Raw genomic sequence first — 44,502 nt, 5'->3', positions numbered from 1 at the left:
TTCAGCCATTTGAACATCGAACCACTAGACACATTCCACTTACGCAATATAGACGCTTGATAAGAACCGCTAGAATAATAATCAATTAACACTTGCAGCTTGAACGAATACGAAAATTCGCGCGGGGTTTTACGTTTTGTCATAATTTCTTACTTTTTTTATAGTCAGAATTGTGACAAGCTAAATCCGTATAAGACATTTTGATTTTTAAAATCTATCGTACTGATTTACTGCAAGTTATCCGTCTTTTTCCAATTTCACATCTGTAAACTTTTCTTACCCTTTCGAATGGTCATTCCCACATAGCGGATAAGGAAGATTCTTCCGCCTCGCCAAAGGTAGTCCGTCCTCACCGGCATCGCTTCATCTGCCCTCACGCGGCAGCAATTGCCGGGTAAATTCCCAAAGAACGATACCTGCCGTAACACTCACGTTGAGCGAATGTTTCGTACCGAATTGCGGTATTTCCAAACAGCCATCACTTTCGTCCACTATCTCCTGCTTCACCCCTTTCACTTCATTCCCCAACACCACGGCATAATGGCGGTTTGAATGTTCGACATGCAAGCGATGAAGTTTTGTTGAGCCTTCCACCTGCTCCACGCTGTAAACGAAATAATTGCGAGAGTGGAGTTCGTGCAGGGCATCCGCCGTATTCGCGAAATACTTCCAATCCACGGAGTCTTCCGCTCCCAAAGCTGTCTTGTGGATTTCCACACTTGGCGGTGTTGCCGTAATTCCACAAAGATAAACCGCCTCCACACGAAAAGCATCGCAAGAACGGAACACGCTGCCCACATTGTAGAGCGACCGCACATCGTCGAGCACGACGACAAGGGGCAGTTTCTTCGCTACCTTGAACTCACCCGGGGACAACCGTTTCATCTCTATGGCACGCAGTTTTCTCATCGGTGTAAATTACAATCTAAACAGCCCGTTTCGCAAGTAAAAAGAATTCATCTCCCGAAGACTTATTTCATGGAATAAGCAATGGCATACGACTTGATTTGTTTCACCATGGAGAGCAAACCGTTGCTACGTGTCGGACTAAGATGCTGGCGCAGCCCAATCTTCTCGATGAAATAAAGGTCGGCATCCATGATTTCCTTTGGGGTATGCCCGCTGATGACGCGAATGAGCAAAGCGATTATGCCCTTTGTTATGAGCGCATCGGAGTCAGCAGTGAACACCAACTTGTCGTCCACCTTGTCGCATTGCAGCCACACTCTGCTCTGACAACCATCAATAAGGTTTTGCTCATTCTTATATTGAGTTCCCAAAGGCTTTAATTCGTTTCCCAAATCAATGAGCATTTGGTATTTATCCATCCAGTCGGTAAACTCCGAGAACTCCTCTATTACCTCATCTTGCAATTCGTTTATCGTCATTTTCTTCTTCGTTTGTTTAACCTATCATTTGTATTCTTCTGCTGTCCCTGCGCCTGCGCCTGAACAAATTGTCCATCTCCATCAGTCCGTTTCCACACGCCGGTATCGCGAAAGCCGCGGCTGAAATCGAGAATACGGAATAGTCCATCGGAGCTTTGATGCCTATTGATGTTGCCATTGCCAACGCAAAAGTGAGAAGCAACAAACCGGAGAGTGGAGCAATCCACTTTAGTTTCAATCCCAAGAGAAGGAAAAGAGAGCAGAAAACTTCTAGTCCGGTGGCTGTCCAACCCAATATGGCGATGTAATCAGCCGGGACATAGGGAAGTAATGTTTGCGTATAAGCCAAAAACTTGTCGGGGTCTCCCCACATACATACTTCCTTTGCCCATAATCCAAAGCGGTCGGCAACTGCCGAAAGCATAGAAGTGGCAACGGAGAGTCTTAAAAACAATTTGGCAATCTGTCGTAGTTCCATCATAGATATATAGATTTTCAGTTCTTTATTCTTCCATTCCGGTCTTCACGAACTTATAGACCTTGTCGTTCGGGCGCACCTTATCGGGAACGGGTACCGACACACGCCAACCTTTCTCGGCTCTCTCAACGGGTTTCAACTCGTAACGTATCTCCTCGGCATTGAACTTCATCACGCCGGTGGTCGGTCCGGTGATAAGCATCTTCTCACCACGCACAATCTCTGCCGCCTCGACAGCGAGTTCCGCAACGCCCAACTTGGAGAAATACTTAATGACCTTGCCCACGAGCATTTTCTTTTCCGTAGCCTTGTTGCCGTATATCTTTGTCCATTCGCCCATCGTCTGTCCCTGATAATATCCATCCCAAAAGCCGCGATTGAACACCGTTTCGAGTCGTTGGTCCCATGCGTCTTTCTTCTCTTCTGTGAAAGTGCCGTCGAGAACGCTCCGGATAGCTTCTTTATAACAAGTAACCACCTCATAAACATACTCAGGTCCGCGCGCGCGCCCTTCTATTTTGAATACCCTTACACCGGCATCCATCATCTTGTCAATGAACCGAACCGTCTTCAGGTCTTTGGGACTCATGATGTATTTATTGTCTATCTCCAGCTGATTGCCGGTCTCGTTGTCCGTAACCGTATAGGAACGGCGGCAAATCTGTACACACTCACCCCGATTGGCAGAACGATTGGCGGCATGAAGACTCATGTAACACTTGCCCGAAACAGCCATACAGAATGCTCCATGGCAGAACATTTCAATGCGAATCGGTTTGCCATGAGGGCCGCAAATGTCTTGTTCCCTTATTTGTCGGTAGATTTCTGCCACCTGTTTCATGTTGAGTTCGCGTGCCAAGACTGCAACATCGGCAAACCGAGCGTAAAACTTCAGTGCCTCAATGTTTGAGATGTTAAGTTGTGTTGATAAGTGAACTTCCATGCCCACCTGCCCACAATAGGTCATCACCGCCACGTCGCTCGCTATCACCGCCGTTATCTCAGCCTCTTTCGCCGCGTCAATGATTTCCCGCATTGCAACGAGGTCTTCATCATAGATTACCGTATTCACGGTAAGATAGGTCTTAATGCCACGCGAATTGCACATATCGGCTATTTCTTTCAGGTCGGCTATGGTGAAATGGTTTGCCGAATGCGAGCGCATATTCAACTGCCCGATACCAAAGTATATAGATCCCGCACCTGCTTGGATGGCTGCCGCGAGACTTTCTCGCGAGCCAACGGGTGCCATGATTTCATATTCCTGTATATCCATTGTCATTGTTTACTTTGCAAAGGTAAGTAAAATATCTTAGAATTTCTCATTTTCAAATTATCGGATTATTACTATTTTCAGTATCTTTGCAAATGAATATGAAAAGAATAGCTTTCCTTCTCCTCATCATAATGCTGTTCACAGGATGTGAAAAGCAGAAGAACGACTTTGCCGGTCCAAGGCGGTTTACCAACGACATCCGCTTGAACACCACGCCCGTAAAGAGTCAAGGCAGGAGTTCGCTTTGCTGGGTATATGCCATGTTGGCAACCATTGAAACGGAACACATCATGCGAGGCGACTCCGTACATCTCAGCGTGGATTATGCCGCGCGAACATATCTGACGGAACAAGTAAGAGAGAAATTATTTTCAAGAAAGAACCGAATGCCATTCTGCCTGCAAAGCAACAACTTCACCACACGGGGCATGGCAGGTATGCTGATAGATTTAATTCAAAATTACGGACTTCAACACTTCGACGCTTACCACCGGAAAACTCAAACCAATTATAACAAACTCGTTCGCAAGTTGGAACAAGCCATTCACTCCCCACTTTCATCCAATCCGGAGATACAGATGAGCCTCATCAATGAACTCATGGACAACGAGATAGGCTATGCACCGAAACAAGTGTTCATGTATGGAGCTGTTTATACTCCACAGGAATTTGCCCGAAGTGTGTGTCGTGATGACGAATACACGGCTTTGACCAGCTTCACCCATCATCCTTTCAACGAGCGTTTCCCATTGGAAGTGCCCGACAACTACTTCCATGACACATTCCTCAATGTGCCACTCGACACCATGATGCAACGAATAGAACGCAGTCTGTATGGCGGTCATCCCGTTTGTTGGGAAGGCGATGTTTCGGAAAGGGGCTTCTCGTTCGGCAGGGGCTTTGCCGTGCTCGACGATGAGAGTGGGAAAGTAACACAGGAGCAACGCCAAGAAGCGTTCGAACGACACAAGACAACCGATGACCACTGCATGGAAATCATTGGATTGGCACACGATGAAGCGGGCAATAAATATTTTTTGTGCAAGAATAGTTGGGGGACAAACAACCCCTATCGGGGCTTTATGTACCTCAGTGCCAACTACGTGCGATTAAAGACCATTGCCGTTTACATTCCCCGGTGAAGTCGTCAGAGACAGTTACTGCAAACGCAAGACGCAAATTCTTTTCAACGACTTCTCTGTTCTTTTCAACGAATCGACTTTTGTCGCGCTTATTCCAATAGTTTCATCAGGTAAGCACACTTCTCCGGATTGCCCAATGTCTTTCCCTTGTCGCATGACAGCTTCACACAGTCGTGCCATTCCCTATTTTGCGTTATGCGCATTCGTGTCAGTTTCACGACAATGTTCATGGGTTCTGCCCCCTCCACGTCGCAAGTAAGGAACGTCCCCACACCATAGCTGTCCTTTACTCTCCCATTCACATACCGATGAATTTCCATGGCGCGATCAATGTCCAAGCCATTGCTGAACACTACTTGCTTAGTGGCAGGATCGATGCCCAGCGATTTGTATTTCCCTATAATCTTTTCCAATTGCTCTTCTTCCACGCCGCTGTCCACACGCAAGCCGGTGAACATCATTGCCATGCGTTTTGACAAGTTGCTGAAAAACACTTTGTCGCCGAAACAATCGTAAAGATAGATGCCGTTGTCGCCATCATATACGTCGCTAAACTTCTTCATCACGTTGAAGTTACATTCAAAGATACCGCTGACATTCTCTTCAAATTCAATGATTTGATGACTCATGGTTCCAATGGCGGTAAGGTCGTATTTCATGGCGAGATACACGTTACTTGTTCCGGTGAATTTACCGGTCCACGGATGAAATCCATCGGCATCCCGGTATCCGCCTTCCGCCGAGATTTCAGCCATTGTGCGAACCACCATGTTCTGATGGTCGAACGAAAGCCTGCGACGTGTACCCATATCGCCCAGCGCAAGTCCGCCGGAAAGGAACTTTCTCGTTTTCTCCGCGCAACGTTCTCGTTCCCGCATGGGGTCGTAAGTCGCCATTTCGCCTCGCAGGTTGTGCATCAGTTCGGAAATAATGCTTAGGATGGGCATTTCCCACATGATGGCAGAATACCACATTCCGCGAACGGAAATATCCAGATGACCTTCTTCATCCTGCGTTACGCTAACCTCGTGTGGATTAAAACGATACCCCCGCAAGAACGTGAAGTACCATTCGGGCAGAAAATACATCTTGCGAGCCATGAATTCCACTTCTTCTTCCGTGATGACAACTTGTGGCATATAGCCCAACTGCTCGTTCAACTGTTCGGCAAAGCCCTCAGGATAAACCGTCTGATTACGGTCGAAAAAGGTATATTCCACTTCGGAACGCGGATAAGTCTGAAGCACGTAGTACTGACAACTGAACGTATAGGCATCGTTATCGGTAAAATGCTGAATGATTTGTTGCATAAGCCTGATTTTCTCTCATGGTTGAGATAGATGAATGATGCAAAGTTAATAATTTTTAGATAGATAAGTGGCTGGACTTACATTTATTTTGTAATTTTGCAGCTAAAAGAAACAAATACAATTTATCATGCAGAATTTAGTGATTTACAATACGCTGCACCGACAGAAGGAACGCTTTCTGCCAATTGCGGCACCCAACGTGGGAATGTACGTCTGCGGACCCACTGTTTACGGCGACCCACACTTGGGTCATGCACGTCCGGCCATAACTTTCGACCTACTGTTCCGCTATCTCAGGCACATCGGTTATAAGGTGCGCTACGTCAGAAACATCACGGATGTGGGTCATTTGGAACACGATGCCGATGAAGGCGATGACAAGATTGAGAAGAAAGCACGATTGGAACAGCTTGAACCAATGGAGGTGGCACAGTATTACACCAATCGTTACCACGACGCCATGCGCATGCTCAACGTGCTTCCGCCCTCCATAGAGCCACACGCCACGGGACACATCATCGAACAGGAGGAGCTCGTTCAGGAAATCTTGAAGAACGGATATGCCTACGAGAGCAACGGAAGCATCTATTTCGATGTGAAGAAATACGACAAAGACCATCGTTACGGGGTGCTATCCGGCAGAAACCTCACCGACATGATTAACAATTCCAGAGAGTTGGCAGGTGTAAGCGAGAAGAAGAACCAAGCAGACTTTGCCCTTTGGAAACGTGCCATGCCGGAACACATCATGCGATGGCCGTCGCCATGGAGCGAAGGCTTCCCCGGTTGGCATTGCGAATGTACGGCAATGGGACGCAAATACTTAGGCAAACATTTCGACATCCACGGCGGTGGCATGGATTTGGTGTTCCCTCACCACGAATGCGAAATAGCCCAAGTAGTGGCTTCACAGGGTGATGAGATGGTAAAATATTGGATGCACAACAACATGATTACCATCAACGGAAAGAAAATGGGAAAATCGCTCGGCAACTTCATTACGTTGGAAGAGTTCTTCACCGGAAACCACAAGACATTGGAACAGGCTTACACACCGATGACCATACGATTCTTCATCCTGTCGGCTCACTATCGCGGAACGGTGGACTTCTCCAACAAGGCTTTACAAGCTGCACAGAAAGGTTACGAACGGCTAATGAACGGAATAGACGACTTGAAACGCATTCAAACCTCAGCCGATTCGGATGCCGACACAAAGAAATTTGTCGGTGGGTTGCGACAGAGGTGCTACGATGCCATGAACGATGACCTCATGTCGCCTGCCGTCATCTCCGCACTCTTCGAGGCTTGCCACACAATCAATCTCATCGCAGACCACAAGGCAAGCATCGCCGAAGATGACCTAAGGGAACTTTCCGAGGTAATGCGCCTCTTCGCGTTCGATATTCTTGGACTGATGAACGAAAAAGAAACCGACAACAGCGCAAGAGAGGAGGCATACGGCAAGGTGGTGGACATGGTTCTCGACCTACGCGCCAAAGCAAAAGCAGAAAAAAACTGGGCAGTCAGCGACCAAATCCGCGATGCACTTGCCGATGCGGGCTTCCAAGTGAAAGACACGAAAGACGGCGTTACGTGGAAATTAGACCGGTAACAGCCTCCTAAAGAAATGGGAATCCCACACAAGGAAAGGGAACTCCACAGCAAAAAATGGAGATTTCACGACCTCACCACACATCCAACAACAAGAGTCGGTAACCCGAACGGAATACCGGCTCTTGTTGTGTTTCCGAAACACAATCTGCTGCCGGCTATTTGTTTGTGAAATAGCATTATCCCAAATTGGTCATTAGAAACCGCATGGGTGCTTTTTCCCAACGAACGGTCATTAGAAACATTCAATTACAGATGGTTGTTATTCGGCAATTTACCAACTAAAAGCCATTCGCCATGAACTCATATCAGCACCTGCCCGTCCGGGCAAGACAAAAGGCAAGCAGCTGTTTTAGTTTTTGGGGACATTGACAACGCAAAAATCCTTTCCCACAATATGGGAAAAGGTCAATAATGTCCTAAAATTTCTTCATTCATCTGTCAAAAGCTTACCTTTTGCCCTTCAAAAGGTAAGCTTTTGCAATGCAAAAGGTCATGTATCGGAGTGCAAAAGCTAAGCTTTTAAATTTCGATTAATACCACCTTGATTATCAATGTGTTACAAAGCATGATTTTGATACTGATTTTGTCATGTTTTTTCGTGGTGATGATCAGGTCGGATGTGTGAAAGACAAACTTTCAGAAGCGCACAACATAAAGGAAGGAACCTGAGGGGGTGGGACAAATTAACGCCGTGAGGAGAAATAATCACAGAACTTCTTTTGAAGTCTCTGCGATTTACCGTACCTTTGCATCACCACAAACATCGGAAATCATGGACATTCAAGAACTATACAAGTTGTACGAAAAACATCCGGTCATCACCACCGACAGCCGCGACTGTCCGAAAGGAAGCATATTCATTGCACTGAAAGGGGCGAATTTCGACGGAAACAAATTCGCAAAAGCGGCACTGGAGAAAGGGTGCAGCCATGCCGTTATCGACGAAGAGGGGTATGCCGAGCCGGGCAACGACAGATACATTCTCGTTGCCAACACACTCACCACCTATAAAGAGTTGGCACGCGAACACAGACGACAGTTCCACATACCCGTCATTGGCATCACCGGAACCAACGGAAAGACAACTTCCAAGGAACTCATATCGGCAGTCTTGGCAGAAAAATTCAACGTGTGGCACACGGAAGGCAACTTCAACAACGATGTGGGGGTGCCACGCACACTCTTGGGACTGAACGACAAACACGACATTGCCGTGATAGAGATGGGAGCTTCGCACGAGGGAGACATAGAGAAACTCGTTACCTACGTGGAACCCACTTGCGGACTCATCACGAACGTGGGGAGGGCGCACCTTGAAGGATTTGGAAGTTTCGAAGGGGTGAAGCGGACAAAAGGCGAGCTTTACGACTATCTGAAAGCCAACAACTGCCTGCTCTTCCTCAATGAGAGCAATGCCGACCTGACAAAGATGGCGGACGAAAGACAATTCAACCGCATCATGACTTACGGTTATGACGAAACGGCAAATGTAAGAGGAGAATTGATGGACTGTGCGCCCTTCCTGTGCTTCAGATGGCAAGAGCCGGGAGGTGAGTGGAAAGAGGTACGCACGCACCTCATCGGGACTTACAACCTTGACAACATGCTGGCTGCCATTGCCATCGGACTGCATTTCGGCATAGATGCGCAACGAATTTGCCACGCGTTGGAGACATACACGCCAAAAAACAACCGGTCGCAACTCATGGAAACCAAACACAACAAGCTGATTGTGGATGCCTATAACGCCAATCCATCGAGTATGGCGGCTGCCATAGAGAATTTCCGACTGATGGACGTGGGAAACAAAATGGCTATTCTCGGCGATATGCGCGAGCTGGGAGAGGTAAGCGAAGAGGAACACCAAAAAGTGGTGGACCGCATCTGTGTTGCCGGCATTGAGGAGGTGTGGTTGGTGGGCGAGAACTTCTTGAAAACCAAGACCGAATTCCGAAAGTTTAAGGATGTGGAAGCGGTGAAAAAGGAGATTGAAAGGCTGGTACCCGAAGGGAAATACATCTTGATAAAAGGCAGCAACGGTACAAGACTTTTCGAACTTCCCGCACTACTGTAGGGAATTAGCCGAAATTTCCCCCATGTAAAGGCATAAATAATATATATCACACTGATAAATAATTAGTTAGGAACTAACAGAATATTTCTGAATTAAACTTGAAACATGAACCATTCGGGAAAATAAAAATTTGTAGGACACAAAGTCCATAATCGAAATGCAGAAACAGCAAAGACAAGGGGATTGGACGAAATAAAGAGTGAAACTTGGGTTAGATGGTTTTCTTTTGTGGGTATTGGCACAGAATTTGTATAGTTATAGACAAAAAATATTATTAAAAAACAAAGATAAACTATGCAAAAAGGTAAAATTGGCGTAACAACAGAAAACATCTTTCCTGTTATCAAGAAATTTCTTTATTCAGATCATGAAATCTTTCTGCGTGAACTCGTTTCAAATGCCGTTGATGCAACTCGAAAACTAAAGACACTTGCTATCACCGGAGATTTCAAAGACAAGACAGATCATCTGAAAATTAGCATAATCGTCGATGAAAAGGAGGGCACACTCACCGTTCGCGACAATGGTATCGGTATGGATGCCGAAGAAATAGATAAATATATTAATCAGATTGCTTTCTCAGGCGTAACGGACTTTCTTGATAAATATAAGGACAAGGCTGAAGCTATTATTGGTCATTTCGGACTTGGCTTTTACTCGGCTTTCATGGTCTCAAAGAAAGTAGAAATACTCACAAAGAGTTATAAGGAAGACGCAAAAGCTGTAAAATGGAGCTGCGACGGCAGTCCGGAGTTTTCGTTGGAAGAAACGAATAAAGAAGAACGAGGAACAGACATCATCCTTCATATTGATGATGACTGCAAAGAGTTTCTACAAAAACAAAAAATAGAAAGTCTGCTGAACAAATATTGCAAATTCATGACCGTGCCTATCGTGTTTGGCAAGAAAACGGAATGGAAGGATGGCAAAAACGTTGAAACTGATGAAGATAACATTATAAATAATGTAGAGCCTCTATGGACCAAAACGCCATCAAACATTAAAGACGAAGACTACAAAAGCTTTTATCGCACATTGTTCCCAATGAACGATGAGCCATTGTTCTGGATTCATCTCAACGTGGACTATCCGTTCAATTTAACCGGTATTTTATACTTCCCCCGCGTTAAAAACAACATCGAATTGCAACGTAACAAGATAAAACTCTTTTCCAATCAAGTATTTGTTACCGATCAGGTGGAAGGTATCGTACCGGAATTTCTCACTCTGCTGCATGGGGTGATCGATTCGCCGGACATCCCCTTAAACGTGAGTCGCAGCTATTTACAAAGCGATGCCAACGTAAAGAAAATTTCTTCTTACATAACGAAGAAAGTATCAGACCGCCTCAACAGTATCTTCAAGGAAAATAGAAAAGAATACGAAGAGAAATGGAACGACTTGAAACTCTTTGTGAACTATGGTATGTTGTCGGAAAACGATTTCTATGACCGTGCCAAAGACTTTTCGCTCTTCACAGATGTCGATGGCAAGCATTTTACCTTTGAAGAATACAAGAGCCTCATCAAAGATAACCAGAAAGACAAAGACGATACGCTCATCTATCTTTACTCGACAGAGAAAGAGGAGCAATTCTCTTACATAGAAGCAGCAAAAGAAAAAGGCTATTCGGTTATCATTGCTGACGGACAACTTGATGTACCTACTTTTTCCATGCTCGAGCAAAAATTCGAGAAATCGCGTTTTGTCCGAGTAGATTCTGATGTGATAGACAGAATTATCGCCAAAGAAGACACCCCCAAACAAACCTTAAACGAAAATCAACGCGATTTGCTGGTAGAGACTTTCCAAACACAGATGCCTAACATGAAGAAAACAGAGTTTATGGTTGATGTACAAGCATTGGGAGAACAGGCACAACCGCTTGTCATTACCCAAAATGAATATATGCGCAGAATGAAAGAGATGAGCAAATTCCAACAAGGAATGGCTTTCTATGCTCAGATGCCCGATAACTATACACTTGTTTTGAACTCGGACCATTCACTCGTTAAAAAGATTTTGGAAGAAAGCGACAAGAACACAAACGACAACCTCAAACCGATAATCGGTGAGATAAAAGGTTTGCAAGCACGATTGGCAGTACTTCGACAAGAACAAGGGAAGAAGAAGCCGGAAGAAATAACAAACGAGGAAAAAGAAGACCTCAAGAAAACGGAAAGCTCCATCGCACAGAAAAAAGATGAAAAGAGAACGATAATCTCTAACTATGCCAAAGAAAACGAATCGATTCACCAACTTATAGATCTTGCCCTATTGCAAAATGGCATGCTGAAAGGGGCTGCGCTGGATAAGTTCATCAAACGCTCAGTAAGTTTGATAAAATAATAAACAGAACTATCAACAGCTCAATAAGTTTGATAAACTAATAAACAGAACTATCAACAGCTCAGTAAGTTTGATAAACTAATAAACAGAACTATCAACAGCTGAGCTGAATTAAACAGGGGTTAAACACCGTTCCACCGGTATTTAACTCCTGTTTCTTTTTATTTCGTAAGCGGCTAATATTGGATGCTTACGATATTCTTCACAAAAGCGACTAAGATTGGATACTTACGATAAAATCGCAGTATGCTGATAAGACATAAAAAGGCTGCATTCCTTTCATAGGGATGCAGCCCATTTTCTACATGCTAAGAAATGCTTAGTGCATGATAATTAAAAACAACTCAGAGATTTATGGATTCTGTACCAAATTCTTGTTGGCATTGATTTCCTTAATCGGAAGTTTATGCAAGAAGTCCTTATCGTCCGTTCGCATTACCTTTCTTGCAGATTCCTTGTGGTTGGAAACAACCTGAACGTCCTTACCATCCTTATCCTTAATCGTGTAACCCTTGGTACGGTCGATGGTTTCCTTCCAGCGCTTCATGTCGAACCAGTTTGTACCCTCACCCCAAAGCTCTATGCGGCGTTGGAAACGAATCTCCTTGCGAAGCTCATCCTGTGTTGCGGGAGCTTTAAACTCAGGATTTCGCTTGCTGGCAAAAGCAGTGAGCTTGGTTTGTGCATCACCTAACTCTCCTAATTCTACCAATGCTTCGATTTCAAGCAAAATAGGATCCTGAACGCGGATGAAGCAATAATCTTGTTCCATACCTGCCTCACCTGCAATAAACTTCACTTGCTCGAAATTATCAAGATCATCTATTTTTTTCATACCAGAGTTGTGAGTCTGTGCGATCATCTGCATCGCTACTTCCGGCAATGCTTCCTTGTCAATCCAAAGCTTTCTGCGAGAGTCGCTCTTAGGAATCTGGTTGTACAGATAGTTGTAGATGAGCTTGGTCTTACCACCGGCAGCATAACCTCTGGAGAGGAAATGATCCATGTGACTCCAATATGATGCCCACAGCGTAGAGTTCTGAGAGTTGATGTCATAACCCCACAAGATGTCAGGCTGACCAATGTCCCAACCGCGAGCCGGCTCTGTAACCTTATCGGAACCACCTTCTTGTGCGATTACAGCGTAGGTCTTAACATTTTTCCAATCTTCCATCTGAGCATAAGCCTTTGCCAAGTAAGCAGCAGCCACAGAGCGATCTACATCCGTGCGAACACCGGTGTTATGGCAGTGATCAACAGCGTATGTCAGATCCTTAATGATTTGTGCGTAAACATCTTTCACGGTAGCACGAGGAAGGTTCTCATCAGTTGATTTCAATGCGAGAGGAACACCCGGCGCATTCTCATGACCTTTATAGGTATGCTGATAGAAGTTTACCAAATGGAAGTAAGCGATACCACGTAGAGCAAGTGCCTCACCCTTAGATGCCATCACTTCGGGATCGTCGGATTCCTGAGCAAAGTAAGTTTCCAAGTGGAGATTCACTTTCGCGATAATGCCATAGAACTGTCCCCATGTGGATCTGGTACGGCGATAATTCTCCATGCGGTTATCAATCTGATAGTCGAATTGAAACCAGTTCCAATTCTGATATGCAACGTCTTCGCACATCAAATCGGTAGCGATGTGGAAAGCTTTCAAGCCGAAATCATCATGGCTGGAATAATAGTCCTGGAAAATGGAATATACATTTGCCAGAGCAGCTTTTGCTACCTTCGGCTGTGTTTCCGGGTTGCCAATCAACTCGTCGTGACGTTCCTGAGTTACGTTATCCGTTACCACAGGATCGAGGTCGCACCCTGCCAAACCAAACGTGAATGCGAGTGCAGCTGCAACTTTTATATAATTCTTCATATTTCTTATATTTTATAATCGTTTATTAAACTGATTTTTATAAATTCAGGTTGATACCAAACGAGAGGGCACGTACCGCACTGTTTACACTGACATTTTGTGTACCGTTGAGTGAAACACGTGGGTCAAGACCTTTTCTCTTAGACCACAAACCGAGGTTGTCGGCAGCAAAGTAAAGGCGAAGTCCCTGAATACCCACTTTATTCAAGACGCTCTTTGGCAACGTGTAACCTAATGTGAGGTTGTTCAAGCTGAGGTAAGAGCCATCAATGATGAAACGGTCAGTAGCTTCAGTTAGTTTTTGTGTGCTGCTCTGCAAACGTGGAACGTCGGTGTTTTTGTTCTCCGGAGTCCAACGATTGAGAATATCCATGTGCCAGTTAGTACCCGGAGTTCCGGCTGACATCAAACCAGCGTAGTTGGCGTCATAAACCTTTCCACCGATACGATAAGCGAACTGCATGGAGAAGTCGAAACCGTAAGCCGCAGCGTTGATGTAGAAGCCACCTGTCAATTTAGGCAAAGAGGAGCCCACAAATTGTCTGTTCTTCAAACCGCTGTCATATTTAGCTCCACCTACTTTCTCGAACTGTTTTTTCTTGTCGTTCCAAATCCAGTAAAGTTGTTCACCATTCTCAGGATTAACGCCGGCAGATTTCACCATATAGTAATCGTAGATGCCGCCACCCTCTTTCATAATGCGCCAACCAGAAGTGATACCATCTTCTTTGAACTTCTCAGGCAGTTTGGTAATCTTGTTTTTATAAGTGATACCATTTACGCCTACATTCACGTTGATGTGCTCATCGTTGTAAACATTAGAAGAGAGGCTAAACTCGAAACCAGTGTTTCTCATGTTACCGAAGTTTACGGGTTCTGTATCGAAACCTGTTGTTGAAGGTATCGGGAGGTTGAAGAGCATGTCTGATGTACGACGAGTAAAGAAGTCGAGTTCACCGGCAATGGCACCCTTCCAGAATGAGAATTCAAGACCTACGTCCAAGTTGTTGTTCTTCTCCCAAGTGATTTCTCTGTTACCTTTATAGACAGGTCCATAAACACTTTCCGTACCTGTAGAGGAAATTCGATAAAGGTTGGTGTACGGAGTATAAGCTCTTACCGATGAGCCCGGCAAGTAGAGATAGTCGTTACCTTGAACACCATAGCTGACACGCAGCTTCAAGTTCTGAATGGCCTTGACATCCTTTAGGAAGTCTTCTTGGTTGATACGCCAAGATGCGCCCACGCTCCAGAATGTACCCCAGCGGTGATCCGGATGGAATACGGAAGAACCATCACGACGCAGAGAAGCAGAAGCATAGTACTTGTCCATATAATCGGCTGTTACCTGTCCGAAGAAACCTTCTACCTTGTATTCGCGAGAAAAAGAGTCCAAATCGGAAATGGAAGCTGCTGAACGGAATTCCGGCAGAGTCGGGTCGAGAAGACCTTTCTTTTCGCCAGACATGAAGTTCCATCTCTGTGAGAAGTATTCATGACCCAACATGGCATGGATTGTTAAGTCGTTGAATGTCCGATCCCAATTCAAGATTTGGTTCCAGTTGGTTGACAACGATTGGTTTACTTCCTTATTGAGGATACCGCCGTATGCCTGACCATCACCCACGAGTGGATTCACCAAATTAGTCCAACGCCACCAGTTGCCATTGAATGTTGCAGTTGTGCTGAACTTGAAGTTGTAAGGCAGCTTCACGTCGATGCGTGCGTTCTCGGTGAGGTAGTAATTGGTATTCTTCTGTACATTGAGTAGGTTTTGCTTGATGAGGTTCATACCACCTGCATAGAGACGGCTTTGCGAATCATCATAAATACCCTCTCCATTTGCATCGCGCAAAATCTTACCATCAGCATCGTGCTTATAGATAGGATAGATAGGAGCAATCATACGACTCCACATGAAAGCATTGCTATAGTTGTTACTCTCGTCAGCCGCATTGCGAGCATTGGTCTTAGCAAATTGTGAGGAAGCAGAAATTCTCAACCAATCGGTGATGTCAGCATCATAAGACATACGGTTGGTCAGACGCTCGAAACCGGTATTCATGTTGAAACCGCGGTCATTCAAATAACCCAAAGAGAAGTAAACCTTAGATTTTTCACTACCCTTCGTTACGCTGAGGTTGTATTCCTCACGGGTTCTCGGGTCGTACAAAACACCATCCCAATCGTTGAAGTTGCTTGCGTCTTCGTAGCGGATGGGAGCAGTGGTAAGATTGCCGTTCGCATCAACCACCTGATTGTCAGGAGTTTTGTAAATATTGTAACCCAATTCTCCAATCAAGTTGTCGGAAGCCCACTGAGCGGGATTAGCCTCAGGATCATCAATGTAAGTAACAGAGTTCTTCAAAGCTTCCCATGTCAGTTTGTAATACAAGCCCGGATCGCGGATGATGTCATACTCCGGAACGGCACGCTTGTTTGTACCAATGCGAGCATCGAAAGATACCTGTACACGACCCTTGTTACCACTCTTCGTAGTAATCAAGATTACACCGTTGGCACCACGAGCACCATACAAAGCAGCGGAAGCAGCGTCCTTCAAGACGTTGATGCTCTCGATATCCTTTGTATTGATGGCATTGATTTCACCATCATAAGGAGCACCATCCAAAATAACGAGCGGTGCACTGGAAGCATTCAAAGAACCGATACCGCGAATACGCATCGTTGTTCCCTGACCTGCACGACCGGAAGGAGAGGTTACGGACAAACCGGCTACCATACCTTCCAAAGCTTTGGAGGCATCGGCTGCCTGCACCTTCTCTAACTTCTTCGAGTCGATGTTGGTGGCAGCACCGGTATAGGTTGATTTCTTCACCGTACCATAAGCTACGACGAGGACTTCGTCAAGATCGCTACCCACACTTGCCAACTTGATAATCATGTTGTTGCTTGCGGATACGGTCTGGGTTACCATACCAATGTAAGAAACTACGAGTTTCGCACCCTTGGGTACGCTCAAAGTAAACTTACCGTCAAGATCGGTAGCGGTACCGTTTTTAGTTCCCTCAACCATCACGGAAGCACCGATAATGGGCTGACTGTCGTCTGCAGAAATCACAGTACCGCTAATCTGTGTTTGTGCCATAGCTATCCCTAAACTTAGGAACAGGCATGCGAGAAACATTGTTAGTCTTTTTTCCATAAAATTACTATTTAAATTATGTTTAAGTGAAAGATTTCCTCTCTTTATCCGGTACGTTCAAATGCTTATTACATCGAAGTCATACCGTCTGATTGTGCATTTTACTTTATTAACTACTGCAAATATAATACAATAATCCTGACAAAAGATATATTTTCAAATGAAAAAGCATCATATTTACGTTTATTAACACTTATTTCTTCTTTATGGATTAAAAGTGCAAAAATATGCACTAAATAATAATCATTTCATTTCTATCATCCTTTTATTATACTTTATTTTATTAAAGGCACCACAAATTGCAACTTCTCACTTAAATAAACGAGAATAAATAAGAATTATGCAACAATATACTGCACAATGTAAACGAAGAAAACAAGAAACATGGCTTTTCATCGGCTTGACACTTACCAAATAAGCCTATTTCCGATTATTTGCTGACACTTTGTAAAAATCATTAAAAAAAACACACAAAAGTTGAACACGGACTTAGTTTCAAATGCACGAGATGGATCGTTTCACCTTATTAATATTAATCTATTTGGCATGGAAGAAAGATGTAATGGATGTTTGGAAGGCTAAACTTAGATTTTTATAGTTGTGTTTATCCGTCCGACAAAGACAAAAGCCGGCGGCGTACAACGACAGAGTCCTTTTCAGAGGGTCAATGGAGCAATCCCGATAATTTATTTTCCAAATGACTGTATTGGGAATAACCCTTTCAGATTCCCATCAAAAAAAAAACGGAAGCCCTTTTTGTTCGGACTTCCGTCTGTGCGCTCCAGGATGGGCTTGAACCAACGACCCCCTGATTAACAGTCAGGTGCTCTAACCAACTGAGCTACTGAAGCAGGATTTTGCTTTTTCCTTTTAAGCGTGTGCAAAGATATGGTGTTTTTTTTAATTGACCAAACTTTTTTAAAGAAAAATAAAATCGACACGCATATTTTTTCAATAGCACTCTAAATTATTCTCATTCTGTCTATACAAAGCTTAGCTTTCACTCTTCAAAAGCTTACCTTTTGCAATGTAAGCATCTAATATTAGCCACCTTTGTTGTGATATAGCTACTGGAATATGGACGGACTGCCGGGCTATAGGCTTTGCTCTGAACCAACGTACCGGCTCTGAGCAAAGCCTTTGTGCGGGCAAAGCATGACTTTGTGTCTTCAAAGTAGCAGGTTATTCCCAAAGCGGTCGATACTCATGCCATTGACCGGTACTTGTTTTCAATACGAAGGAAACTTTCACGTTCATTAACCCAGAGGATTGATTATTCACAAAAAGGTTTCCGATGGCAGAGAATATGCGAAGCATTGGCATTTTTATTAAATCGCTGACTATCAATAATATATAAAAACGCATAAAATTTCAACATGCAAAAGCTAAGCTTTCAAATCGCAATAGCTAAGCTTTCACGTGGCAAAAGCTCAACAAACGAAACGCAAAAGCTGAACTCTTGAAAGGATTTTTTGTTATATTTAGGAAATATTCTCGCATATTCATGTACTTCATGACGGATTGAGTAAAATGGGAAAGCGCAAACACAGTCTTGAAGACACCCATCGAGAGAAAACTCAACGAAAAACAAAGGCTTTCCATCATTGAATCTTTACAAATATTAACCATCAAGAAAACCGATTGCAAATTGTTCACCGAGACGACCCTTATTCCCTTTTTTGTGTGATTTTGAACAAGATTGAAAGGTCGTTTCCGGAGAATCGGAGGAATATATTTTGCAAATTATTTCTTCTTTTGCCGATAAATGAGTATTTTTGCATAAAATAAAACGAGATAAGTATGCAGTCAGTGTGTCATTTTTCAACCCTAATTCACGAACAAGCGAAGAAACATGGAGCCAAACCGGCTCTCACCTTTCGCAACTTCGGCAGTCTGAAATGGAAGTCCGTGTCGTGGAATCAGTTTTCACTCCGCGTGAAACAAGTATCGAACGCACTCCTTAATTTAGGGCTAAAGCCACAAGAGAAAATCGCAATCTTCTCGCAGAACTGCATTCAATATCTTTACACCGACTTTGGGGCCTACGGAGTGAGGGTTATCACCATCCCCTTTTATGCCACCAGCTCGGAACAGCAGATACAATACATGGTTCAAGATGCCGGCGTGCGCTATTTATTTGTTGGCGAACAGGAACAATACAACAAGGCTCACCGCATCTTTGCACTCTGCCCGTCATTAGAACGGATTGTTATTTTCGACCCCAGTGTCAGGATTAGTTCCCACGATCCCCACGCACTTTTCTTTGAGGATTTCTTAAAGTTGGGAGATCAGTTCCCCCGACAATCAGAAGTGGAAAATTTATGGAAAGAAGCCACACCCGAAGACATCTGCAACATCCTCTATACCAGTGGCACCACCGGCGAAAGCAAAGGCGTCATCCTCACCCATCATATGTACCTGTCGGCGGTAGAAGCCAATACGCGTTGTGTTCCCGTAACTTCAAAAGACAGAGTAATCAACTTCCTCCCCTTCGCCCACATCTTTGAAAAAGCATGGGCATATTTGGTGTTGGCGGTTGGGGGCGAGCTGATTGTGAACACTTATCCCCGAGAAATCCAAGACAGCATGCGCGAGACGCATCCCACCTGCATGGCAGCCGTACCTCGCTTCTGGGAGAAAGTTTATATTGCCGTAAAGGAAAAGATTGACCATGCTACCCTTTTGCAGCGAAAAGTATTTAAAAGAGCATTGGAGATAGGACGCAAACGAAACATCACGTACATCAGTCGCGGTAAGCGTGTACCCCTTGCCCTGGAACTGGAATACAGGATGGTGAACAAGACCATTCTCAGCCTTGTCCGAAAGGAATTGGGGCTGCTGAATCCCAATATTTTCCCAACTGCCGGAGCTTACGTCTCGCCGGAAGTGGAGGAGTTCGTTCATGCCATCGACATACCGATGGTTGTGGGCTACGGACTAACGGAAAGTTTGGCAACAGTTAGTTGCGACCACAAGGGAAAACCTTATACCATCGGTTCCGTGGGACGCCCCATTGACAGCATCGAGGTGAAGATAGGAGCAGACGATGAGATACTACTCAAGGGTCCTACGATTACTCCCGGCTATTTCCGAAGAGAGCATATCAACGAAACGGCTTTCGATAAGGATGGTTTTTTCCATACGGGCGATGCCGGCTATCTGAAAGACGGCGAGCTTTTCCTGAAAGAACGCATAAAAGACCTGTTCAAGACTTCCAATGGAAAATACATTGCTCCACAGATGATGGAAGGCATGTTGTTGGTAGATAAATTCATTGACCAAGCAGTGGTGATAGCCGACCAACGCAAATTCGTCTCCGCGCTGGTCGTTCCGGAGTTCCGTGTCTTAGAAGAATGGGCAACCGAGGAAGGTATCGCCTTCGAACATCGCGAAGACCTCTGTCACAACCCACGTGTGGTAAAAATGTACAGGGAGCGCATAGAAACCCTTCAGCAACGCCTTGCCCCTTACGAACAAGTGAAGAAGTTTACGTTGCTGCCACATCATTTTTCCATGGAGACCGGAGAACTGACCAACACGTTGAAACTGAAACGTCCGGTCATATACAAAAACTTCAAGGACATCATTGACAAGATGTATGAGGAGTAACGGACACATATTTGATTAGAAACAAAAAGGAAAGAAGTGATAACAGCCGATCAACTTAAAGATGTATTGGAGCGCGTAAAAGCTCTGCATCATTATCTGAATATTGACCAACGAAAGATAGAATTTGAGGAGGAACAACTCCGAACCCAAGCTCCTGACTTCTGGGAAGATGCCGAAAGAGCACAAGAACAGATGAAGAAGGTGAAGAACATTGAGAAGTGGCTCAAAGGCTACGAGAATGTGCGAACACAGGCTGACGAGTTGCAACTGGCTTTTGAGTTCCACAAGGATAGTCTCGTTACCGAAGAAGAGGTGGATGACAACTATTCCGAAGTGGTTTCCTCCATCGAGAAGCTGGAATTGATGAACATGCTCCGACAAAAGGAAGATCCAATGGAATGTGTAATGAAAATCAATTCCGGAGCAGGAGGCACTGAAAGCCAAGATTGGGCATCAATGCTCATGCGAATGTATATGCGTTATGGCGAGGCACACGGCTATAAAGTTACCATTTCTGACATTCAAGACGGCGACGAGGCAGGCATCAAGAGCGTAACAATGAAGTTCGAAGGCGGAGAATATGCCTACGGTTTCCTAAAAAGCGAAAACGGCGTGCATCGTTTGGTACGCGTCAGCCCGTTCAACGCCCAAGGAAAGCGCATGACGAGCTTTGCCAGCGTATTCGTCTCACCATTGATTGATGACACCATCGAGGTATATGTTGATCCGGCACGCGTCAGTTGGGATACGTTCCGGTCGGGAGGAGCCGGCGGGCAGAACGTGAACAAGGTGGAATCGGGTGTGCGTCTGCGCTATCAATACGAAGACCCTGACACCGGAGAGCAAGAAGAGATACTCATCGAGAACACCGAGACGCGCGACCAACCGAAGAACCGCGCCAAAGCCATGCAGCTTTTGAAGTCTCAACTCTACGATCGCGCCATGAAGAAGAAAATGGAAGCACAAGCAAAAGTGGAGGCTTCCAAGAAAAAAATAGAATGGGGGAGCCAAATTCGCAGCTATGTTTTCGATGACAGACGCGTGAAAGACCATCGCACCAATTACCAAACATCGGATGTGGATGGGGTTATGGACGGAAAGATTGACAACTTTATCAAGGCATACCTCATGGAATTTCCCACAGAGGGGTGAACCTCAACGGTTGAAAGGAATAGAAAAATAAAAATATTACTACTATGAGCCAGAAAAGCAAGTTATACAAACAAAGACGAGAAGCCCGACAGGAAAAGCAGGCGAAGACAGTCATTAAATGGATTATTATCAGTCTCTTTATACTGGCATTGGTTATCTTCGGATATTCCATCTACCTTTTTGGCTGATGAGCGGATTGGAGATTGAAAGAAAGTTCTTGGTTCACAAGTCGAAGGACTGGAAGAAGGCAGCCTTTTCATCAAGTCGCATCCAACAAGGATATTTTTCCGCCAAGCATACCGTTCGCGTTCGCGTTCGCGATGAGAAAGCCTATCTCACCATCAAGGGCGCATCGCTCGACGGTGGATTGTCGCGATACGAGTTTGAGAAAGAAATATCATTGGAAGAGGCGCGCCGGTTGTTGGAGCTTTGTGAGCCGGGAAAAATTGACAAACGACGTTATCTCGTGAATTACGAAGGGCATCTCTTCGAGATAGATGAGTTCTACGGCGACAACGAGGGTCTCGTGATGGCAGAAGCAGAGCTGAAAGATGCTAACGAGACGCTAAATCTCCCTGAGTTCATCGGGATGGAGGTAACGGGCGACTCTCGTTTCTACAACTCCCACTTGCGCGTTCATCCGTTTAAGCTTTGGCGCGACGCCTTGCCCAAAGAGTACAGATGAGGAAAGCAATGGTAGAACCCATAGCGTCCGCCACGAAATCCATCCATTCCCCACTACGTCTGCCACCGGTGCAATAGGCTTGCAACAGTTCGATGAGTCCACCCATACAGACCGGAAAAAGCCAAATCCAAAGAAGCAGCCGAAGGAAGGAGGCTTTCGGACGAGTGCGCAAGAACTCAAAGGAGAACAACAAGCCAAGCACCAAATAGAGAGCGCAATGTGTCCATTTATCAATTAATGCCACATTCTGTAACGGTGTTTCCGGAACATCCATGAAGCAAAGATACCAAATGACAAGCAGAAATAAGATGGTCAGTGGATACGCGCGCAAGAAACGAAGAACCAATTTCATATTGTATAACATGGTTTTCTGCAAAAGTAAGCATAAATTCGCAGACAAACCGTTTTTTTTGCCACAAATATAATCTTTTACGCCGGAACGATGAACTTTCGAGATTTTTTCTACTTGCAAAAATCGGACAGAAAGGCTGTTCTTTTCCTCCTTTCCCTTGCAGCGGCAGTCATCATTGCCGTCTATTTGTTGGGGAACGACAACAACCGGACGATAGGTGGTGCAGATAACGAAGACACACACTTCAAAAGAGGTGCCGCATCGGAAAGAAACGGAAATCCGAAAGAAGCCTATCGCTTCACGGAAAGCAGGCATGTGAAACCATTTCCGTTCGACCCCAACACTGCCAATGGCGAGGAACTGGAGCGATTGGGCTTGGCACCTTATCAAATTCGCAACATTTACAAATATCGTGCGAAAGGAGGCGTATTCAGATCTCCGCAGGATTTTGCCAAGATTTACGGACTAACACGCAAACAGTACCGAGCCTTAGAACCCTACATCACCATCGGAGATGATTATGAACCTGCCTTCACGCTGGCAAGCGTCCGAGCATACCATGAGAACAAACTGGCGGAACGCGAAAGAATACACGAGGCATACGAAGCATACAAGGCACAAGATGCTTATCAACCCTATAAGAAATATGACCGGGACACCATACGCTATCCGTTGAAGATAAAGGTGAACGAGCATATCAATCTTGCTGTGGCAGACACCACCTTGCTAAAAAAAGTTCCCGGCATAGGTTCCGGGTGGGCACGTGCAATAGTTAGTTACGGAAAACGGTTGGGTGGCTACGTTTCCGTTGGACAACTCAAGGAAATAGAGGATTTTCCGGAAGAGTCGCTTCCGTTTTTTGAAGTGAGAAATCCTCACACACAAAAATTAAATCTTAACAAACTATCGCTCAATCAGCTGCGCCGACATCCTTACATCAATTTCTACATGGCGCGCGACATCTTGGATTATCGTCGCCTGAACGGGAATTTGTCATCGCTCTCACAACTCAGATTGCTCAAGAACTTTCCTCCCGATGTAATAAAACGGCTGCAACCCTACGTTACGTTTTAACAATCGTTCCCACCATCTCGTCCATACGCTCATTCCGAAACATGATTTTTTCCACCACAATTTATTGTCCGTTCAAGATATTATCAGTACATTTGAAACATGAACGAAAAAATAAAGATGAGCAAGGGAAGAGCAAACACGGTTGTAGCATCAGGCATTAGCGGTCTTTTGGCGGTTATTGTCTTCGTAATCAATCTCTTCATTTGCAATTCATCGGTATTCGGTCTGAGCCTAATCATTGGCATCCTCTCATGGGTGGTCTTCCTCGTGGCTGTAGGCACACCACGATAAAACACTTTCTATCTTCCCGGCTGTCATTCCTTACAAAACCGGAGAAGGCATGCTGCGCAATGATTAACCCCCGGAATATAATTTTGAAAGCCGTCAGTGTTTCGCTATCATTTTACCAAGCAGTGGTAATACCATTACCAGCCACCGGTAACACCATTACCAAGCAGTGGTAATGCCATTACCACTGCTTGGTAATTTTCCCACTTAGCAGCTTTTTGTTTCCGAGCATCCTGCCATTTTGAAGATTTGCTTACAACTTGCGTGCAGCAGTAAACCGACTATACGTCCCAACTCAGCTTGTACAACACTCATTGCCCAAAATTGCGAAGTATCGAATACCGAAGAATTGACAAACTATGGCAAAACGTTCGGGTTTCGCTCTTTTTTCTTATCTTTGCAACGATACTATATGGCAGCTATATGATAAGACAAGATTATTTCCTGAGAATCATTGAAGAGTTTACCGCAGCCGTTGCACTTTTTTTAGAAAAGAAAGAGGACGACCGGGATGCAGGAATGAGGGATTTGTATCGACAGTATGTGGGCGATTACGAGTTATTGCGCAACATGACGGTACGAGAGTTGGTGGCTTTTTCGTTAGAGCAATGGAAGCCGGAGGAACGCATTCGCAGATTGGGAATGTTGGCAGAGCTGCTCTACGTTGAAGGAGGATACAAGGTGAACCCACTGCGCGCAATGCTGCTGGACAAGGCATTGCTGCTCTATGAATACGTGGACGCACACAGCGACACCTATTCCATAGACAGGAAAATGAAGATGCAAAAGCTTGCTGACGCCGTTACAGCGATAGAAGCAAAGAAGTCGTGAAGTTTTTTGTGGAAAACCGTGTTGTTTTCCCTAAATTTTCCGTACATTTGCATCACAACTACTAATTTATACAATATGCTGGAGAAAAACATACGTGAGCAAATCATAGACTTAATGCACCGACAGGTGGTACCTGCCGTGGGATGTACCGAACCAATGGCAGTGGCACTTTGTACGGCACGTGCCACAGAACTGTTGGGAGAGAAGCCTGAGAAGATAAAGGCTCACTTGTCAGCCAACATTCTCAAGAATGCCATGGGCGTGGGAATACCCGGTACGGGCATGATAGGACTTCCCATCGCCATATCCTTAGGCGCGCTCATCGGAAAATCGAGTTATCAACTTGAAGTAATCAAAGACCTGACTCCGGAAAGCCTTGAAGAAGGAAAGAAATTCATGGGCGAGAACCGTATTGACATCAAGCTGAAAGAGGGTATTAGCGAAAAACTCTATGTTGAAATCACGTGCGAAGCAGGCGACAAGAATGCCACAGCGGTGATTTCGCACTCTCATACCAACTTCGTTTACGAGGAAGCAAACGGAAAAGTGCTGCTGAACAAGCAGACAACATCCGAAACGGAAGAGAAGCAGGGCGAGAAGGATATAGAACTAAACCTTAAAATGGTTTGGGATTTCGCAACAACAACGCCGTTAGATGAAATCAATTTCATCATGGAAGCAAAACGATACAACATGCGTGCTGCATCGGAAGCGTTGAAAGACAATTACGGGCATTGTTTGGGGAAAACCATGGATCGCCCGTTAAGTCGTGGCATCTTTGGCGATAGCATCTATTCCCACATCATTTCCAAAACAGCTTCCGCCTGCGATGCCCGCATGGGAGGCGCAATGGTTCCGGTGATGAGCAACAGCGGTTCGGGAAATCAAGGAATATGCGCCACCAACCCGGTTGTGGTGTTCGCCAAAGAGAACGAAAACACACCCGAAGAACTCATCCGCGCATTGACATTGAGCCATCTGACCGCCATCTATATCAAGCAGAACCTCGGTGCGCTATCAGCACTTTGTGGCTGCATCGTGGCAAGCACGGGGTCGAGTTGCGGTATTACTTATCTGATGGGAGGCAGTTACACCAATATATGCTATGCGGTAAAAAACATGATTGCCAACCTTACCGGTATGATTTGTGATGGCGCAAAGCCCAGTTGTGCACTGAAGATATCATCGGGAGTATCCACTGCCGTATTGTCTGCCATGATGTCGATGGAAGGACACCACGTAACGGAGGCTGAAGGCATTATCGACAAGGATGTGGATCGTTCCATTAAAAACCTTACCAACCTCGGAAAGGATGCCATGTGTGCCACCGACGATATGGTGCTCAACATCATGACGCACAAGAGCGAATGCTGATTTTTCAATCGTAGTCCGATAAAAGCCAAGCAGCCAACCTCGCCCGGATAACCAGCGGACAGGGTTGGCTGCTTAACCATCATCAGAAAGGTGGAAGAACTTCAAATTGTTTCAATTCTCCTGTTGCGGGATGAGTGAATCGTAAATACTCCGCATGGAGATATAAGCGGTCAGCAGCCTTTCCATAAAGCGTATCACCCAAGATGGGGGCATTCAAACCATCCGGATGCGCGCAATGAACACGAAGCTGGTGGGTGCGACCGGTAAGGGGTGTCAGTTCCACCTTCAAGGCTTTCGTGAAATGAGAATCGTTGATGGTTGTCATGCCGATGATGCGATAGCGGGTTACGGCTTCTTTCCCACCGGTAAAATCTGCCACCTGTCTGGGACGATCGAGCGGATCGGGACGGAGAGGAATGGACAGGATGCCCTCATGAGACAATCCCGATGTGAGAAAAGAGGGAGAGATGAGGGCAGAATAACGCTTTCCCACGGTGCGTTTTTTGAATTGTTCTTGCAACATGGCATGTGTTCGTTTGTCTTTTGCAACCACAAGCAGCCCACTTGTTGCCATGTCCAGCCGATGTACGATGACCGGCGTATCGCGAAGTTCCCATCTTCGGCGCAGCTTACTTTCCACCGATTCTCTTCCGGTTCTTCCCGGAATGGTGAGCATTCCGGAGGGTTTGTTCACAATGGCAAGCCACTCATCTTCATAAATGATATCAAGCGATTGTGAAGTGTTGCTTTCCAAAGGATTATTCTCCACATTCATGCCCTTCAACATCCATGTTAGCAGTGGTTTACACTTACCATTGCATGCCGGATAGAAATGTTTGTGATGCCTTATCTCGGTCTTCGGCGATGCTCCCCACCAGAACATCGCGATGCTAAGTGGCTTCATGCCATGACAAAACGCGTAGTGCAGGAGCTTGGGTTCACAACATTCGCCGGCTCCCGATGGCGGGTCAAGAAACGAACTGTTTTTGAAGGATTTTCCATTGTAATAGTCATGAAAGATGTCAATGACACTTTTCGCCTCGCCACAGGCATTTCGCAACACGAAATGAGAGAAAAGCCAACTCTGAAGGTGGTCGGACATTAACTTACGACGAGTTTTTAGCTCCGCGATTCTTCGCTCGAAGTCAAACACAGTGGCAGTGGCTTTCTCCAAAAGCTCGGCATACGCCTTCTTGGTTCTTCTCACCTCAGCCTTCAGAAACTGACTTTGCTTTATCATCTCTTTTTTCTCGGCTTCGGACAGGAGAGCTGTTTCGCGCCTTTTGTCGCGAAGAGCCTTTGCCATCGTCATGGCTTCCCGCTTCACTCGAATGGCTTTTTCAGCCTCTTGCTTCAAGTTATCCAGCCTTTCACGCGCAAATTGATAGGCTTTAGAAGCATGAATGTAGCTGATTTGTCGGTTGATGTCCGATATTTCCTTCTCGCGCGACTTGAAATAGCCATGCGGTTGCAGATAGTCAAACACCGGTGGAACAAATTCGTCCTCGTTCACTCCTTCCATTTGTCCGGAATAAGCCTGCAAATAGCCAAGATTACCATCCTTTTCCACCACTAAAACCCCAAACATTTTTCCTTCACACAACGCGGGGAGCGAGGATTGGAGTTGGTTTGCAGCAACGATGCAAAGTGGTGATGGAGCGTAAAAAAACGGATTGTTGAAGGGTTCGTTCTCTTTTTCTCGTTCCATGGGTGACAAACTGTTCGTGAATGGATGAAATCGTAAATCCTGCATGATAAAAACGACAAATGAAAAGTTGCTTATTCTTTTCTCCAAATCTATCAATAGATTAAGAGCGGATTGCAAAGATACTGCTTTTTCTTCTTAAAAATGTGCTAAAATTGTTTTTTAGCTTATCTAATCATCTGAAAAGCAGTATCTTTGCCACATGAATAGGACAAGGGTGTTATCGTTTCTGTTGTTTCTTTGTCTGCTGACGGCTCAAGCACAACGCCCCAAAGTGGGATTGGTCTTGGGCGGAGGCGGTGCCAAAGGCGCGACTATCGTGGGGGTGTTGAAAGAGATAGAACACGCCGGAATTCCCATTGACTACATCTCCGGAACGAGTATCGGTGCCATTGTGGGCGGATTATACAGCGTTGGCTATCGCGCAGCTGACCTTGACACTCTCTTTCGGTCGCAAGACTGGTTGTCATTGCTGACAGATGGCTCGTCTGCCACTCGTGGACGACTGATGGAAGAAAAGGAGGGGATAACCTATATCTTCGGAATTCCGGTTTCTCATCGCAAAAATGGTAAACACTCGTTAAGTGGTTTCGGATTGTTGCATGGCGACAGCATCCTCAGTTTTCTCGACTCGCTCGTAATCAACTCACCGGTGGCGCGCCATGCCCAATCGTTTCCCTCAACATTTCCCACCGATAGTTCATCCTTTCTTCAGCCCATTCCGTTTTGTTGCGTAACATTTGATTTGCAACAGTACAGAGAGGTGGTGCTCTCTTCCGGCAATTTGGCACGGAACATGCGAGCCAGCATGGCGATTCCCGGCATCTTCAAACCCGTGATAACAGACTCCATGATGTTGGCTGATGGAGGAATGGTCAACAATCTTCCGGTGGATGTGGTAAAAGAAATGGGCGCGGAGATTGTGATTGCCATTGATTTAACACAAAACAAACAAGAAGAATATCAATCGCCCATCTGGTTTCTGAAAGGATTGGGTGGGATAATCGGATGGCTGGCAGAACGTCCTGATATTCAAAGATACAACAAAAACAGGAAATTGGCAGATTTATATATCAACCCCGATTTAGGAAATTACGGTGTTTTGAGCTTTAATGCCGATGCCATTGCCGACATGCTGTCAATGGGAAGAAAAGCCGGCAGAGAACATTATCAAGACCTTATGCTATTGAAAGAAAGATTATCATCCTCATGTTCTGACCTCAAAACCGACGAACAAGATGACTCTGTGCGAACAATCGCATCGGTGATGCACCAATAGAGAGAAACCATCTGGCAAACACTTATTTTTCAACATCGCGACATGGAAAAGAAAACAACGATACTCACCATCACCGGTTCCGATAGCACAGGTGGCTCGGGGGTACAGGCAGACATCAAGACGATTACCGCGCTCGGCGGATATGCTGCCACGGCCATTACCACCGTCACGGCACAGGACACGGAAGGGATAAGGCAGCTTTACGATATTCCCGCAGAGGTGTTGGAAATGCAGATGCGCGCGGTCATGAACGACTTACAGCCCGATGGTGTGAAGCTTGGCATGCTGCGAACGGTGGAACAAGTGCAGGTGGTGGAACATGTGCTACTTGAATATCATCCAAGATATGTGGTACTCGATGCCGTTGTCATCAGTAGTAAGGGAAACATCCTCATGCCTCAAGAGGTGTTCGGTGCCATGGAACGTCTTCTTTTCCCACTTGCCACCATTGTGGTAATCAAGAAAGAAAGTGCATCTCACATCCTGAAACGCGATGAAATAAGAAGCAACGAGGCGTTAGAGCAGATGGCTCGACAACTGCTGAACAAGGGCTGCGAATCGGTGGTGCTTCAAGGCGGTGTAATCGCCTCAGAGTCGCTCACCGATGTGTTAGTTCAGAGAGGTTCGTCCACTGCACATTTCTACACTCGTCCCGGATTTATCGACCGGATTACCCATGGTGCCGGAGGCGCCTTCTCCTCTGCCGTTGTCGTAACCTTGTGCATGGGCGAACCAATGGTGAGAGCCATCGATCACGCGCTGGAGTATGTGAGTCAGCTTATTCTCCGTTCCGCTGATTCCAACTTAGGTTCCGGTGGCAGGTTGCTCGACCACAGCAGTCATTTACCGCATCAGAGCATCTCCGCACGGATGATAGAACTCTACAACGAGTTGATGAATGAGATTGCGGTACATCATCGAGCAACGGGCGAAGTGGGTTTTTATGCCAACCGTCTGAACGTTTCTCCTCGTTATTTGGCACAAGTTACGCGACGTGTGGCAGGAAGAACTCCCAAACAGCTCATCGATGATTACATCATAAAAGAAATAGAAACACACCTTACCGGAACTACGAAAAACATTCAGGAGATAGCCTTTACTTTCGGTTTTTCCTCACAAGTGCAGTTCAATAAGTTTTTCAAGAAGATGAAAGGCTGTGCTCCCACCCAATATAGAAAAGAAGCCTCTCCACAATCTCCTCCCCGAAAAGGAGGAAACGCAGAGAGGTAGGGAAAATTATGTGATAAGGTTTATGAAAAGTTCGTGCACTCTCGTGTCTTCGCCCAGCTCCGGATGAAAAGCCGTTACCAACTGTTTGCCCTGCTTGGCTGCCACGATGTGTCCATCCACTTCAGCCAATACTTCCACTCCCTCGCCCACACTATCAATGTAAGGAGCGCGAATGAATGTCATTGGCACAGGTTTCGCTATACCTTTCATGGATGCGGTGGTGAAGAAACTGCCCGTCTGTCTTCCGTAAGCATTCCTACAGGTACGAATGTTCATGGTTGCGAAACGCTCGTAAGGCGTATTGGCGTTTTCCACCTCTTTGGAAAGCAGGATAAGTCCGGCACATGTTCCGTAAACCGGCAGTCCCCGTTCTATGTCCCGCTTGATGGGTTCAAATAAGTTCAGCTCGTGCAAGAGTTTCAGCATCACCGTACTCTCGCCACCGGGAATAATCAGCCCGTCTTTGGGCTGTTCCCAGTCGGCTGCCTGTCTTACCTCAAAGGTCTCTACGCCGAGTTTCCGCATCATCTGCTCATGCTCTGCGAAAGCCCCCTGAAGTGCCAAAATAGCAATTCTCATAAATAAAGCTGTGAATGTAAATTCCTGATGGAGGTTTATTTACCTCTTTCTGCCATCAGTACTGCAATTTCATTCTCATTAATGCCTACCATTGCCTCACCGAGGTCTTCACTGAGCTTGGCAATCATCTTTGCGTCCTTATAATTGGTAACAGCCTGAACAATGGCACGCGCGCGTTTCTCCGGGTTGCCCGACTTAAAGATACCGGAACCCACGAACACGCCTTCAGCTCCCAGTTGCATCATCAGTGCAGCATCGGCAGGTGTGGCAACACCACCGGCTGCAAAGTTCACAACGGGCAGTTTTCCGTGGTCATGTACGTATTTCACGAGATCATAAGGCGCACGCAACTGTTTTGCAGCTTCATAGAGTTCATCCTCGCTCATTGAGGTGAGACGACGCATCTCGCTTTGAATCAAACGCATGTGGCGCACCGCCTGTATAATGTCTCCCGTGCCCGGCTCGCCTTTTGTGCGAATCATCGTAGCACCTTCAGCAATGCGGCGCAATGCCTCGCCAAGGTCTTTGGAGCCACATACGAACGGAACGTCGAACTGTGTCTTGTCGATATGATAGATATCATCTGCCGGAGAGAGAACTTCGCTCTCATCGATGTAATCAATATCAATTGCCTGAAGAATTTGAGCCTCAACAAAATGTCCGATACGAACCTTTGCCATCACGGGAATGCTCACTGCCTCTTGGATGCCACGTATCATTTTCGGGTCGCTCATGCGGGAAACACCGCCTGCAGCGCGAATATCTGCGGGAATACGCTCCAAAGCCATTACCGCGCAAGCACCTGCAGCTTCTGCAATACGTGCCTGTTCCGGAGTTGTAACATCCATGATAACACCGCCTTTGAGCATCTGCGCCAAGTTGCGGTTCAATTCTTTTCTATCTTCTTTCATGAGTCTTATAATTTATAATTGTTTTTTATTCTTGTCGTTTAGGTTGTTCGGTCTTCGTCATCGCCTTCTTGTCTTGTATGGGCAGAAACGGTTGTTCCACGCAGCTTGGGCAGATGCCGTCCAAGCAGTTCGGAATATCGTAACCGAATGATTATACAAAGGTAAATAAAACTTAGTTTTTACCAAATGTTTATTCTTGTTTGGGAAATAATTAGATACAAAAAGGAAAGCCAAAGTTATTTTTCTTGCATCCAATCAGCATTGTTCGCTATGGAAATGTACCGGTGAGGGGGCGTTGCCTCCTATTCTTGCGGACAAAAATATAGGTGTAAATGACTTGGAATGTTCCTTTCATCATAGTTGTCGATAGAACAATTATTCAACTGTATTTCATCAAATATAAATAAAAACAGATGAAAAGTTTCTGAATATCTTTTTTTTTGCATACCTTTGCACTCGCTTTTATTCTAAAGCATCTATCGGGATGTAGCGCAGTTGGTAGCGCACTACGTTCGGGACGTAGGGGTCGGGCGTTCGAGTCGCCTCATCCCGACTTTAAAGCGGTAATCGAAGCTATTTCGAGTATCGCTTTTTTGATTAGATGGGACGCAGAGTTCTGAGCCAAATGCCGCCTCATCCGAATTGAAAGCGGTAATCGAAGCTATTTCGAGTATCGCTTTTTTAATTAGATGGGACGCAGGGTTCTGAGCCAAATGCCGCCTCATCCGAATTGAAAGCGGTAATCGAAGCTATTTCGAGTATCGCTTTTTTGATTAGATGGGACGCAGGGTTCTGAGCCAAATGCCACCTCATCCGAATTGAAAGTGGTAATCGAAGCTATTTCGAGTATCGCTTTTTTAATTAGATGGGACGCAGGGTTCTGAGCCAAATGCCACCTCATCCGAATTGAAAGTGGTAATCGAGGCTATTTCGAGTATCGCTTTTTTGATTAGATGGGACGCGTTATGCGAAACAGCTATCAAACATTTCATGCCATTCCCCATTGCAATTATTTCGTTTCTCGTGAGGACAAAAAGACCAATTTAAGAGTTTTGTTCACACTTTTTCACTCCATAAATCGCATATTCGCGAAGACTTCTTCCTTGATGCGGAAATATACGCAAGACAAGAATTTAAGTTAATCGACTGATTATCAGAGGAAACGCAGAACACTATTAAATGCCTGCCATGCAAAAGCTTAGCTTTTGGAACACAAAAGCTTAGCTTTTGCAAGGCGAAAGCTAAGGAAACGAGGTGCAAAAGCTTTCGTTTGGGTAATGAAACTTGGATTATTACTGAATTTTTATCGCCATTTATACCACATTTCCCATTTATAAGGAGAAAGTTTAATGAGAAGAACAACAGAAAAACCACACAGAATGAAGAAAAAAGGATGTAAAAGAAAATTACAAAGTTACGGAATTTCAGAACAATTTTCATCCCGATGTTCACCACAACAGACATTTCTTGTTTCCTCATGGGAACATCGCATGAAGAATGAAGTACATCTCGCGGCTTATATATAATAATGTGTAATTGAAAAATTAACTTACTACTTACCATTATTTGCGCAAAATTCTGTATAATTTTGCTTCTTTTATTTGCAAAATCATTGCATTTTGCTAAATATTTTATATTTTCGTGGACGAAATTTGTTGTACAAGACATTCAAAAGCGCATTTCGGACAATTCGGAAAAGCGACTTGAAGAGCCGGTCTTCATACTATGATTTTTTTATAAACTATTTAGACATTATGAAACCTAACAAGCCTCCAAACATGAGCTTATCTGCTCGATGATCGCATCAGGTAATTATTTACATGAAAGACTATTTATCAAACATTAACGCCGAAAATCTAATTCGACAAAAAGTGTTTAATATCATGAAAGTAAAATACTTTCGTTCATTTTAATTAAAAACCTAACTAACATGAAAAAGTCATTTACGTTATTGGCATTATCATTATGCCTAAGTAGCGTTATTTCAGCGGCCCCCATTCGGTCGCAGAAAGCCCAGCAACTTGCCGGCACATTTTTCGGAACAACCGCAAAGGGAAGTCGCAACATTCGCATCAGTTATCAGGCAAAAGCCAACACCGGTGGTGAGGAAAACCTGTATTACATCATCAACCGTGGTGAGAAAGAAGGATTTGTGGTTATCTCAGGAGACACACGTACAAGAACCATCCTCGCCTACTCTGACAAAGGATACCTGAACGAGGAAATAGTGGAGAAACATCCTTCCATTCACTGGATGTTCAATCAATATGCACAGGAGATTGAATGGGCAAAGAAAAACCTGAAAGATGTTCCTTCCAAATCCTACAAAGCATTGACTGCCGGAGCAAGCGCAGAGCCGAAGCATCTGATAGAACCGCTCATGGAGGTCTTTAAGTCCGACCGCACAAAGAAACGCCCACAACCCATCAGTTGGGGACAGGCATGGCCTTTCAACTCTTATTGCCCCAATGTTACCGACCGGTATGGCTATGTATATCCCACCGTATCGGGCTGTGTGGCAACCGCCATCTCCAGTGTGCTGCGGTGGCACGAATACCCTTCCAAATCCAAGGGCAGCAATAGCTATATTTGGAAAGCAACAGGTCAAAGATTATCAATCAACTTCGATCAACAACCGGGCTACGACTGGACACAAATGCCAACGGCTGTAGATGCCAACGGCAACGATCGGGCTACCGGACAAAGGCTTACCACTACGCAGGCAGACAACATCGGAAGACTTTTGCGCGATGTGGGATATGGCGTAAACATGAACTACGGACCATCCGCAGCAGGCGGTAGTGGTGCTTTTCTTACTGACGCGCCATCCATGCTGGTGGAGCACTTCGGATACGACGGACGCTTGGAGTGCATCTTCCGTTCCAATTATCAGAACATAGCCGACTGGATGAAGGAAGTTCAAGACGAATTGAACAACTATGGCCCCATCGTCTATGCGGGTATATCGGAAGCCGGCGGTCATTGCTTCGTCATTGACGGACTTGCTGAGCAAAATTACGTTCACGTTGAATGGGGATGGAACCAAATGTCGAATTGCTGGAGCCTCATCTCCGTGCTCGAACCGGATACACACGGCATAGGCGGAGGCGTGGGAGCCTTTTCGCGCGGACAGCAAATGTTGCGCTTCCTACAACCCAGCACAGGTGATTATGAACCCATCACCATCGCTGATGAAGTAAGCAAGAAGAACTACGATAAGGCTGCTTATCAAGACGTTGCCATCAACATAAAGAACCAAAGAACCAAGAGTTTTTATGGCAAGATAAGACTCTACATCAACAAAGTGGGAGAAACCAATCGACAACTGCTCGACGCCACACCTTACAATATTCTGATTAGCGGCAGAAAGGACAGACTATACAATTTCACCGTGGATTTCTCGAATTTTGCAGCCGGCAATTACGAATTGCACCTTTCTTACTCTGAAGACAACACCAAATGGACCGACATACAAACCTCAGCGGGCACTATCACCATCGGAGGTGGTGCGCCTAACCCCGACCCGAAGCCAGATCCAAAACCGGTTACAGACAACAAATTCTCCATTAGTAAGACAGCCGAGCAGACCGTTTACAAGCAGGAAGACAACCAACGTGTTAAAATTGGCATTAGCAACAAATCTGACGCATCCTACTATGAGATGCTCAAGCTCTACGGAAAGAAAGAAGGAAGCACAGAATATAAGGAACTTGCCACAACAAGCTGGAAGAGCTACATCGGCAGCAACAGTTCATCATCGATTTACTTCCCGGTGAACTTCGCCAACATGGAGGCAGGCAATTACGAACTGCGCGTCGGCTACTTGGACAATGGGGAATGGAAAACCATCGAAGAGACAGCCGGAAACATCTCTATCACCGGCAAGCGATTGGGAGCGAAACTCATCGTTACCAGCCTTATTGAAGACAAACAAACAAAGGAAGGTGAAGTTGTTACCATAAGAATCCCTGTCAGCAACAAAGGCGATGAGGACTTCACAGGCAACGTTAGCCTAATGGCAAACGGCACTATCATTTCGGGAGGCAATGTTACGTTGCCGGCAGGAAAAGACGCCACACTGGCATTCACAACCAACACCCCCGCATTCATGGAACTGAAAGCAGGTACATACAATCTCACGCTCGCTTCCAACGGAAACGAAATAGATTTCAATGGAACGAAGGTGTTAGGCAAACTTACCATCGTGGCAGACAACAAGCCGGAACCAACTCCGGAAGAAGCTGTCGGAGACATAAGCCTTAATTCCGCCTATTTCTATCAGAACGGACGTTATGTAGGTTCAAGTTATTGCACACTCTCAAAGAACGCCGATGTCACGATAAAAGCCAATCTCTATACCTCAAACGGTTTCAAGGGCAACGTGAAGTTCTTCCTTTCAGACAAGTATGGAGGCACTACGGCATCGACACCGGCACTACAGACTTTACAAACTGTGGAACTGGGGAAATATAACAATGGATACGTAGAATTTACCATCAAGAAAGAAGACCTCACTGCCACCCACTATCAACTCAACCTCTCTTACTACAATGGACAGAATGAGGTTTGCAACAAGTATGATGGGGTCAGCTTCTATGTCAGCTCTTACCGATTCGATGCAAACAACAACTCGAACCTGCCCAACGAACACGGCGACACCTATTATATAAATGAGTTGGAAACAGGCAAGATGTATATTCCGGTTGGCTTCAGCGACCTCAATGCAGGCATAACCGATGGTATCGGAACTATTGAGACGGCAGAGAAGTCGCTTAATATCTTCCCGACAGTGGCTACAGACAATGTAACCATTGTTACACCGAAAGCCACAACGGCTATCGTCTTCACCTTGCAGGGTGCGGCAAAGGAAAGCATCCACCTGAATGTTGGTGCCAACAACATCAATGTATCGAATTTTGGCAAGGGAGTTTATCTTGTAAAAGTGAACAATCAAACATTGAAGTTCATCAAGAAATAAATTTCTCAAGACAGAAATGGGAATAATAACATAAAGGATCGCTGTTATCATCAATGGTACAGTCCCATACTTTTCGAAAGAGCTCGATAATCATTATCGAGCTCTTTTTATGCCAAATCAGTCATTAGTATTTCTCTGTGTTATATAGCTGTGAGAAATCCTGCATCTGTTCGCAATGTTGTCTGTCCCGAATGATTTTTTGAAATCTCACGCAAGGGCGTATCAAATCATGAGACCGGACGTGTTTTGTTTCAATGCCGGATAGCACCAATCTACTCATTACGCCAATTCATATTCAGGTGATGGCAAACAGACGCTTGATAGTGAACATTCACTCCCGACCATCAACATGAAATTATATTACAAAAACCACGTCCGAGATACGATTTGTAACCTATTGATAATCAGGATAATATTAATCGGGATTTAAAAGCTTAGCTTTTGCATGCCAATACATGACCTTTTGCATTGCAAAAGCTTACCTTTTGGAAAGCAAAAGCTAAGCTTTTGATAGATGAATGAAGAAATTTTAGGACATTATAGAACTCTTCCCATGTCTCCGGGGAAGGAATTTTGCGTTTCCAAGCCCAAAAAGAAATAAAGAACATGCTTGTTTTTTATTTTGTTCGGACAGGAGCAGGTGCTGACATGAGTTTATGGCGTATGGCTTTTAGTTGGTAAATTGCAGAATAACAACCAACTTTGCAACCCGGTTGCAAAAGGTTTTTCTTACCTTTGCAAACGAAAGAAATATAATTTAATTCATTATGACAGGTAAACTAAGAATCATACTAACAGCCTTGCTGCTTCTTACGGCATGGCTTATCGATGCTAACACGAGCCTGCCCCTATGGCAGATGCTAATCATTTATTTGGTACCTTACCTTCTTATCAGCTATGACATCCTATCGGAGTCGGGAGAGAAGATTTTAAAAGGCGACTTTCTTGATGAGGACTTCCTGATGTCGGTTGCCACATTGGGCGCGCTCCTCATTGGTTTTCTCCCCAATTCCGAGCCACAGTTTGCAGAAGCGGTGTTCATCATGCTCTTTTTCCAAATTGGAGAGATGTTCGAGGATTATGCAGAGGACAAGACCAGAAAGTCTATCTCCGACCTCATGGACATCTGTCCGGACACGGCAATCGTCGTGCGCAACGGAAAAGAAACTACAATCGACCCTGCAAAGGTTATGATTGGTGAGACCGTGCTCGTGAGACCGGGAGAAAAAATACCATTGGACGGCATCATTACGGAAGGAACATCCAGCCTCAACACCGTGGCACTGACCGGTGAGAGCACACCTCGCGACGTGGCAACGGGCGACAGTGTAGTGTCGGGCTGCATCAATGTTTCCGGACTGCTGAAAATCAAGGTAGAGAAACCTTTCAGCGAATCAACAGCCACAAAGATTATTCGGCTTGTCGAACAATCGAGTGAAAACAAGTCGAAAAGCGAATCGTTCATTCGCCGTTTTGCCAAGGTTTATACCCCCATCGTCGTTCTGTCAGCGGTGGCAGTGGCTTTTCTTCCGCCCTTATTTTACACCTCCTACGAAACGGCATTCTCTATCTGGCTCTATCGCGCCCTCACCTTCCTGATTGTGAGTTGCCCCTGTGCACTTGTCATCTCCATCCCACTCACGTTCTTCTGCGGAATAGGTGGTGCCGGGCATGCCGGCATCCTCATCAAGGGAGGCAACTACATGGAAAGTTTGTCGAAAGTGGGTACGGTGGTATTCGATAAAACCGGAACGCTCACTCGGGGTGTCTTCGAGGTGGTTGCCATACATCCCAACGAACTATCGGAAAGAGAGTTACTTCATCTTGCTGCCCACGTGGAACGCTATTCCACCCACCCTATTGCCACCGCGCTTCGCAATGCGTTTCAAGAGGAGAATGACAATTGTGTCATCGAGAACACCACAGAGCTTGCCGGTCAAGGCATACGCGCAGAAGTGAACGGAAAAACCGTTTGCGTGGGCAACGAACGCATGATGGCATCCATTGGGGCCACACTCGCGCATTGTGAGCAGTGCCAAACACACATGGGTACCGTTGTTCATGTAGCGGTGAATGGGGTTTATGAAGGACACATCGTTATCTCCGACCGAGTGAAAGCCGATGCCGCACAAGCCATATCATCCCTGAAAGCGCTGGGTGTGGAGAAGACCGTCATGCTGACCGGCGACCGCAAAGAAGTGGCAGGTCGCATTTCGAAACAACTCGACATAGACAGCTTCCACGCCGAGCTGCTCCCCAATGATAAGGTGAGCCACGTGGAGCGACTTTTGGCAGAGAAACCAACAGCACGCACTTTGGCTTTCGTTGGCGATGGCATCAACGACGCACCCGTCTTGGCGCGCGCCGATGTGGGAATTGCCATGGGTGGACTGGGAAGCGATGCAGCAATAGAGGCTGCAGATGTGGTTTTGATGGATGACAGTCCGTCGAAGATAGCCAACGCCATCAAAATCTCGCGTCGAACCAAGAACATTGCCCGCCAAAACACAGTATTCACGATCGGCGTAAAAGCTGCGGTGCTTATCCTTTCAACCGTTGGATTAGCCACCATGAGCATGGCTGTTTTTGCCGACGTGGGGGTTATGGTGTTGGCAGTTATCAACGCCACGCGTGCCATGAAGACCAAATAATGAACAACAGAAAAAGCAAAGTGGCATGAATTCTTCGCTTTCCGAAGTCTCATGCCACTTTTTGCCTGACCGCCATTGTGGCATACCGAGAGGTAAAAAATCAAATCGGAAGTTAGAAATTTATCTACTGACTGTCAGTTACCTACAACCTGCTTTGCAATAGCTTAGCTTTTGCACTGCAAAAGGTCATGAATTATGGCGCAAAAGCTAAGCTTTTAAATCTCAATTCATATTATCCGGATTATCAATAGATTACGAGGTGTGTCTCAAATGTTGTTTTTGTAATATAATTTCATGTTGATTAAGACACCATTGGTAAAAGATAAAGGACTTCCCACTGCCATACAACACCGTGAATTCTTAATGATTGATTTGAGGTTATATGTAGTTTCTCTTATCAGAGCATGAAAATCTGTAGTAGAAAAGCCCATGACATAGATGCAGTTTTGTTAATATCAGCAGATGAATAAGAAAGAATGAACTCAAGTCGGGATGAGTTTAAAATGTGAGTCTTTTATGCCTTTATATCATTTATTTTGTGTAAGTTTGCAATGCGTAAATAATTATTCTTCTCAATACAAACCATCATTTTTCCCATGAAAATAATCCATCAATCAGATTATAAAACCAATACTTGGAAAGGCGGTATCACTCGCGAGCTTTATATAAATCCTGAGAGCAGTAGTCTCAACGCTCGCGATTTCGATATTAGGATTTCCTCTGCCATCATAGATTCTACCGAGAGCGTCTTCTCCGATTTTACCGGTTATCAGCGTTACATTCTGCCTGTTAAAGGGTCGCTCACTCTCTTTCGCAATGGCAAGGCATACCGGTTGTCGCCCAATGCACCTTTTCGCTTCTCCGGCGATGAAGCAATAAAGTCGGAAAACTCGAAGGGCGCGATAGACTTCAACGTTATCTTTCGTGCGGAATTGCCTGTTAGCGTAAAGGTAACGAGCGATGAACATTACGAAAGTTCGACAGGGAGAACCTTATTGTTTGCCTTGGAGCCCGTTACGGTGAACGGCAAGCCCATAGAGTGCCACGATGCTGTGCTTCTCTCCGGTGCGTTTGCCGTGAAGGGGCGAGTGGTTGTCGTGAGCATTCCGTAATTTTTTGTAAAAAATCCCATGCCTTGTTCGTTATTCCATTATAATGACGTAATTTTGCAATACACAATTCAATTATCACTCTCGCGCTTCGTTGGCAAAACCGGCGCGGAAGCAATATTATTCCAAACATTCGGAACTATGAGAAAAAGCATATTATTGGCATTCGTGTTGTGGATGAGTGCTTTCGGATCGAGCGTGGCAGCACAGACGATTGCCGAAAAAGATCATAACTTTAAGGTGGCAAAGAACTTGGAAACCTTCTCTTCCATCTATAAATACCTCGATATGATGTATGTCGATACACTTGATGCCGATGAGGTGATAGGAAACGGCATTAAAGCCATGTTGCGTTCGCTCGACCCTTACACCGTGTATTATCCGGAGGAGAATGTGAAAGATCTCGACTTGATGATATCGGGAAAGTACGCAGGCATCGGAGCCTTGATTCGTTACAATCTGGCTTTGGGCAATGCCGTGATTGATGAGCGATACGAGAATATGCCCGCCGCAGAAGTTGGACTGAGAAAAGGCGATATAATTCTCTCCATCGACGATTCCATCATGACGGGAAAGCCGGTTGCCTATGTCAGCGAGCATCTTCGGGGAGATGCCGGTACGCGATTTGTGCTGAAGGTGCGGCGACCTACCACCGAAAAAGTCATGAAATTCAAACTCACGCGTCGAACCATTCAGATGCCTTCCGTGCCCTATTACGGATTGCAGGAGAACGGCATTGGCTACTTGAACCTGAACTCTTTCACCACAAATTGTGCCAAAGACGTTCGCAGGGCATTTTTGGCAATGAAACGAGAGGGAATGAAGTCGCTGGTCTTCGACCTCAGAAACAATGGCGGTGGCAGTTTGCAAGAAGCAATAGACATCGTGAACATGTTTGTTCCAAAGGGCTTGACATTGGTGAAGACGGTAGGAAAATTACAACCAGCCAACAAAGAGTATAAAACCAAAGTTGAACCCATCGACACCTTGATGCCCATCGTGGTATTGGTGAATGGTGAAACGGCAAGTTCGAGCGAGATAACCAGTGGTAGCTTGCAAGACCTCGACCGCGCCGTTATCCTTGGTACGCGAACCTATGGAAAAGGATTGGTGCAAGCTCCCATGGACTTGCCTTACAATGGTAATTTGAAACTGACAACAGGCAAATATTATATTCCCAGCGGACGATGCATACAAGCCATCAACTACAAACATGCCAATGGGGGATACATTGAACATGTGCCCGATTCGCTGACACGATTGTTCCATACCGCCAATGGTCGCGAAGTGAGGGATGGCGGTGGCATAAAGCCCGATATAGAAGTGTTGCCCGACTCGCTGCCAAACATTGCCTTTTATCTGGCTTCCACGGGAAGAGATTCTACGGAAGTGATGCTCAATTGGGAATTGAAATACATAAAGAAACATCCCACCATCGCACCGGCAAGAAACTTCATGATAACCGATGCCGACTATGAGGACTTCAAGCAAATGGTGCTCAAGAGTGGATTTAAGTATGATAGAGAAAGTAAGAAGTTCATGGAGGGATTGGTGAAGCTCGCAAAGTTTGAAGGTTATTACGAGGATGCAAAGGCGGAGTTTGATGCCCTTGACAAGAAGTTGAGTCATAATCTGGCAAAAGACTTGGATTACAACAAACAAACCTTGAAGCAACTGCTGACGGCAGATTTGGTTTCAGCTTATTACTTCCAACGTGGCTCCATAGAGAACAGCTTACAGTTCGACAAGCAATGGAAAGAAGCAGTCAAACTGTTGAGCCAACCCGAGCGATATCGTGATTTGCTTGCGCCGATACCTGTTGCGAAATCCGATAAAAGTGAAACGAAAGCGAAATAAGCAAGGAAATTCAATAATGGGAATCAATAATGCCGAAGTTGCTTACAATTTGACATGAAATAACAGAAAATGAGGTGATGGGGCGATTGCCTCATTTTTTGTTTTTTGTCTAATAGGTTATAAATCAATACTTGAGAAAGAATGAGAAGTTGGTTATAAACTGAAAAAAAGATAAAAACATTTGTCTTGTTTCCATTTTAATATCTAACTTTGCACATAAATTAAAACAGTCTTGTTATGGAGATGAAAATTACGAGAAAAGCTCTTTACAGAGAGGTGTTAGATTATTTCATGATAGCACTGGGATGCTTGTCTTATGGTGTTGGATGGACTATCTTTCTTTTGCCCAACCATATAGGTAATGGTGGCGTTGCAGGATTGTCGTCCATAATCTTTTGGGGAACCGGAACACCGGTTACGGTTACTTATTTTGTAATGAACGCCTTGTTACTGACAGCCGCGTTGAAAACATTGGGTTTGCGCTTCTGTATCAAGACTATCTATGGAGTGCTTGTCCTGACAATGGTTACGGGCTTGTTGAGAGAGTTTGTGCCCAACCCTACCATTCTTCACGATCAGCCTTTCATGACTGCGCTCATTGGTGCCATCTTCTGTGGTTTGGGCTTGGGTTTCTGCTTGTCGTATAACGGAAGCTCAGGCGGATCGGATATTGTGGCAGCCATTGTTCACAAGTATCGTGATATTTCCTTGGGACGCGTCATCATTCTTGTCGATATGACTATCGTAACGCTGAGCTACTTGGTGCTTCGGAGCTGGGAACAGGTGATTTATGGTTATGTATGTTTGGTCATCACCGCCATGGTGCTGGATCAGGTAGTGAATGCCGGGCGTCGTTCCGTGCAGTTTCTTATCATTTCCGAGCGCTACAAAGAGATTTGCGACATGATTTCTTCCACTCCTCCGCATCGCGGTTGTACCATCATTGATGCACAGGGGTATTATACCGGAAAATGCACGAAAGTAGTTATTGTCGTAACTCGTCAGCGCGAGGCAGGGTTGCTTTATAGAATGATAGACGATATCGACCCTCACGCTTTCGTTACGCAAAGTCAGGTGATGGGAGTGTTCGGTGAAGGCTTCGACAAGTTTAAGGTGAAACATCGCAACAACAAGCAACAAAAGGTGGAAGCTTAAGCTCCGACCATCCGTTATATAAGGAAAAGGGCGCAAATCATTAATGCCGATTTGCGCTCTTTGCTTTTTCATCGTTTTTTTCTTTCCTCGTTCTGTTGTATTCTCTTATAACAGGGTCGTCAACGTCCAGCCCATCCAACTTGTCGAATATCTTTCGGACTTGTTCCACATGCTTTTTATCGCGCCTCAACCGTTTATCAAGCATCAATCCGATATCGAACTCGGTGATGTCATGGCGAGGTGTCGCTTCAAGGATATCCCTCTTGGGCATACGTTTCAAGAGTTCTTTTCCGGAAACAATCTGTTTGGCTGTTACCACAACCTCGTCCATATAGTGTTCGGTGGGGAAAAGGAACACCGTGTCTGTAAAAATTTCTTGCCTTGTCAGCTTTTCGCTGTGGAAACCTTTGCGCTGAAAGGTTGCAGTCTTAAAACTATCAGGCAGTTGCATGAGCCCCAAATAATTGGTTTTTCCCATTGGTTCGCCGTCAGCAAATATTTCCACATCGCGCAGGGGAAACCTTGTAAGCCCATCGCACACCAATACTTCTTGGGCGAAACCGTAAAGCATCGACAGCAGAAAGAGGAAAACTGCAAAATATCGTTTAGGCATAAGTGAAAAAGATTTATGCAAAAGTAGGGGAATTTTGTGAGACGGATGGCAAATCCATTGGTAATAACACTTAAATAAACCCAAGAAACGTCATCAGGGGTAGTGTCCTTAAAAGTGTGTAATTCATCTTTCCTTTCTCTGTACTTCCACTGTTATTTTATTCTTTTCTTTCCAGTTCTTGAATTGATATATTCTCCTTTCATATGTCGTCTTTGTTTCCTCCATCGCCACGGCTGCCAGGAGGAAGATGACGGACTTTTCTGATGGCATGGATGTTCTCATTTGGATGGTTCTCCTGTACTTCCTGTTGAGCCTTTCAATCCAGTTGGTCGTATATATGCACCTCTGCACTTGGGCCGGGAAGTCCATATACGTGAAATAGGCACTGTTGCGT

31 protein-coding genes and 2 tRNA genes are annotated in these 44,502 nt (G+C 45.3%); 19 read left to right on the top strand and 14 right to left on the bottom strand.

What is annotated here, in order from left to right; all coding sequences use genetic code 11:
• Positions 1–363 precede the first annotated feature (363 nt).
• From ETF27_RS08400 to ETF27_RS08385, 4 genes are all read right to left on the bottom strand, one after another.
• Complete coding sequence (locus tag ETF27_RS08400; RefSeq protein ID WP_147785710.1) at positions 364–909, bottom strand: RNA methyltransferase; 546 nt, start codon at positions 907–909, stop codon at positions 364–366.
• Positions 910–971: 62 nt separating this feature from the next.
• Positions 972–1,388: a SufE family protein gene (locus ETF27_RS08395; RefSeq protein WP_147785709.1), complete on the bottom strand. Its 417-nt coding sequence runs from the start codon at positions 1,386–1,388 to the stop codon at positions 972–974.
• Positions 1,389–1,404: 16 nt separating this feature from the next.
• Positions 1,405–1,869, bottom strand: a complete 465-nt coding sequence (locus tag ETF27_RS08390) for a DoxX family protein (protein ID WP_130830586.1) — start codon at positions 1,867–1,869, stop codon at positions 1,405–1,407.
• A gap of 22 nt (positions 1,870–1,891) precedes the next feature.
• Positions 1,892–3,142 carry a peptidase U32 family protein gene (locus tag ETF27_RS08385; protein ID WP_147785711.1) on the bottom strand — a complete coding sequence of 417 codons (1,251 nt, stop codon included), beginning with the start codon at positions 3,140–3,142 and terminating at the stop codon, positions 1,892–1,894.
• Between the two features lie 98 nt (positions 3,143–3,240).
• Between ETF27_RS08385 and ETF27_RS08380 the strand changes: the two genes are divergently transcribed.
• Positions 3,241–4,284, top strand: coding sequence for a C1 family peptidase (locus ETF27_RS08380; RefSeq protein ID WP_130830588.1), 1,044 nt, complete (start codon positions 3,241–3,243; stop codon positions 4,282–4,284).
• Between the two features lie 89 nt (positions 4,285–4,373).
• Here the strand turns inward: ETF27_RS08380 and pncB are convergent, their stop codons facing one another.
• Positions 4,374–5,594 carry a nicotinate phosphoribosyltransferase gene (gene pncB, locus ETF27_RS08375; protein ID WP_130830589.1) on the bottom strand — a complete coding sequence of 407 codons (1,221 nt, stop codon included), beginning with the start codon at positions 5,592–5,594 and terminating at the stop codon, positions 4,374–4,376.
• 127 nt (positions 5,595–5,721) lie between these two features.
• On the opposite strand from pncB, the gene cysS reads away from it, so the two are divergent.
• From cysS to htpG, 3 genes are all read left to right on the top strand, one after another.
• Positions 5,722–7,209, top strand: a complete 1,488-nt coding sequence (gene cysS / locus ETF27_RS08370) for a cysteine--tRNA ligase (RefSeq protein WP_130830590.1) — start codon at positions 5,722–5,724, stop codon at positions 7,207–7,209.
• A 774-nt stretch (positions 7,210–7,983) separates the two neighbouring features.
• Positions 7,984–9,285, top strand: a complete 1,302-nt coding sequence (locus ETF27_RS08365) for a UDP-N-acetylmuramoyl-tripeptide--D-alanyl-D-alanine ligase (RefSeq protein ID WP_130830591.1) — start codon at positions 7,984–7,986, stop codon at positions 9,283–9,285.
• 294 nt (positions 9,286–9,579) lie between these two features.
• Positions 9,580–11,634 carry a molecular chaperone HtpG gene (htpG, locus tag ETF27_RS08355; RefSeq protein ID WP_130830593.1) on the top strand — a complete coding sequence of 685 codons (2,055 nt, stop codon included), beginning with the start codon at positions 9,580–9,582 and terminating at the stop codon, positions 11,632–11,634.
• Positions 11,635–11,986: 352 nt separating this feature from the next.
• Here htpG and ETF27_RS08350 read toward each other — a convergent pair whose 3' ends face one another.
• The 3 genes from ETF27_RS08350 to ETF27_RS08340 all read right to left on the bottom strand — a co-directional run bounded on the left by ETF27_RS08350 (position 11,987) and on the right by ETF27_RS08340 (position 17,527).
• A complete protein-coding gene (locus ETF27_RS08350) occupies positions 11,987–13,510 on the bottom strand; it encodes a RagB/SusD family nutrient uptake outer membrane protein (RefSeq protein WP_147785708.1) in 1,524 nt (507 codons plus the stop codon).
• Positions 13,511–13,547: 37 nt separating this feature from the next.
• Entirely contained in the window at positions 13,548–16,676 is a 3,129-nt protein-coding gene (locus ETF27_RS08345; RefSeq protein WP_147785707.1) for a SusC/RagA family TonB-linked outer membrane protein, read from the bottom strand.
• A gap of 777 nt (positions 16,677–17,453) precedes the next feature.
• Positions 17,454–17,527 (bottom strand) — tRNA-Asn (locus ETF27_RS08340).
• 949 nt (positions 17,528–18,476) lie between these two features.
• On the opposite strand from ETF27_RS08340, the gene ETF27_RS08335 reads away from it, so the two are divergent.
• From ETF27_RS08335 to ETF27_RS08325, 3 genes are all read left to right on the top strand, one after another.
• Positions 18,477–20,285 carry an AMP-dependent synthetase/ligase gene (locus tag ETF27_RS08335; RefSeq protein WP_147785706.1) on the top strand — a complete coding sequence of 603 codons (1,809 nt, stop codon included), beginning with the start codon at positions 18,477–18,479 and terminating at the stop codon, positions 20,283–20,285.
• A 36-nt stretch (positions 20,286–20,321) separates the two neighbouring features.
• Complete coding sequence (gene prfB, locus ETF27_RS08330; RefSeq protein WP_130830597.1) at positions 20,322–21,437, top strand: peptide chain release factor 2; 1,116 nt, start codon at positions 20,322–20,324, stop codon at positions 21,435–21,437.
• Between the two features lie 187 nt (positions 21,438–21,624).
• Positions 21,625–22,122, top strand: coding sequence for a CYTH domain-containing protein (locus ETF27_RS08325; protein WP_130830669.1), 498 nt, complete (start codon positions 21,625–21,627; stop codon positions 22,120–22,122).
• Here the strand turns inward: ETF27_RS08325 and ETF27_RS08320 are convergent.
• The gene (locus tag ETF27_RS08320) at positions 22,082–22,474 is read right to left on the bottom strand and encodes a VanZ family protein (RefSeq protein WP_130830598.1); all 393 of its coding nucleotides are present in this window, start codon (positions 22,472–22,474) and stop codon (positions 22,082–22,084) included. The two genes, ETF27_RS08325 and ETF27_RS08320, sit on opposite strands and share 41 nt — an antisense overlap.
• Before the next feature lie 90 nt (positions 22,475–22,564).
• Between ETF27_RS08320 and ETF27_RS08315 the strand changes: the two genes are divergently transcribed.
• The 4 genes from ETF27_RS08315 (at position 22,565) to ETF27_RS08300 (ending at position 26,041) form a co-directional block, all read left to right on the top strand.
• Entirely contained in the window at positions 22,565–23,548 is a 984-nt protein-coding gene (locus tag ETF27_RS08315) for a helix-hairpin-helix domain-containing protein (protein ID WP_130830599.1), read from the top strand.
• 99 nt (positions 23,549–23,647) lie between these two features.
• Positions 23,648–23,839 carry a hypothetical protein gene (locus ETF27_RS08310; protein WP_130830600.1) on the top strand — a complete coding sequence of 64 codons (192 nt, stop codon included), beginning with the start codon at positions 23,648–23,650 and terminating at the stop codon, positions 23,837–23,839.
• 420 nt (positions 23,840–24,259) lie between these two features.
• A complete protein-coding gene (locus tag ETF27_RS08305; RefSeq protein WP_130830601.1) occupies positions 24,260–24,667 on the top strand; it encodes a P-loop NTPase family protein in 408 nt (135 codons plus the stop codon).
• A 75-nt stretch (positions 24,668–24,742) separates the two neighbouring features.
• Positions 24,743–26,041, top strand: coding sequence for an L-cysteine desulfidase family protein (locus tag ETF27_RS08300; protein ID WP_130830602.1), 1,299 nt, complete (start codon positions 24,743–24,745; stop codon positions 26,039–26,041).
• Positions 26,042–26,123: 82 nt separating this feature from the next.
• On the opposite strand, the gene ETF27_RS08295 is transcribed toward ETF27_RS08300, so the two are convergent.
• Positions 26,124–27,749, bottom strand: a complete 1,626-nt coding sequence (locus tag ETF27_RS08295) for an RluA family pseudouridine synthase (protein ID WP_240048162.1) — start codon at positions 27,747–27,749, stop codon at positions 26,124–26,126.
• Positions 27,750–27,948: 199 nt separating this feature from the next.
• Here ETF27_RS08295 and ETF27_RS08290 point away from each other — a divergent pair, with 199 nt between their 5' ends.
• Both ETF27_RS08290 and ETF27_RS08285 read left to right on the top strand, forming a co-directional pair.
• Entirely contained in the window at positions 27,949–29,025 is a 1,077-nt protein-coding gene (locus ETF27_RS08290) for a patatin-like phospholipase family protein (protein WP_130830603.1), read from the top strand.
• Positions 29,026–29,067: 42 nt separating this feature from the next.
• On the top strand, positions 29,068–30,255 hold the full coding sequence (locus tag ETF27_RS08285; protein WP_130830604.1) for a bifunctional hydroxymethylpyrimidine kinase/phosphomethylpyrimidine kinase: 1,188 nt from the start codon (positions 29,068–29,070) through the stop codon (positions 30,253–30,255).
• A 6-nt stretch (positions 30,256–30,261) separates the two neighbouring features.
• Here ETF27_RS08285 and pdxT read toward each other — a convergent pair whose 3' ends face one another.
• A complete protein-coding gene (gene pdxT, locus ETF27_RS08280; RefSeq protein ID WP_130830605.1) occupies positions 30,262–30,834 on the bottom strand; it encodes a pyridoxal 5'-phosphate synthase glutaminase subunit PdxT in 573 nt (190 codons plus the stop codon).
• A 35-nt stretch (positions 30,835–30,869) separates the two neighbouring features.
• Positions 30,870–31,745, bottom strand: coding sequence for a pyridoxal 5'-phosphate synthase lyase subunit PdxS (gene pdxS / locus ETF27_RS08275; RefSeq protein ID WP_130830606.1), 876 nt, complete (start codon positions 31,743–31,745; stop codon positions 30,870–30,872).
• Between the two features lie 480 nt (positions 31,746–32,225).
• Here pdxS and ETF27_RS08270 point away from each other — a divergent pair.
• The 6 genes from ETF27_RS08270 to ETF27_RS08245 all read left to right on the top strand — a co-directional run bounded on the left by ETF27_RS08270 (position 32,226) and on the right by ETF27_RS08245 (position 43,495).
• Positions 32,226–32,298: transfer RNA gene (locus tag ETF27_RS08270), tRNA-Pro, on the top strand.
• 1,377 nt (positions 32,299–33,675) lie between these two features.
• Entirely contained in the window at positions 33,676–36,723 is a 3,048-nt protein-coding gene (locus tag ETF27_RS08265; protein ID WP_130830607.1) for a C10 family peptidase, read from the top strand.
• Positions 36,724–37,490: 767 nt separating this feature from the next.
• Positions 37,491–39,374: a heavy metal translocating P-type ATPase gene (locus ETF27_RS08260; RefSeq protein ID WP_130830608.1), complete on the top strand. Its 1,884-nt coding sequence runs from the start codon at positions 37,491–37,493 to the stop codon at positions 39,372–39,374.
• Between the two features lie 596 nt (positions 39,375–39,970).
• Positions 39,971–40,486, top strand: a complete 516-nt coding sequence (locus ETF27_RS08255; RefSeq protein ID WP_130830609.1) for a HutD/Ves family protein — start codon at positions 39,971–39,973, stop codon at positions 40,484–40,486.
• Positions 40,487–40,624: 138 nt separating this feature from the next.
• Complete coding sequence (locus ETF27_RS11825; RefSeq protein WP_130830610.1) at positions 40,625–42,340, top strand: S41 family peptidase; 1,716 nt, start codon at positions 40,625–40,627, stop codon at positions 42,338–42,340.
• 237 nt (positions 42,341–42,577) lie between these two features.
• Positions 42,578–43,495 carry a YitT family protein gene (locus ETF27_RS08245; RefSeq protein WP_130830611.1) on the top strand — a complete coding sequence of 306 codons (918 nt, stop codon included), beginning with the start codon at positions 42,578–42,580 and terminating at the stop codon, positions 43,493–43,495.
• 40 nt (positions 43,496–43,535) lie between these two features.
• Here ETF27_RS08245 and ETF27_RS08240 read toward each other — a convergent pair whose 3' ends face one another.
• Both ETF27_RS08240 and ETF27_RS08235 read right to left on the bottom strand, forming a co-directional pair.
• The gene (locus ETF27_RS08240) at positions 43,536–44,108 is read right to left on the bottom strand and encodes a hypothetical protein (RefSeq protein ID WP_130830612.1); all 573 of its coding nucleotides are present in this window, start codon (positions 44,106–44,108) and stop codon (positions 43,536–43,538) included.
• 123 nt (positions 44,109–44,231) lie between these two features.
• The coding region (locus tag ETF27_RS08235) for a transposase (protein WP_193557213.1) at positions 44,232–44,502 on the bottom strand (271 nt) is incomplete at its 5' end.

The organism is Prevotella brunnea (assembly GCF_008016795.1).
GTDB classification, from domain to species: domain Bacteria; phylum Bacteroidota; class Bacteroidia; order Bacteroidales; family Bacteroidaceae; genus Prevotella; species Prevotella brunnea.
Note: the sequence above shows the minus strand (reverse complement) of the source record. Positions and strands in the feature narration are given on the sequence as shown.

Excerpts from the sequence above, each read along its gene's own strand:
- ETF27_RS08400 (WP_147785710.1), bottom strand. The coding sequence starts at position 909 with ATGAGAAAACTGCGTGCCATAGAGATGAAACGGTTGTCCCCGGGTGAG.
- ETF27_RS08395 (WP_147785709.1), bottom strand. The coding sequence starts at position 1,388 with ATGACGATAAACGAATTGCAAGATGAGGTAATAGAGGAGTTCTCGGAG.
- ETF27_RS08390 (WP_130830586.1), bottom strand. The coding sequence starts at position 1,869 with ATGATGGAACTACGACAGATTGCCAAATTGTTTTTAAGACTCTCCGTT.
- ETF27_RS08385 (WP_147785711.1), bottom strand. The coding sequence starts at position 3,142 with ATGGATATACAGGAATATGAAATCATGGCACCCGTTGGCTCGCGAGAA.
- ETF27_RS08380 (WP_130830588.1), top strand. The coding sequence starts at position 3,241 with ATGAAAAGAATAGCTTTCCTTCTCCTCATCATAATGCTGTTCACAGGA.
- pncB (WP_130830589.1), bottom strand. The coding sequence starts at position 5,594 with ATGCAACAAATCATTCAGCATTTTACCGATAACGATGCCTATACGTTC.
- cysS (WP_130830590.1), top strand. The coding sequence starts at position 5,722 with ATGCAGAATTTAGTGATTTACAATACGCTGCACCGACAGAAGGAACGC.
- ETF27_RS08365 (WP_130830591.1), top strand. The coding sequence starts at position 7,984 with ATGGACATTCAAGAACTATACAAGTTGTACGAAAAACATCCGGTCATC.
- htpG (WP_130830593.1), top strand. The coding sequence starts at position 9,580 with ATGCAAAAAGGTAAAATTGGCGTAACAACAGAAAACATCTTTCCTGTT.
- ETF27_RS08350 (WP_147785708.1), bottom strand. The coding sequence starts at position 13,510 with ATGAAGAATTATATAAAAGTTGCAGCTGCACTCGCATTCACGTTTGGT.
- ETF27_RS08345 (WP_147785707.1), bottom strand. The coding sequence starts at position 16,676 with ATGGAAAAAAGACTAACAATGTTTCTCGCATGCCTGTTCCTAAGTTTA.
- ETF27_RS08335 (WP_147785706.1), top strand. The coding sequence starts at position 18,477 with ATGCAGTCAGTGTGTCATTTTTCAACCCTAATTCACGAACAAGCGAAG.
- ETF27_RS08325 (WP_130830669.1), top strand. The coding sequence starts at position 21,625 with ATGAGCGGATTGGAGATTGAAAGAAAGTTCTTGGTTCACAAGTCGAAG.
- ETF27_RS08320 (WP_130830598.1), bottom strand. The coding sequence starts at position 22,474 with ATGAAATTGGTTCTTCGTTTCTTGCGCGCGTATCCACTGACCATCTTA.
- ETF27_RS08315 (WP_130830599.1), top strand. The coding sequence starts at position 22,565 with ATGAACTTTCGAGATTTTTTCTACTTGCAAAAATCGGACAGAAAGGCT.
- ETF27_RS08310 (WP_130830600.1), top strand. The coding sequence starts at position 23,648 with ATGAACGAAAAAATAAAGATGAGCAAGGGAAGAGCAAACACGGTTGTA.
- ETF27_RS08305 (WP_130830601.1), top strand. The coding sequence starts at position 24,260 with ATGATAAGACAAGATTATTTCCTGAGAATCATTGAAGAGTTTACCGCA.
- ETF27_RS08300 (WP_130830602.1), top strand. The coding sequence starts at position 24,743 with ATGCTGGAGAAAAACATACGTGAGCAAATCATAGACTTAATGCACCGA.
- ETF27_RS08295 (WP_240048162.1), bottom strand. The coding sequence starts at position 27,749 with ATGGAACGAGAAAAAGAGAACGAACCCTTCAACAATCCGTTTTTTTAC.
- ETF27_RS08290 (WP_130830603.1), top strand. The coding sequence starts at position 27,949 with ATGAATAGGACAAGGGTGTTATCGTTTCTGTTGTTTCTTTGTCTGCTG.
- ETF27_RS08285 (WP_130830604.1), top strand. The coding sequence starts at position 29,068 with ATGGAAAAGAAAACAACGATACTCACCATCACCGGTTCCGATAGCACA.
- pdxT (WP_130830605.1), bottom strand. The coding sequence starts at position 30,834 with ATGAGAATTGCTATTTTGGCACTTCAGGGGGCTTTCGCAGAGCATGAG.
- pdxS (WP_130830606.1), bottom strand. The coding sequence starts at position 31,745 with ATGAAAGAAGATAGAAAAGAATTGAACCGCAACTTGGCGCAGATGCTC.
- ETF27_RS08265 (WP_130830607.1), top strand. The coding sequence starts at position 33,676 with ATGAAAAAGTCATTTACGTTATTGGCATTATCATTATGCCTAAGTAGC.
- ETF27_RS08260 (WP_130830608.1), top strand. The coding sequence starts at position 37,491 with ATGACAGGTAAACTAAGAATCATACTAACAGCCTTGCTGCTTCTTACG.
- ETF27_RS08255 (WP_130830609.1), top strand. The coding sequence starts at position 39,971 with ATGAAAATAATCCATCAATCAGATTATAAAACCAATACTTGGAAAGGC.
- ETF27_RS11825 (WP_130830610.1), top strand. The coding sequence starts at position 40,625 with ATGAGAAAAAGCATATTATTGGCATTCGTGTTGTGGATGAGTGCTTTC.
- ETF27_RS08245 (WP_130830611.1), top strand. The coding sequence starts at position 42,578 with ATGGAGATGAAAATTACGAGAAAAGCTCTTTACAGAGAGGTGTTAGAT.
- ETF27_RS08240 (WP_130830612.1), bottom strand. The coding sequence starts at position 44,108 with ATGCCTAAACGATATTTTGCAGTTTTCCTCTTTCTGCTGTCGATGCTT.